Raw genomic sequence first — 57,671 nt, 5'->3', positions numbered from 1 at the left:
GCTGTTAGTAATTGTGTAAACGTTTTATTATTTCTAATAAAAGTGATAGCAATTAAAAATAAAATTGCCGTAATCGGCATTATTTTACCGATTACGGCAATTTCATTATAACCTCTAAATAGATACCCAATCTCTCTAGCTATATAGTACAAACTAGCATTAAATTCGAAATTCCTAAACCATAACCCTACAGAATTAGAATAGTTAGTAATTAATTCTGAGGTGTAAAAAGGAAGAAACAATAAAAGTGTAACTGTTATAACTACCAGATAAAAACAAATTAGTTTTAGTAATTCTTTTGGACGAAATTTAAAGCCAATCCATCTAATAATTTTTTTGTTATTTGTGTGTAAAGGGCTTATAAACCATTGTAAAAACAATGGTAAGAATAGTAAAGGAACTAATTTTACAGAAACCGAACAAGCTAGCAGTATTGCAGCCCAAATCCATTTTCGTTGTTGTAATTTGTATAAACTCCACACTAAAAAGAACAACATTACAGGTTCAAAATGCAAGTTGCCCGTCATCTCAATAATTATAAACGGATTTAAAATGTATAAAAAAATGTTATGAATTGGTAATTTTAGTTTTTCTAATAGTTTTTTTCCGAAGTAAAGTATTCCTACATCAGCCAAAATTATAATAACACGCATTATAACTACACTGCCTAAAATGCTTTTGTTAGCGAAAATAGCCGCAATTAAAAAACATAATTGATTTATAGGTGGATAATTGGTGAAATGACTTCCGTTCATTGTGCCCATTCCTTTGTATAAATCAACAGCTTGGTTTATAGGATATGTTTGTTGTTCTATAAATGTTTTGGGTAATGATAAATACGGATTTAATCCTTCTAAAATCATTCTTCCATCCCAAATAAATCTATAAAAATCTTGTGATAAATTTGGAGTAGCAACAAGAAAGATCAATCGAAATAAAATTGAAATACTGGCTAAAAGTATAAAGTTGTTTTTATTGTTTTTCCATAAAAAGTAGGTGATCAAAAATAAAGAAAACCACAAAAAAAGTAACTTCGAAAATTCAGTTCTTTCTAAAAAATAAGCAAATAAAAAATAAAGGATACCACTAATAAAAGTTAGTAGTAGCCAGCTATATTTTTTCCAGAAAAGCATTAGGCTTTAGAAAAAAGTGATTTAAAAAAAACGTATCCAAATCCGATAGTTAACATCAAATGAAAAGGAAATAAACCGAAATCACCATCTTGGTTACCAACAACAAAAGCACTATACATACCAAAGATAAAATACAATGTTAATAATCCCTCAATAATTACGTTTAAGGAAACCTTAGTTTTAACATATTTATTGTTTTTCCAACCGTCTTTAAGTGTTTTTATATTAAATTTTGGTGTACGAACAAACTCACTTTTCTTACCAAAATGACCTTCTAAAACAGCAATGGTATTGTGTAAAGAAAAGCCCATTACAATGGTAAAAAATGTAAAGAAAGCACCAATGTATTTTATAAAATTTTTAAATCCGCCGCCGTTATTTTTTTTATACATAAACCAATAACAGATAAAAAATATGATAGAACTTAAAACGAAAAAACTCATCACGTAAAAGAAAGGTCTTAAATGAGCGTATTCATTTTTAATGTATAACATCGGAATACTTAAAACAGCAACTAAAAAAATACAGGTAAACATAGAGCTGTTTAGTAGGTGTAAAAGTCCGTGAATTTTAGTTTTTGCAGAAACGTTTTTATTTAAAATAATGCGTTTTCCCATTTTCTGAAAATTCTCTGCGCCACCCTTATTCCAACGAAATTGTTGGGTTCTTGCTGCACTAATAACAACAGGAAGTTCTGCAGGAGTTTCAACATGTTCTAAATATTTAAACTTCCAGTTTTTAAGCTGTGCTCTATAACTCAAGTCAATATCTTCGGTTAAGGTATCTCCTTCCCAGTTTCCGGCATCTAAAATACATTCTTTACGCCATGCACCAGCTGTTCCGTTAAAGTTAATAAAATGACCTTTACTATTTCTACCAACTTGTTCTAAAGAAAAATGAGCATCTAAGGCAAATGCTTGGATTTTAGTTAAGGTTGAATAATTTCTATTGATATGCCCCCAGCGAGTTTGTACTACGCCAATTTCAGGGTTTTTAAAATACGGAATTGTTTGTTCTAACCAATTTTCTTGTGGTAAAAAATCAGCATCAAAAATAACAATGAATTCTCCTTTGGCAACTTCCAAACCTTCTTTTAAAGCTCCTGCTTTAAATCCTTGGCGATTTTCTCTTCGGATGTGTACAATGTCTAATCCAGTTTCTTGAAGTTGAGCAATATGCTTAGCAGTAGAAATTACTGATTCATCTGTAGAATCATCTAAAACCTGAATTTCTAATTTTTCATTCGGATATTTAATTTTTGCAATGTTAGTTAACAAACGTTCCATTACATATAACTCGTTAAATACAGGCAATTGAATGGTTACAAAAGGAACTTCTGAGGATTTAGAGAAATCGAACTTAGGAGAGTTATCTTCTTTTTTTGAGCCTTTAAGTAATTAAACAATAAGTTTAATTGCGCCAAAGCATACATAAAAATTAAAATTAACGAAATAGCATAAATCACTATTATAATATACTCTACAACCATTATTTAAAACTGTATTTAAATATCCAACTTAATATTTTAACGCCCGCTAATATACTACCTTTTACAGTACCTGAAACTTTAGATACACCTATTCTATTTCTGTATTTCATAGGAACTTCTGTATATGTGTATTGCTGTTTCAATGCTTTTAATTGCATTTCTACCGTCCAACCATAAGTTTTATCCTCCATATTTAAGTCCAGTAGTTTGTTGTATTTAATAGCTCTAAACGGACCGAGATCTGTGAATTTTGCTCCAAAAAATAAAGACATTAATGAAGTAGCTAGCCAGTTACCAAATATTTGTTGTGGAGTCATAGAGCCATTTTCTCTTAGTTCTTTTACACGGGCACCAATTACAAAATCGATGTTGTCGTTTATAATAGGATGAACAAGTTCCATTAATTGCTCAGGATAATCAGAATAATCACCATCTAAAAAAACAATAATATCGGGTTTGTTTTTTTGTTCAGCAATATAATTCATTCCCTTTAAGCAAGCATAGCCATAGCCTTTTCGGTTTTCTTTTAAAACTGTAGCTCCTGCGTTTTTGGCATTTAGCTCTGTTGCGTCTGTAGAGTTGTTGCTGATAACAATTATTTCATCTACAATTGATGGAATATCGTTAATGACATTTGCTATTGAATCTTGCTCGTTGTAAGCAGGGATAATAACTTTAATTAATTGATTCATTAAAATTTTATATTTGGATTATCCTTCTTAAATATTACATAAGAAGTCCATTCTCCAGTTTTTTCATTTTCAGAGTAACGTTCTGCTTTTTCAAGAGAGTTGTTTTTGTAAACTAAAGCATAACCTTCTTTGACTCCGTTTTTGTACTGAATTTTTTTCTTTCCTTTATCGGTATAAAAGATCCACCAATTGTTAGCGTTATCATTTGTAAAAGCGCCTTCTTTTAATAGCATCTCATTTTCGTTGTAAAAGTACCAATATCCGGTTTTTTTATCGTGATTATAATGTCCTTTTTTTGAAATATTACCATTTGGGTGATAAAAAGTCCAAAAATCTACCTTTTGATTGTTTAACATCCAACCTTGCGATTGTAAATTTTCTTGCGCATCAAAAATTCGAACAAATTCTTTCTCTTCTTGTGCTAAGGTTATAACTAAAAAAAGGGATAAGGCATATTTAAGAATCATAAAATGTAGTTTTTATATGTTGCTTTGTATTGATTTAAAATTAGATAGTCGAATAGCTAACCGTTAATTAACAAATTACTTTATTTTTTTAATTGAGTAACTTATTCTAGTACCTATTATAGGTACGTAATTTTTAAAATTAAAGTTTTTTTAAAATAAAAAAAACCATGATTACTTTTTTTTCGTATATATTGATGTCACTAACACATAAAACAAAATAATTATGACAATTAAAAAAAATGACAGAGTTATAGCGCTTGCAGTAGTATGCATGATGTTAACCACTTTTTGTATGGCTCAGAGCCCAGTAAGTGGATTTATGAAGAAAAAAGGAGAAGGCGCTTTAGTCTTATCTTATTCTCACGAGTCTTATGATAAAGTATTTTTAGTACCTAATGAGGCTGATGGAGTACCAGTATTTAATGATGTAACTACAACAAGTATTTCTTTTTATGGAGAAATAGGTGTTACAGATAAATTTAATATTGTTTTAAACGTACCTTATATTAAATCAGAAGGTAATGCAAGTAGTGCAGAATTAGCAAACAATGGCTTTGAAAATGAAAGAAAAGGATTGCAAGATTTAAAAATCTATGCAAAGTATAAATTTCATACGATTGATTTCGAAAAAAGTTCATTAGATTTTATTGGATCAGTAGGTGTAGAAACTCCTTTAGGTGATTACAGTGCAAATGAGGGATTACAGTCTATTATTGCTATAGGTAATGAGTCTTTTAGATTTAGTGCTTTAGGAATTGCAACTTTTAAAATGAATTCAGGAATTTTTGTAACAGGGCAGGCTGGTTATAGTTTTAGAGCTAGTAATGTGCCAAATGCTTTAATAACTGAATTAAAGTTAGGGTATGCTGCATCAAAATTTTATGTAGATGCTTTTGTTGCTAATCAATTATCAGATAAAGAAGGTGTAGATATTCTAGGCGAAGGTTTTGTAGGTTTTTTCCCTGCAACACGTGTAAACTACACAAGAGTAGGTGTTAATGGTTACGCTCCTTTATACGGAGGTGTAGGTTTAACAGCAGGAGTTAATAGCTACCTTACAGGTAGAAATATCGGAAAATCTACCGGTTTTTATGGTGGATTAGTTTACTCATTTTAATAAATAAAAGAAATACAATTATGAAAAATTTATCTATTTTTAAATATATGCTAGTGTCAGCAATTGCCATTGGTACATTAAGTTCATGTGAATCATCATCTAGTTATGAGGATATTACACCATCAATTGCTAATATAGCAGTAACAAACCCAGCTTTTAGTACTTTAGAATCTGCCGCTGTAGCAGGAGGTGTCGCAGGAGTGTTAAGTAATTCTAATCCTAATGATCCTTCTGGAGATTATACGGTTTTTGCGCCAACGAACGATGCTTTCGCTAGATTGGGTTTAAATAGTGAAACTTTAGGAGCTCTTCAAAAATCATTTTTAACAAATACATTATTATACCACGTTTCTAACGGAAACTTATTAGGGGCTGATATTTCAGAAGATGTTTCATCAACATCAGCTCTTGGTATTGATAGACGTTTTGTTTCTCGTGATGGAGATACCTATATTAATGGTTCTAAAATATTAGCAACCGATATCTCGGCAAGTAATGGTACTGTTCATGTAATTGATAAAGTTATGATTGCTTCTGGTGCAGATATTGTACAAACAGCTTTAGCACTTCAAAGCGCTCAGGTTTTTACAGCTCCAGAATTAACTTACTTAGTAGAGGCTGTAGTTTATACGGATTTAGTTGGAGCACTTTCAGCTTCGCCAGGTAGCCCTTCATTTACAGTATTTGCTCCTACAGATCAGGCTTTTGTTGATTTAGGTGCTGCATTAGGATTAACTTTTACAAAACCATCTGATATTCGTCAATTACCAGTAGATGTGGTAACAGCTGTACTTTTAAATCACGTAATAGCAAACGATGGTAGGTTTACATCTGAGCTAAATCAAGGAGCAGTAACTCCGCTTGGTGGAGACGCATTAACTTTAGGTGCTTTTACTGACGGCTTACTTACAGTTACTGGAGCAGGAAATGGAGCTGATGCAGCAAATATGGTTATTCCAGATGTACAAACTACAAACGGAATAGTTCACGTAATCGATAGAGTATTACTACCAAATTTATAAAAAATTAGTGTTAGTTTGTTTGATATTTAAAGTCACAGGTTTATTCTGTGGCTTTATTTTTTTTTAGAGAAACTCTAATTTCCATATACATTATAATTGATGTTTCCTTGTCTATCTGAAAGAGTAAAGTACTTATGAAAGGGTTAATATAAGGCTTGAAGAAAAGTTGGTTTAAAAGCTAATAACTTTAATAAGTTTAACATTAGGTGATTTAAGTACTCCGAATTACAAATAACATAGGTTTTATTTATTGATGTAATAGTTGATTTTAAACGCTTATCACTCTATAATACCATATAACTTGTGTTAGATTTAAAAGTTTATCCTGTTCTTAAACCCTTAACTTTAAAATGATTTTTAGAGATGTTATTATCACTCTGGATGAAAACAGACACCAGATTTTATAACTATTTTTTTAAGTGTTTATAGAGCAGTACCTATTAAATATTCTATTTAGCTTATCACATAAAATTAATTTATAAGACATTTTTTAGCCCTTATGAGAATTCTCATAAGGGCTAAAAAATATCTTATATTATGTTTAACGAAAGCGTCGAATATTTTTATTATTTGATTAAAACGGAGTATTATTTCTTGTTAACTAACTCCATTAAATCAACATCGTTACCTAATAATACATCCGTAGGGTTTATTCTTCCTTCTTCTGGTCCGTTTTCTAATTTTAAAACTCCTCTAGGACAAACAGCAGAACAAATACCACAACCAACACAGCTAGATCGTACAATGTTTTCTCCTTTTTGAGCATAAGCTCTTACGTCAATTCCTTGTTCGCAATACGTAGAACAGTTTCCACAAGAAATACATTGACCACCGTTAGTTGTAATTCTAAAACGAGATTTAAAACGTTGGATAAAACCTAAATACGCTGCTAACGGGCATCCAAAACGACACCAAACTCTATTACCAAAAATCGGGTAAAATCCAGTTCCAATTACACCTGCAAAAATAGCACCGATAAGAAAGCCATAAATATCTTGAATTGTTTGTGTTTTAATACCTAAAACCTGGTCGGCACCATAAAAGAAAGTATATAAGGCAAAACCGGTCATTACTAAAACAAAAACAAGTACAGAGTGAATTACAATACGCTCTACTTTCCAAGAAAGTAATGTTTTACTAGAAAGTTGTCTGTAGGGATCCCCTAAAGTTTCAGCCAAACCACCACAACCACAAACCCAAGAACAATACCATCTTTTTCCGAAGAAATATACCATTACTGGTACCACTACAATAGTTAAAACAATTCCCCATACTAAAATAAATAAACCAAAACCACCACTAGAAAGTAGCTCATCTAAGTTCCATTTAAAAAAGAAATCATAATCTAAAGGAAAGGCATTTTTAAAATCATACCAAGGTTTTTCGAAACGAACTAAAATCTCAGGAATTAAAAAAGCAAATACAATTTGAAAGAATAAAACAGAGGTTGTCCTTAAAATTTGATATTTATTATGACGGTATTTTATGTACATTCTTACTGCCATAACAGTCATAACTACACAATATAAAAAACCATATAGAAACCATTGACTTGCCGGATTATTACTAATAGATTGGCTAATAGGATCTACCAAATAAACCCAGTTTACAATAAAATCAGGATAAAAATAAAGTAGCACATAAAAAGTAACCAAAAAGACAAAAGCAAACCAACCTATCCAACCACGATTGGTAGCTGCATTTAAAAATATTCCATTGTTTTTTATTCCTGGCTTTCCTAGTATAATAACATCAGGAACTATAAATAACAAAGCTCCAAGAATACCCAAGCCAAAAGTTAAAAACCATGCTAAACCTGTGTTTTCAACAGCAAACCCTTTTCCTGATTTTTTAGCAAGTGTAAAACTTAAACTATGCAGTTTTCCGGAGATTTTATATTGAAATTGGGCCCCTTTTTTGTCCCAATTTTTTTCAGCGTCGTATTTTGCTATAAGGGCATCATAATAATTATTAGAGTTTTCATAAGCTTGTATAACACGACTCGAAAACTGAAAGATATTTAAATCTTCTGAGGTTACAACAGCCTTTGTTAATTCGTCAGCTATAACGGTACTTTTATAATTTTGTTCTTTTAAAAAAGTATCTAATTCTCCTTTTGTTAAACTGAAAGAACCTGTGAAAATAGTTCCTATAAAGATGGCTAATCCTACTAAAAAAATGATTAAACCTGATTGTTTTACTATTTTCATATTTTTATGCTTTACTAAAAATTCGTTTCCAACTTTTCTTTTTCAGCTGAATATTAGTGTTGTTTTCTTTGTTGAATTTGGCAATTATTGCTGGCTCGTGTAGTTTGTAAAATTCAGGATCGAAATTGGCATCAGCCAAATGTTCTAAAACATATTCTATAGAGCGTTTTTCGTTTAATATTTTATCAAAAAACTCGTGACGCATTCTAATTCCGAAGTTATTTATGCCAATAAACCTGTGTGTATTTTTATCATAATTTATATGAATACATTTTTTACCATCTTCATGTTCCCAATAAAAGCGGGCTTCATTTTCTTTTGGTTGCGCCCAAACCCAACCGTAGGTTTGGTATTCTATATCTATAAATTTAGCAGAGTTAAACCAATGGCCCGGTTTGTAAGCCATTTTATTTCCGCAAATAGTTTGGGCCACTGTTTCGCCCATCATTCTTCCAGTATACCAAACGGCTTCTATTACTCTTCGTTGGCCAATAGCTAAATGTTGTTCTGCACAATCACCTATCGCATATATATCTTTAATATTGGTTTCTAAAAAGCGATTTACTTTTACGCCTCTATCAATTTCTATTTCAGAAGATTTTAAAAAATCAACGTTAGGAGAAACCCCTGCGGTTAAACCAACAACATTACACTCAATTTCTTCATTGGTTTCTGCAATTATAATCGATTTTACTTGTCCGTTTTCATCAGATTTAATTTCTTTTAAGTTAGTGCCTAAACGCAAATCTATATGATTGTCTAAAATTTCTTTATTAATCATTTCTGATTCTTCGGAAGGTAAAACACCGTTCCAAAAACTCTTTTCACGAACTAAAAACGTTACAGGTATGTTTCTACTATGTAACATTTCGGCAAGCTCAATACCAATTAATCCACCACCAACAATTACAGCTCTTTTGCATGCTTTATTATTGGGGGCATATTTTTCAAGTTTTTCTAAATCTTGTTTGTGATACATTCCCATAACACCATCTAAATCTTGGCCAGGCCAACCAAATTTATTAGGTTTAGAACCGGTTGCTATAATTAATTTGTCATAAGAAAGTTTTTCACCGTCTTTAAATTCAAGTTCTTTATTAGCAGAATTTATTTCTGTAACAAATCCTCTTTTAAGGTCAATATTGTTTTTTTTCCAAAACCAAGACTCGTAAGGTTGTGTATGTTCAAACTTCATGTGCCCCATGTATACATACATTAAAGCAGTTCGAGAAAAAAAGTAATCTGTTTCCGCAGAAACAATGGTAATTTTTTTATCTGATAATTTTCTAATGTGCCTTGCAGCTGTAACACCAGAAATTCCATTACCAATAATAACAACGTGTTCCATAAAAGTTGATTTGCAGTTTGGTCGAGGTTAAAGTTAATAACTTAATAGGTTAAATTAATTTAGAATGAGTTTAAATACGGCAAGAATTTTAATATGTGGTTTTAAAAAACCTAATAATTGGCCTCTAAAGATGTTAATTGTTTAAAAAAAACACTAATTTAGGAGTTATGAAAGTAGTTAAATTTTTTATAATATGTCTTTTATGCTTGTCTTGTAAAAGTCAAATAAAAAAAATAAACGGACTTAGTTTTGTGGCTTCTCCAGATAAAATCACCAATGAACATGTTACTCCTGTTTTAAACGTTTCAGCTAATTACGTGGCTTTAATGCCTTTTGGATTTATTAAAGATTTGTCATCTCCAAAAATAATTCATAATACCAATAGACAGTGGTTTGGCGAAACTGAAAAAGGAATCCTGCAATATGGAAAAGAATTTGAGAAAAGCAATGTGAAATTAATGATAAAACCGCAAATATGGGTTTGGAAGGGTGAGTTTACAGGGAACATAAAAATGGAATCAGAAGAAAATTGGAAGATTTTAGAAGATTCGTATTCAGAATTTATTTTAACGTATGCAAAAACAGCGCAGAGTTTAAAAGCTGATATTTTTTGTATCGGAACAGAATTAGAGCGTTTTGTTCAAAATAGACCTGCTTTTTGGTTGCAATTAATTAAAAATATTAGAGCTGTTTATAGCGGTAAACTTACCTATGCTGCAAATTGGGATGAGTATAAAAGAGTTTCTTTTTGGGAGCAATTAGATTATATTGGTATTGATGCTTATTTTCCGTTAAGTGATAAAAAATCTGCAACTACAGAAGATTTTGAAAAGGGTTGGCAAGTACATAAAAAAGAAATTATAAGTGTTAGAGAGCAGGTTAATAAGCCTGTTTTATTTACAGAATATGGCTACAGAAGTGTTGATTATAACGGAATAAAACCGTGGGAATCTAACAGAGTAGTAGAGAAAGTAAATTTAGAAGCGCAAAGAAATGCAACAGAAGCTATTTATAATCAATTTTGGAAAGAAGAATGGTTTGCTGGCGGATTTGTGTGGAAATGGTTTCATAAACACAATGAAGTTGGAGGAGAAGATAATAATAGGTTTACACCTCAAAATAAACCAGCAGAAAGGTTGTTAAAAGAATTATATGCTCAATAAATTACAACTAAACGAATTACTTTTTACTTAAAGGGTATATTTCTTGCCCAATAAAACTTTTAGGAAAATACTCATCTCCATCAAAACCAATTTCAATATCTCTACCAGAATGAGGAATGTAGTTTGTTTTAAAAATATAATCCCAAATGCTTAATGTAATCCCGAAGTTTACACCTTTACTTCTTTCTTTGGGAAGTTCTTTAGCATGGTGCCAAATATGCATTTTCGGATTGTTTAGAATATATTTTAAAAAACCATAATCCCAATTAATGTTAGCATGATTTAAATGGCCAATAGTAATGTTAAAAAAATGAACCAAGGCAACATCTTGTGCCGTGAATCCACCCATTATAGCCAACGGAATATATTTCATAGAATTATAAACAACGGGCTCCATCCAGTGATATCTTAGATGCGCAGCAAATCCCATTTCTTTTACAGAATGATGTACCTTATGAAAGTTCCATAAAAACTCATACTTGTGTAAAAGTGTATGTGTAAACCATTGTACAAAATCAATAATAATAAAAAAGGTGAAAATTCTAAGCCAAAAAGGAAATTCGTTGACGTTAAAAAGTTGAAAACTTGTTATAGATAAATCAAAAAAACCTAAGAAGTCGTTAAAAATTTGTGCGGCTGAATTAGATAAAGCAATTAAAACAATTAGGTTTAATAAGAAAAAATTGAAGAACATATAGAATACATCTTGCCAAAAATCTTTTCTAAATATTGCTTGATTTTTACGCCAAGGAAAAACTATTTCAAGAACCCAAACAACCAAGGAGATTGCAATTAATCCGTAAAAGTAATTTTCCCAATTCAATTCCATAAATACAGATTGTTTGAGGTAATTCCAATAATCGGAATAAGAATTTTTTATGATTTTGAGGTATTTATCCATCAAATATAAAATAAGATTGTTTTAAAATATATGAAATAAAAGTAATGATTTTTACGCTATTGTTTCTAATACTTTAAAAATAATCGCACTCATAAATGCAGCAATAGGTAAAGTAAGTACCCAAGATAAAATAATTTTCCCGATTACTTTATAATTTGCTTTTTTGGTAACTGTACCAATACCAAATAAAGAACCTACAGAGACATGTGTTGTTGAAACAGGTAAGCCATGAACACTGGCGGTAGTTACCAGTAAACCGGTAATCATATTTGCTGTAAGACCTTGACTAGGATTCATTTTTGTGATTTTTTTACTCATTGTTTCTCCTACTTTCTTTGCATTTAATAAACCCCCTAGTGCCATTATAATGGCAACAGAGATCATACTCCATTTAATATCAATAGTATTAATGATTATTAGTAAACCAACAATTTTAGGCGTGTCATTTAATCCTCTAGCAAAACTTACAACACCAGAACTTAAATAGTGTAAAGAATCTAAAAGTTTAGAAAAGTTAATCGTGAATAAGGTTGGATTTTCTTTATTTAAAGAGGGTGCTTTTTTTCGTAAAAACTTAAATAATAGATAAGCAAGTAAACTTAAAATTGCAGCTATAAGCGGACTTACAATTAAAGGCATTAGAAAAGTACTACCAAGTTTGTTAAAATTGAATTCAGTACCAACAGCCATTACGCCGGCACCAAATAAACCGCCAACCAAACTGTGAGTAGTAGAAATTGGCATACCAATTTTGGTTGCTGAAAAAACAGTTAAAGCAGCCCCTAGGGCAATTGAAATTGCAAAAATAGGTGTTTGTATTAATTCGTTAGGAACTAAACCTTTTCCTGAGAAGTTTTTAACGAGTTCTTCTGCTAAAAAAATAGCAGCAATAGAACCTGAAAAAGTAGTAATTGTAGCCCAATTAATTGCTTTCTTATAATTCGTAGTTCCGGAGCCAAATAAAGTTGCAACACCTTTAAAATTATCATTTGCACCATTACTATATGCTAAAAAACAAGCGGCAATAAACAAGAGTAGTAAAATCATTGAGTTAAATTTTTAAACGCTATGGCTTAGACGTGTTAGCTACTTTGTACTTACTGTTGCAAATAAAAAACCCATCAAATTTTATTTTGATGGGTTTTTTTATGTGAATAAAAGTAGTTGTTACTTTTTATTAAAATCTTTAATATACTTATCTAAAGCCATTGTCATTGAAGGCGTTTCGGGTGTTGGTGCAGCAATATCTACACGTAAACCTCTATCTTCAACAGCTTTAATAGTTGTGTTACCAAAAACAGCTATTCTTGTTTCGTTTTGTTTGAAGTCTGGAAAGTTTTCAAATAAACTATCAATCCCCGAAGGGCTAAAGAAGACTAAGATGTCATAAAAAACATCTTCTAAATCAGATAAATCACTAACTACAGTTCTATATAAATCTGCACGTTTCCAATCAACACCTAATTTATCTAACTCCTCAGGAATTAAAGGTTTTAATTTATCCGAAGAAGGTAATAAAAACTTCTCGTCTTTATGCTTTTTTATCAATTTAGTTAGTTCAGGGAAAGTTCTAGTACCAACATAAATTTTACGTTTTCTGTACACTACATATTTTTGTAAATAATAAGCAACAGCTTCTGATTGACAAAAGTATTTCATAGAGTCGGGAACGGTAAAACGCATTTCTTCAGCAATTCTGAAAAAATGATCTACAGCATTCCTGCTTGTTAAAATAATTGCAGTATAGTTGTTTAAGTCAATTTTTTGAGATCTAACTTCTTTTCCATCAATACCTTCAACGTGAATAAAAGAGCGAAAATCAATTTTCACTTTTTGTTTTTCAGCTAAGTCAAAGTAAGGAGACGTTTCCGTCTTAGGAGCAGGTTGAGAGACTAAAATAGTTTTCACTTTCATATATTTTTCTCTTTACGTAGTCGTTGTTATTTTATAAACAATTAATAGCGGTGCTATTTCAAGGGTGCAAAAGTACAAAATAAAATAAAAGAACTTACGTATAACTATTTTTTTGTTGTTTTTAATGATTAAAAAAGCCCTGAAAATAAATAAGATACCAAAAACAGTTAATAGAAACGCGCGGTTGTTAAAACTAAATAAATAGAGTATTAAAGCAGGAAACAACCATAAAGCAAGACTGTTTAAATAACCTGATTTTATATGAATGAAATATTTAGCAATGGTGTTGATCCCCATAATGTTAGCTAATAAAAAGTCTAAAAAGTATTTAAAAGCAAAGTAAAAAACAGTAAAAATTAGTACTACTAAATAACTTAAAAATTTATGATTGCTCGTGGTAGAAATTATTATTAAAAATAAAAATAAAGAAATTACAATTGCAGAGAAAAAGAAAAGTGTTAAAGAAAAAGGAGTGTAAAAAGAAGCGTTTTTTTCTATTTTTTTTTAAAAAAACCAGGCGTAAAGGGCGCAAGGGCATATCCTAATAACTTATTTGGTTTAAGTGATTTCATTATTGCTAATAAAATTACCGCAAATATAATTACTAAAGTAATCCAATTATTATTAGATATAAGACGTTCAATTGCTTGCAAATGTATTTTTTTAATGCTTTTAATTAACACAAAATTAGTGATAATTTAGTGTATATTTGCTTAGATTTAGATGAAAATTACATGAAATCAGACGCTTTAGTTATAATTCCTACTTATAACGAAAAAGAAAACATAGCGGCGATAATACAAGCAACCTTTAAGCAAGAAAAAGAGTTTGATATTTTAGTTGTTGATGATAACTCTCCTGATGGCACAGCCGCTATAGTAGAGCAACTGCAAAAAGAATATCCGAATAGACTTTATATTGAAAAAAGAACAGGCAAAAACGGATTAGGAACAGCATATATTCATGGGTTTAAATGGGCTATAAATAAAGGTTACGAGTTTATAATTGAAATGGATGCTGATTTTTCGCACAACCCAAACGATTTAATTAAGTTATACAATTCTTGTGCAATTCATGGTGCAGATGTTTCTGTAGGTTCTCGCTATTCTGTTGGAGTAAATGTTGTTAACTGGCCAATGAGTAGAGTTTTACTGTCTTATTTCGCATCAAAATATGTGCGATTAATTACAAGAATGCCAATTCACGATACTACAGCTGGTTTTGTTTGTTATAAAAGAAAAGTTTTAGAAACTATTAAATTAGATAAAATTAAATTTATAGGATATGCCTTTCAAATAGAAATGAAATTTAAGGCATGGAAGCATCAATTTAATATAAAAGAAGTTTCAGTTATATTTACTGATAGGATTTTAGGAGAATCGAAACTAAGTTCTGGTATTATAAAAGAAGCAGTATTCGGAGTTATAAAAATGAGATTAAAAGGTTTACCAAAATAATTATGAAATCATATTTAATTAAAAATGCAAACATCGTTAACGAAAACAAGGTTTTTAAAGGTGATGTTTTAATTGAAGGAAATTATATAAAAGAAATTTCAGTAGAAATTTCGGCAACTTCAAATGTAGAAGTTATTGATGCTACAGGTAAATATTTAATTCCGGGTATGATTGATGATCAAGTGCATTTTCGAGAGCCAGGTTTAACTCATAAAGCAAATATAGCAACCGAAAGTAAGGCAGCAATTGCGGGTGGAATTACATCTTTTATAGAAATGCCCAATACGGTGCCGCAAGCAACGACTCAACAATTATTAGAAGATAAATTTAAGATTGCTTCAAAAACATCTTATGCGAACTATTCGTTTATGTTTGGTGGAACAAATGATAATTTAGATGAGTTGTTAAAAACAAACCCTAGAAATGTAGCTGGAATTAAGTTGTTCTTAGGTTCATCAACAGGAAATATGTTAGTTGATAATGAAGCTGTTTTAGAGAAGATATTCTCATCAACAGATATGTTAATTTCTGTACATTGTGAAGACGAAGCAACGATTAGAAAAAATACGGAAGAATATAAAGCTAAATATGGCGATGATATTCCGTTAAAATACCACCCAGTTATTAGAAGTGAAGAGGCTTGTTACTTATCTTCTTCAAGAGCTATTGAATTGGCTAAGAAAACTGGGGCAAGGTTGCATGTTTTTCATTTATCAACAGAAAAAGAAACACATTTATTTAGAAATGATATTCCGTTAGAGGAAAAGAAAATTACCGCCGAGGTTTGTATACACCACTTATGGTTTACAGATAAGGATTATGATAAAAAGGGAACTCATATTAAATGGAATCCTGCTGTTAAATCTCAAAAAGATAAAGATGGCTTATGGAAAGCTTTGCTAGATGATAGAATCGATGTGATTGCTACCGATCATGCACCTCATACTTTACAAGAAAAAGATAATGTGTATATGAAAGCACCAAGTGGTGGTCCATTAGTGCAACACGCGATTCCTGCCGTTTTAGAAAAAGTAAAAGAAGGAGTTTTATCAATTGAAAAAGCAGTTGAAAAAATGTGTCATAATCCTGCAAAATTATTTAAAGTAGAAAATCGCGGATTTATTAAAGAGGGATATTTTGCTGATTTAGTATTGATAGATACGAATGATAATTGGACGGTTACCAAAGAAAATATATTATATAAATGCGGATGGTCTCCTTTTGAAGGCGTTGAGTTTTCACATAAAATAACACATACTTTTGTAAACGGAAACTTAATGTTTGTAAACGGTGTTTTTGATGAAGAAACCAAAGGAAAACGATTAGAATTTAAAAAATAGATGAAAAAATTTTTCTACATAACGCTCTTTACGTTATTTGTTTCATGTACAAGTAACACATTTTATAAAGCACCTAAAGATTTAATTCCGAAAGATTCGATGGTTACTTTGTTGACAGATATGTATATAGCATCTTCTGCTAAAAATGTGAAGAATAAATTCTTGAAAAAAGAAAAAAATTATGTGGGGTTAGTGTATCGTAAATATAAAATAGATAGTACGCGTTTTAAAAGTTCTAACCTATATTACACCTCTTTATCTGAAGAGTATGCAGAGATTTTAAAAGAAGTGAAAACTAATTTAGATTCTTTAGAGAACCTTTACAGATTTAAAAAAATCAAAAAAGATTCATTGCCTAGAAAAAAGAAAATATTAAACGAAGAGTTATCTTTAAAACTAAGTGATAAAAACCAAAAATTACAAAAACCAGTAAAGAAACCGAAAGCAGTTAAGTAATTTAAGCGTTAAATTTTTCACAGACACTATTAATTACATTGTCAATTAATTCGAATTCGAAACCTGTTTCTTTTTCTATCTTTTTTGAAGAATAAAATGATTTAGTGTGTGAAGATTTTGCTGAGTTCTTAGTCAATAAAGCTTCTTTTCTAGTAAGTAAAGTTAATAACCAATCAATTCTCCATAATATACCAGTTGTAATTTCTCCAATTTTTATATAGGGTCTTTTTTTGTGCAATCCATCAGCTATAGCGACTAAAATATCTTTAAACGACTTATTCTCTGAAACTAAAATAAAGCGTTCATTTTTAACATCAGAGTTGATTAAGGAAGTCATTGCTTTTACAACATCTTTTACACCAACGAAACCAGTAATTCCTTCAGTGTAAAATTTTAAACCGTTATTTATTTTTGTAAATAACTTACCAGATCCTTCATTCCAAAAGCCACTTCCTAATATTATTCCCGGATTTATAATAACAACATTTAATCCTTCTTGGCTACCTCGCCAAACTTCCATTTCGGCACCATATTTTGTAATAGAATAACCACTATTATTGTCTTCGTCAGACCATTCATTTTCTTCGTCAATTATTTTTTCATTAATAGAGCTTCCAACGGCAGCAATCGAACTCACGAAACAGAATTCATCAACATTGCCATCAATAGAAAGATTAATCATATTGGCAGTACCTTCAATATTTACTTGACGCATTTGTCTATAATCTTTCGGATTAAAAGAAACCAATGCAGCACAATGATAAACGGTCGTTATGTTTTTAAAAACGGGAATTAGAGAAGGTACTTCGGTAATATCAGCCTTAACCCATTCAATTTTAGTAAACAGTTTCTCTATGTTATCTGTATAATAAGAAAATATTTTTTTGACGTGTTCTTTCTTTTTTTCCGTTCTATAAATAGCACGTATTGTATCATTTTCTTGCGTTAAATGATATAATAAATGTGATCCTACCAATCCTGTTCCTCCTGTAACTAAAATCATATAACGAAAATAGAATTTTTTGAACGATAAATGTATCTTTGTCTCTTTAAAACTCATAAAAATGACCAAAAATTTAGTAGAAGAATTACGTTGGCGTGGAATGATTCACGACATGATGCCAGGAACAGAAGAGCAATTGCAAAAAGAAATGACGGCGGCATATATTGGTTTTGATCCAACCTCTGATTCATTACACATTGGTAGTTTAGTACCTATTATATTACTTGTACATCTTGAAAAAGCAGGGCATAAGCCAGTTGCTTTAGTAGGAGGAGCTACAGGAATGATTGGTGATCCGTCAGGAAAATCAGACGAGCGTAATTTATTAAATGAAGAGGCGTTAGCTAAAAATGTAGACGGAATTAAAAGAACTTTAGCGCGTTTTTTAAATTTTGAGAGCGATAAAACAAATGCTCCTTTGTTGGTAAATAATTACGATTGGATGAAAGATTTTTCATTCATAGAATTTGCAAGAGACGTTGGTAAACGTATTACGGTAAATTATATGATGGCTAAAGACTCTGTAAAGAAACGTATTTCTGGAGATTCTAATAGCGGAATGAGTTTTACAGAATTTACTTATCAATTAATTCAAGGATACGATTTTTACCATTTGTATAAAAATCACAACTGTTTATTACAAATGGGTGGTTCAGATCAATGGGGTAACATAACTACAGGTACAGAGTTAGTGCGTAGAATGAATGTAGGCGAAGAAGCAAAGGCGTATGCAATGACTTGTCCGTTAATTACAAAAGCAGACGGATCTAAGTTTGGAAAATCAGAAGGAGGAAATATATGGTTAGATGCAGCTAAAACATCAGTATATAAATTCTACCAATTTTGGTTAAATACTTCGGATGAAGATGCAGAAAAATATATTAAAATATTTACATTTTTAGATGAAGTAAGTGTTAAGGAATTAATTGCAACTCATAAAGAAGTTCCTCACGAAAGAGCACTTCAAAGAAAATTAGCGGAAGAGGTTACAACATTCGTTCACTCTAAAGATGAATTAGAAAAAGCAATTGCAGCATCTAATATTTTATTCGGAAAATCTACCTCAGAAGATTTAAAAGGTTTAGATGAGCAAACATTTTTAGACGTTTTTGATGGTGTGCCGCAAGCGGAAGTTTCTAAAAAAGATATCTCAGAAGGTCTATCAATGATTGATGCATTGTCAGGAAAAACTAGCTTTTTAAAATCTAACGGAGATGCAAAAAGAGCGTTAAAAGAAAATGCTGTTTCGGTAAATAAAGAGAAAGTAAAAGAAGATTTTACAATTACAGTAAAAGATTTAATAGCTGATAAATATGTGTTATTACAACGCGGAAAAAAGAGTTATTTCTTATTAAAAGTAGCGTAATTAAGAAGCTATTTTAATATTAAAAGTTAAAGGGCATCGCTTACAGTTGATGCCTTTTTTTTGGTATTTATTACAACACTTATTTTTAGGTTTTATACAATTTGATGTGCAAACAGAAGAGCATACAGCTTCTTGTTGCATTGAAACAACAGGAATCGCCTTTTTATTTTCAGTATAAAATATGATCATAACTTGTGTAATTCGATGCAAATATAATACTTTATTTAGAATAAATTAAAATAATATTTACTGTGATTTTTTTCTTTAAAAAAGATAGTTAAGCTATCTTTGTCTCATCTATTTTAAGAATAAGTTTTGCTGCAAAAAATAAGCGTTTATTTTTTTATTTTACTTTACATGGTTGCTATGCTTAGGCCAATTGCACCGTTTGTTGAGTATGCCGTAAATTATGATTATATATCAAAAGTATTATGTATTAATAAAGACAAACCAGCGCTTCAATGTAATGGTAAATGTCAATTAATGCAAAAGATAGAACAGCAACAAGAAGATGATTTTAAATCATTAAGTATTGTTATAAAAGATTATCCAATTGGTTTTGTAGAGTTACTTTCTGTAAACGCAAAAAACAGCTATAATAAATATGTAAAAAAAACATATTTTTATACAAAAAATTATTCTTTCCTATTTTCATTAGCTATTTTTCATCCACCAATTTTTTAAATTTTACATACAGATAATTAAGAATACAGTTTAAAACTAAACTGTATAAAACAATAGTGTAAAATTTTAAAAAAAATAAACTGATGAAATTATCAAAAATCATCTTTATAGGAATTTTTATGTTCTTATTTCAAGTAGTAAACGCACAAAAAATAACATCACAAAATAACGAGTGGAAATCTAGTAGACCAGATGGGCATGCCCCAATTAGTGTAATGGGAGATCATTATCATAAGAAAGGAGATTTAATGTTTTCTTACCGATACATGAATATGTACATGAAAGGATTAGAGCAAAATGGTACTACTATTACTAATGATGCAGCTCATGATGCTGGTTATATGGTAACACCTTTAAGTATGCCAATGAACATGCATATGTTAGGTATTATGTATGCGCCAACGGATAAAATAACTTTAATGGCCATGGCAAACTATATTACTAATGATATGGATTTACAGATGAGAATGATGGGAATGAAAACTAAATTTTCAACAGCATCATCTGGTTTTGGAGATGTAAAATTAGGAGTCTTATATAAATTCATTAACAAGAACCGTCAATCTTTACATGGTTTGGTAAATATATTTATTCCTACAGGAAGTTTAGAGGCTACAGATCAAACACCAATGTCTTCTCCAAATGAAATATTATTACCTTATCCAATGCAAGTTGGTAGCGGAACTTATGATATGGATTTAGGGTTGACATATTTAGGTCAAACTAATCATGTTTCTTGGGGTTCTCAATTAAAAGCTACGTATCGTTTTGGCAGCAATGAATACGATTATTCTTTAGGAAACCGTTACAGTTTAAATTCTTGGTTTGCAGTAAAAACGTCAGATTGGTTAAGTATTTCGGCACGAATGGAAATCTTATCTGTAGCTAAAACAAATGGTGAGAATCCAAATTTAACACCTATGATGGTTACTACAGCAAATACTGAAAATTCAGGGGGTAATTATATAAATACAGGATTAGGTTTTAATATTTATGCTTTTAAAGGATCTTTAAAAAATGTTCGTTTTGGTGCTGAATATGCATTGCCAATTTATCAAGATTTAAACGGAATTCAGTTAGAGCAAAAACAAACAATCACTTTAGGTTTACAGTATTCAATGTAATTTTAGATACGGTAACTACGAATACCTTTGGTGTTTTAGAATTTATGTACTATTATTAATAGTAACTTTATGTAAGGATTTGTAGTTTTGATGACTAATAAAAGGTAAACTAACTTAAAATTAAGTAAAAAATGAAAAAAAGAATTTTAGTATTAGCAATGTTAATGGTCGCTGTATTATTCTCTACAGAAGCAATGGCGCAAGAATTTAAAGGGTTAGATAAAAGTCCTATGGATGCTGCATCATACCCAAGTAGCTATAGAGTATCAGATAAATTAGTGAAAATAACATACAGTCGTCCACAATTAAAAGGAAGAAATGTGGCTAAGTTAGCTCCTGCAGGAAAAGTGTGGAGAACAGGTGCAAATGAAGCGCCAGAAATTACGTTTTATAAAGATGTAAAATTTGGAGGAAAAGATGTAAAAGCAGGAACTTATACATTATTTACAATGCCAGGAGATAAAGAGTGGACAGTTATTTTAAGCACAGCTAAAAATGTATGGGGTTCTTACTTTTATAACGAAGGTGAAGATGTGGTTCGCGTAATGGCATCAAAATCTAAATCAGAAAAGTCGATTGAAGCTTTTTCAATTGCTTTTGATGGTAAAGATAATGACGCTACAATGTTTATAGGTTGGGGAGACATAATTGTGTCTGTACCAGTTAAAGGATAATTCTTTTAAAAATTAATATTTTTGTGTAATCTATTGAAATTCATTAAGTTTATAATTAAGTTTAAATATAAATTCTATGAAAAGTAAATTAAACATTTTTATTGTAGTTTTAATGGTAATCGGTTTATTGGTGAGTTGCAATGACTCTTCAGAAAATATGCCAGATGAATTATCGATTCAAGAAAAAATAGAATTCTTAGAAAGTGGCGAATGGCTCAGTGAAAATGGAGATAATGAGCCAAATGTAATGTATACGTTTTCTAAAGGGAAACGATTTAATTCCTACAAAAGTGAAGGTGTTTGGCATGAAGGAAGCACAACATCTTCTGCGAATTATATGGCTGAAGAAAATTTGTTAACCATGGATTTTTATTTTGGGAATGTTTACACTTATAATGTAGAGTTTTCATGTGATTATAATATTATTAAATTCTTTAAAGATGATAAATTAGCTGATACCTTATATAAAAGAAATTCTAATTATAAGGATTGTTTAAAATAAATAAAAATATTTCTCATAAATAGGCTTAGAAATCATATGATTTCTAAGCCTATTTTGTTTTTAATAAACTCCATTTTTATAGATAAAAAGAAATAAAAATAGTATTTAAAATAACCGTAAATTTGCAACTTCTTAAAAAGAGACAAAATGCAATATAATCATCAAGAGATAGAAAAGAAATGGCAACAATTTTGGGCAGACAACCAAACATTTAAAGCCAGTAATGAATCGGAGAAACCTAAATACTATGTCTTAGATATGTTCCCTTATCCGTCAGGAGCAGGTTTACATGTTGGGCATCCTTTAGGATATATTGCATCAGATATTTATGCACGTTACAAGCGTCATAAAGGATTTAATGTATTGCATCCACAAGGGTATGATTCTTTTGGTTTACCAGCAGAACAATATGCAATTCAAACAGGGCAACATCCTGCAAAAACTACTGAAGAAAATATTACAACATATAGAAAACAGTTAGATACTATTGGTTTTTCTTTCGATTGGTCTCGTGAAGTACGTACTTCTAATCCAGAATATTATAAGTGGACACAGTGGATTTTTATTCAGCTTTTTAACTCTTGGTACAACAAAGATTCTGATAAAGCAGAAGATGTTAAAACATTAATTTCGGTATTTAAAAAATCAGGAAATGCAACTGTAAATGCTGTTTCAGAAGAAGATATTACTATTTTTTCTGCAGATGAATGGAAAGCCTTTTCAACAACAGAACAAGAAGCAATTTTGTTACAATATCGTTTAACCTATTTGTCGGATACCGAAGTAAACTGGTGTCCTGAATTAGGAACGGTATTAGCAAACGACGAGATAATAAATGGAGTTTCAGAACGCGGTGGTCACCCTGTAGAGCGTAAGAAAATGACCCAATGGTCTATGCGAATTTCTGCATATGCACAACGTTTGTTAGACGGATTAGAAACAATTGATTGGCCGCAACCTTTAAAAGATAGCCAAACAAATTGGATTGGTCGTTCGCAAGGAGCTATGGTAACTTTTAAGGTAGATGCTTTAGAAGCTCCAGAAGCTGGCGTACGTTTATCTTATAAAGAGCTAGAGGCGTTAAAAGAAATGCGTTTAAACCTTTCGAAGGCTGAGGAAGTACTTTGGAATGAATTAAAAAATAAAAAAGGAGCTGCAAAATTCAGAAAAAAATATACCATTGGTACATTTTTAGTAGATTATGTATGCTTAGCAAAAAATATAATTGTGGAGTTTTCTGGTAAAGAAGACGAAGCAAAAAGAGATGCTTATTTTACAAGTGAAGGATTTCATGTAGTGCGTTTTACAAATGATGAGGTGTTAGAAAATGTTTTAGGTGCGGTATCTAAAATTAATAACACGATTCAGTTTGCAAAACCTATAGAAAAAACAACTGTTGAGGTAGTAGAAACAGCAATAGCAAACGATTATAAAATCGATGTTTTTACAACGAGACCTGATACTATTTACGGAGTCTCATTTATGACCTTAGCTCCAGAGCACGAATTAGTAGCTAAAATTACAAGCGAAGGGCAACAAAAAGCCGTTTACGATTATATTAAAGCAACAGCAAAGCGTTCTGAAAGAGAACGAATGGCAGATGTAAAAACAATTTCAGGAGTTTTTACAGGTGCGTATGCTTTACATCCGTTTACGGGAAAACAAGTGCCTATTTGGATTGGAGATTACGTGTTAGCAAACTACGGTACAGGTGCTGTTATGGCGGTTCCTTGTGGAGATCAGCGTGATTATGATTTCGCAAAGAAATTCGAATTAGAGATTCCTAATGTTTTTGAGAATGTAGATATTTCTGAAGCTGCACATGCAGATAAAGAAGGAACTAAAATTGCAAATTCTGATTTCTTAAATGGTTTATCGTACAAAAAAGCGATGAAATTAGCCATTTATGAAATGGAACAAAAAGGTTTTGGTTTTGGTAAAATAAACTACCGTTTACGCGATGCTGTATTTAGCCGTCAGCGTTATTGGGGAGAACCTTTTCCGGTGTACTATAAAGACGGAATGCCTCAAATGATTGATGCTAAACACTTACCAATCGTTTTACCAGAAGTAGAAAAATATTTACCTACAGAAGATGGGAAACCGCCTTTAGGAAACGCTACAGAATGGGCTTGGGATTCTCGCGCAAAGAAAGTTGTATCGAATGATAAGTTAAAAAATAAAACAGTATATCCGTTAGAGCTAAATACAATGCCAGGTTGGGCAGGTAGCTCATGGTATTTTAACCGTTATATGGATGCTACTAACGACGGTGAATTTGTAAGCAAAGAAGCTGCTGATTATTGGAAACAAGTAGATTTATATATTGGTGGTTCTGAGCATGCAACAGGGCACTTATTATATGCTCGTTTTTGGCAAAAATTCTTGTTTGATAAAGGAATTGTTCCTGTTGATGAGTTTGCAAAAAAACTAATCAACCAAGGAATGATTTTAGGAACATCAGCACTTGTTTATGAAGCATTGTTTGACGGAAAAAAGAATAACTTATATATTTCATCTGATTATTTCCAAGGAGAAAATCAAATACAAGAAATTGCAGCAGATGATAAATTATGGACTCGTTTAGATAAAAAACTAAAAGAAGCAGGTTTAACTGCTGAAGCTGAAAAATCGTTAACATACCGACCTATTCATATTGATGTAAGCACGCTTGAAGGAGATGTAAATGTAAATATTGAGAAGTTAAAAGCTTGGAGAAGCGAATTTGAAACAGCAGAATTTGTTTTTGGAAGAGACAAACAATTTGTGTGTCATAGAGAGGTTGAGAAAATGTCTAAATCTAAATACAATGTTGTTAATCCAGATTTAATTTGTGAAGAATTTGGTGCAGATGCATTGCGTTTATTCGAAATGTTTTTAGGGCCTTTAGAACAAACAAAACCATGGAAAACTTCAGGTATTTCAGGAGTATATTCTTTCTTAAAGAAATTATGGAAGTTATATGTTGGCCAAGAAGGTGTACTTGTTACTGATGCTGAACCAACGAAAGAGGAGTTAAAAGTTTTACATAAAACCATTAAAAAAGTAGAAGAAGATATTGAGAATTTCTCATTTAACACATCGGTTTCTACCTTTATGATTGCAGTAAATGAATTAACTGCTTTAAAGTGTAATAAACGTGCAATTTTAGAGCCTTTATTAGCATTAATTTCACCGTATGCACCGCATATCGCAGAAGAGTTATGGAGTCAGTTAGGACATGAAGGTTCAATAGCAACTATTGATTTCCCTAAGTTTGAAGCTTCTCATTTAGTAGAAAGTTCTAAAACGTACCCAGTTTCTTTTAACGGAAAAATGCGTTTTACGCTAGAGTTGTCTTTAGATTTAAGTAAAGATGAAATCGAAAAAATAGTAATGGCAGATGAACGTACAATTGCACAATTAAAAGGGCAAGAGCCTAAAAAGGTAATTATTGTACCAGGAAAAATTATTAATATTGTAGGATAGTTTTTTATCAATTATATAATTAACACCCTTGTTTATTGTAAATAAATAAGGGTGTTTTTTTGGTTAAAAATCAAAAAAAAACGCAAATTTGTAATAAAAAGAATATGAAAAAATTACCTTTTAAAAGCTTCTGGCTTTTTTTATTAATTCCTTTCGGTGTTGTGTTTTTTGTGGTAATACCAGAAATTGAAAAAAACTATGAGCGATATAATAATCACCAGATTACACTTCAAAAAGATATTCATACTTTAGATTCTTTAAAGCAATCAGAAAAACTAAGCTCAAAAGGGAAACATTTACTTCAAAAATTAGAAATCACAGTGCCAATTCATACAAAGGTTTATGGTGGTGAGAAATTTATGTTCTATAAAACAGGTGGAATGCTTGTTGTTTTAGTATTTATGGGTGTTGGTATGGTTGCAACAAATTATATATCTAATAAAAAGAAAATTTCACCAAAAAATAAACAAGTAGATTTTGTTTTTGAAGATCCAACAACTGATGTAATTGGGCAAAAAATATCTTGGGGAGCTCTAGAGAATTCTGCGAGTAATTTTGCAAGCGAAGTTTTAAAAAAAACAGCACAAGGTTACAAAATAACGTCTAGCTCGTTAACCAAAGTATTTGCTTGGAGTTTTTTCTTAATGGGCTTAAATTATGTAGTAATTTCATTTTACGAATACTATCAAGTTTATGATATTCCACTTACTTTTATGAAAGGAGGAAAGTTGTTTTTTACTTCTGGAGGACCTTTTTTATTAATAGGATTGGTTTTATTATTTGTGTTTTCTCCTAAAGTATTTATACATGTTCGAAAAAGAAAAATTATTATTGGCGGTGAAACTTTGCAATATCAGCAAGTATATGCTTTGCAGGTATTAGAAAAGTTTTCGTCGGGAGGCAGTTCTTCAAGCGGATATTTTTCATATGAGTTAAATTTGATAACAAATAAAGGAGATCGATTCAATTTACTAAACCATGGAGATAAGATGTATATTTTAAGTGATATGATGAAAATAAGTAAAATATTAAAAGTGCCAGTTTGGAATAACGGAGTTGTATAATTAGGTTTACATAAACTTTTAGTAATTTAGACCCAAAATAAAAGGGAATTTGGTTTTTTCATCTTGCAATAAACATACTTTAAAGTTTACATATTTTAATACGGTTAGTGAAATATCAAATGATGTTTGGCAACAGTTAAATTGTACACATAATTTGTATTTCCATCCGCAGTATTTAGAAGCACTGCAGCAAAATAATCCGAAGATACAATTTTCTTATATCGTTTTGTTTAATGAGAAGGATGAAGCAGTTGCTTTGGCAACAATTCAAATAGTCGATTTTTATTTAGATAGTGTTCAGAATGAAATGCAATCTGTTGTAGAATGGGTAAAGTGTTTGGGAAGAAAACTACGAGTTATAACACCAGAAAAAGTGTTTAAAGTACTTACTTGTGGAAACACTTTTGTTAGTGGCGAACATGGAATTTTTATCAGTAAAAATCAAAATAAGAAGTTAATTTTAGCTAGAATTGCTAAAGCTGTAGTGGATTTATCGAATTCGATAAATGATGTAGATGCATTTATGTTAAAAGATTTTGAAAATGAATCATTATTCATAACCAATAAACTTTATGAAGAAGGTTATAATTCATTTAATGTAGAACCTAATATGGTGTTACATTTAGAGAGTGATTGGTATAGTTTAGATGATTATTTAGCTGCTTTAAAAACAAAGTTTAGAGTAAAAGCAAGAAAAGCTCTAAAGCTTAGTGCAGTCTTACAGGTAGAGAATATTACAGCGAGTAGACTTAAAGATTTATTGCCAGAAATGACAGTTCTTTACAAAACTGTATCAGCAAAATCGAGTTTTAATTTAGGGGATTTTAATTTACAAACCTATAAATCGTTGAAAGATAACTTAGGGGATGCTTATTTTTTAAAAGCATATTGGTTAGAAGATAAGTTGGTAGGTTTTTTATCAGGTATTTTTAATCAAGAATCGTTAGATGCTCATTTTGTAGGTATAGATTATGTACACAATAGAGATTACGCAATATATCAGCGTATGTTATATGATTATATAGCTTTAGGGATACAAAAGAAAGTAAAAACAATAAACTTTGGAAGAACAGCAAGTGAAATAAAAAGTTCGGTTGGTGCCATTCCAGAAAGTTTAACTATTTATTTGCGTCATAAGAAGACAATACCAAACCGTATTTTAAGTTTGTTTTTAAAGCGAATTCAACCATCAGAGTTTAAACAAAAACATCCGTTTAAAAATAAAAAATTAATAGCATAAGTTAATTTGTAATAATGAAAAACACTCAAGAATTATTAAATATACTAACCTTAGAAGATTTAGGTAATAATAACTTTAACGGCGTTAGTAAAGATATTGGAAGTCCGAATGTATTTGGAGGTCAAGTTTTAGCGCAATCCTTAAATGCAGCTTATAGAACTATATCAAACAATAGAATTTTACATTCGCTACATTCTTATTTTTTAGAAGCAGGAGATTTAGATTTGCCCATAACCTATAATGTACAGGTTATTCGTGACGGAGGTAGTTTTTCTACGCGTAGAGTAACGGCGCATCAAAATGATAAAAATATTTTTATTTTATCGTGTTCTTTTCATAAGGAAGAGGAAGGGCATGAGCATCAAATACCTATTAAAAAGCATATAAAACAACCAGAAGAGTTATTTAGTTGGACGGATATGTTAGTTCAGTTTGGCGATTTTTTACCTAAAAAGTTAAAAGCTTTTTTAAGTGTGGAGCGACCAATAGAGTTTAAACCTGTTGAAATTGTAAACCCTTTAGAAAAAAAGGATGTACAACCGTTTGTAGATGTATGGTTTCGACTAAAAGGTGATCCTGTTGATTTATCTTTAGCGTTAAAACAGCAAATTCTTACGTATATATCTGATTACAATATTTTAACAGCCTGTTTAAATCCAAATGCGAGCGTTGCTAATTTTAGCAATACTCAAATGGCTAGCTTAGATCACTCAATGTGGTTTTACCGAGATTTTGATTTTAACGATTGGATGTTGTTCTCTATAGAGAGTCCGAATACATTTGGTGCACGTGGCTTTGCTTGTGGTAATATTTATACGAGAGAAGGTAAGTTAATAGCTTCAGTAGCACAAGAAGGATTAATGCGCCCAATGAAAAAGTAAATTAATTATTATAAATAAAAAACCCCAAGTGAATTTCACTTGGGGTTTTGTTTTGTTAAGTAATGTTACGCATTTTTACTACTTATATGAAACTCTTCATAAGTTTCTAGTAAACTCATAAGAGCCGAAACTAAGTCTTGTGTTTCAATTAATATACTAAAGTATAAGGTAGTGTTTTTAGGACTTGTTTCATCTGTTCTAATACGAGCAACTTGTTTCTCGATAGAAGCAGCAACATCTTTTAATAACTCTTTCTTTTCGTTAATAATAGGCGTTAAATTATCAAAACTTCTGTTTTCGAAAGTACTACTAATATCATCTAACAATTTAGAAAGTGTGTTGTCAATATGTTTTAAATCTTTTAACTGACCTTTCTTTAAATTCTTATGATTGTTATTTACGTGCTTAAAACTTGCTCTAGATATATAACTAATAGATTGTGCTACATCTTGTAAGTATCCTAAAACTAAAATATAAAATCTACTTGCTTGTACCGAAGTATCATCTAAAGATTTAATAAAGTAGAAAACACCATCTTTTAAGCCGTCAATTTCATCATTTAACTTTCCTACGTGTTTATCTGTTTTACGTAATTTATTTAAATCATGATTAGCTAAATCGTTAACAACACTTGTGTATAATTTATTTACACGCGTTGCAACTTCTGCAATATGATCTGCACTTTCTTCAATTACTCCATTAATCGTAATTAATTCAGCTCTTTCGAAATGCATTTGTTTTTTAACTTCTTTTGATTTTTTTCTATGGATTAATGTATTTCTTCCTATTAAAAGTGCAACCACTAATAATAAAACAGGAATCATAACCATGTTAAAGCTAATTAAGTAAGCTACTACTGCAGAAGCTAAAAATGCCGTTAAGGCAGTTAAAAACCATCCACCAATAACATTAATTACACCAGCTACTCTATAAACAGCACTTTCACGCCCCCAAGCTCTATCTGCTAAAGAGGTACCCATAGCAACCATAAACGTTACATAAGTTGTTGATAAAGGTAATTTCATAGATGTTGCAATAGATATTAAGATACCAGCAACAATTAAGTTAACGGCTGCTCTTACTAAATCGAAAGCAGGCATTTCATAGGTTTTGTCTTTTGGTAATTCAATTACAGGTTTCTGAAACTTAGCATCTACAAAAGCCAATGTTTTTGCAGGGAAAACTTTACGAATACCAACATTAATTCCCATGGCAGTTCTTACTACGATTCTAGATAAAGGATTTGGTTGAAATTTTTCATGTCCTTCACCTTGTCTAGATAAATCAATACCTGTTTTAATTACGTTCTGGGCTTTACTAGAAGTCCATAAGGTAACTACCATAATAGCACCTGCGAATAATAATAAATAAACATTTGAAGGTACTTTTTTAGCTAAAATACCCATAGAAAAAGCATCGGCAGAAACACCTGATACTTCCCATGCTTGGTAAGAATTCCATGCAGCAATTGGTACACCAACAAAGTTTACTAAATCGTTACCAGAAAAGGCCATTGCTAAAGAGAATGTACCAACCCCAATAATTAATTTTAAAACATTTACTTTAAAAGCACTTATTAATACTTGAGAAATTAAACTCCAAGCAACAAAACTACCTGCAATAATTAATAATGTATTTCCTTCAATTAAGTGTTTAATATCTTTATAAAAAGGAGTTCCTTTCATTCCTTTTATAATAATGAAATATGTAATTGCTGTAATAGCAAAACCACCAAATAAAGCGTTAATATAGGTAGCTCTTTTCTCGAAATTAAAAGAATAAATTAATCTAGATACAAACTGAACGAGTGCACCTACAGAGAACGCAACGACTACAGAGAGTAGTATTCCGTTTATAATTTGAATTGCTTTTTTATGATTAATATAATTCCAAATATCTGAAATTGATTGCGTATCACTAGAAGAGATCTTAATTAAAGAGATACAAACAGCAGCTCCTAATAATTCAAATACAATTGAAACTGTGGTAGAGGTTGGCATACCTAATGAGTTAAAGATATCTAATAATAAAATATCAGTAATCATTACTGCCATAAATATGAACATGATGTCTTGAAACATAAACATATTTGGATTAAAAATACCTTTACGCGCAACTTCCATCATTCCACTAGAGGTAATGGCTCCAAAGAACACACCTACACTCGCAATAATCATAATGTTTCTAACCTTAATTGCTTTAGAACCAATAGCCGAGTTTAAGAAGTTAACAGCGTCATTACTAACACCAACAACTAAATCAACAATTGCTAAAATAGCTAAGGCAACAAGCATTAAAATATATGGATCTCCCATTTTATAGTTTTGTTTAAGATTTGCAAATCTACAAACACTATTTGAGTGTTTATGTTAGGTTTACGTTATTTTTTTAAAAATGAATATCTACTTGTAAACGGTACATTAATTCGTTTATATTGATTTCTGATTGTGAGTAGCTTACGTCGGTTTGTACTTTTAAATTATGTTTAGAAATATATTTTGATAATCCTAAAGTATATTGATTTTCTTCTCCTTTATCAGTTATGTCTTTATTTAAGCTAATATTAGTGTAACGACCCGATAATTCCCAATTTTTAGAAAATAAATAACCTGTTTGAAGATTTAAGCCATTACCTACTTGTACTGCTTGATTTGTTAAGTTTCCGTTTTCATCTGAAGCTAAAGTACCATCGTTGTTTTTTGCTATTGGATCTTTGGCATCTCTATATGCATATTCTCCCATAAAAGAAAATCCTTTGTATTTAAACATGGCATCTATAAATATTGTTGAAATGTCGGTTTTGTAAAAATTTCCAGTATTAGTTATCATATAAGAACCTAAATTACTCTTGTTTTTTACGGCATTATTATTAAAATCATAACTACCACCAATTGCTAATTTTGGCTTTTGTTCTTTTTCTAAATCACTTCCTTTATAGTCTCCATCATTTTTGAAATATCCAAAAGGTAGAAATTCTAAACGAGCTGTATATTGATGTCCACCAAGATTTCCTGTAGTTACATTTCTTCCTTCTCCTTGTGCTATTGATAAAGCTTCTCTAACTATAAAATTATCAGATATTTTAAAATGATGTCTTAGTTGTAAGCCCATATCTCTATCAATATTAAAATGTCCATTAAGTAAAGAACGCTCTACTAATTGAAGGTTACCTGAAGAAATTACTCGTTCTCTGTTTCCTGGTAGTTTAGTTTGCCCTACCCATAATTCGAAGTTTTCGTGAAAATTCCATTTTATAACGGCATCTAAAATATACCTAGGAGCATTGTTTGTAAATTCTGAAGCACCACCAATATCTCTATTCGTTAAGCCTAGTTCTAATTTGTATTTTAATTTAGGAGAATACGCAAAACCGCTAAATTTTAAACGAGCTCTTCGTACTAAAAATGAAGTTTCTGGGTTAGAAAGCCCGTCACTATTAGAATCCCATTGGTGAGTTCCTAAAAACTGCATTCTTGCGCTAATATTCATAGCCCAAGTGCTGTCTTGCCCTACTAGATTGAATAATCCTTTTCCGAATTTAGGTGCATTTGTTTGTTGTGCGTATGTATAGGATAGCACAGACATACTTACAATTGTAAGTGCAGTTTTAAGATTCATTAGTTGTTATTTATTAGTTTTTGTCGCTGCAAATAACCAACACTAATGTTAATTTATTGTTAATAGGATGTTAAGTTAGAAAAACTGCCTCGTAAAGAGGCAGTTAGCCTAATAAAATAGTTGACAAAAACTAATAGTTATCTAATGGCTTTACTTCTCATGATAAGATTTATCAAAAGTATTCATTGATGTTTATTTTAATATTAAGAACGTTTTAATAAACTGTTATATAAACTTAAATAAATAAAGACAGAGGTTTTGGTCCTTCTAAGATAGTACGAGTAATTTGCATTGTTCCATCTTCCTTTGTAACAACGTGCCATTTAATAAGAATAATTTCATTACTTTGTATTTCAAGACCTGTAATGCAGCGAGGATGCACACAGCTACCATCATTAAAGTGAGGTAATTCGTTTTCAGAAGGAAACCTTGGTCGATGTGTATGACCTGTAACCATCATTTGATTTTTATTTGCTTTTATCCACTTTTCAAGACGGCTTTCGACTTTTATAAACTCTTTAAAATTTTGAGCAGGACTTGTTGGATCATCTATGCCTATTAGTTGTAACGGACGCCATAAAATTCTCACTAAAAACCTACTTAATTTCCAAAAAGTGTAATTAAACCAATCTGCTTGATGGCCGTGTAAAAGAAAAATAGATTTCCCGTTTTCTTGCTCTAATTTAATCGCTTCAGAAAAAGAAATATTTATCATGAACTCTTTTTCTTTACCATCGGTAACATCATAATAGTAATTTAAGTTTTTACATACTTTTTTTGGGTTTCGATAATCCATATCGTGATTTCCCCATATTAAATGTAGTCGATTTTTATCATGAAATTGCTTTAAAAGAAGATACACGTCTTTATTTGCGTTAAAAATATTTACAAATTTGTTTTCCCATAATTCATCTCCATCACCTAGTTCGATATAAGTAAAGTCTTTTTGTAAATACTGTGACAAAGCATAATGAAACACCTTGCGGTTGTGAGAAAAATCATCAGCAAAACTATTGTCTCCTCTATGGCAATCGGAAAATAAGATATATTTAGAATCCTGATTTAAAGGTAGTTTTTTAGCTTGATTAAAAGCCCTAGTAATTCTACTGTTTGACGGCATATATGCTATTTATAGGATAAATATGCGTAAAAAAACCGAGCTTATAAAACTCGGTTCTTCATAAAGAAATAATTTATCGATTTCCTAAGGATGAAAAATCATCTTTGTCTTTAACTTCCCATTCCGAATTAGAAGTATTTGTACCTACGCTTACTGTCCAATCGGTATTTCCTTTTATAATGGCTGATTTTCTAATTAAGGTATGATCTTTAGTTGCTTCAGTAGTACCTGCAACTTCCCAACCAACTCCGGGATCTTCACCAATTTTACCAACAACATCTATTATCATATCATTTTTTAATAGTGCAATAGCATCATCACCATTAAAAAAAATAACACCAGAGGCAAAATCACCTTCATTTTTAATAACATCATTCGCGCTAGCATTATATATGACCAATATTTCGCCGTTAGCTAAAGTTGTATTTGGAAGTGTACTTAAAGCTAAATTTCTAGTGGCTGTAACAGAACCGTTACCATACAATTCAATTTTATATGTAGATAAATCTACCGATACACCAGTTCCGTTATATATTTCTATGTACTTATTATTACTAGAACCTTCTGCATATTCAGAAAAAAACAAATCATTGCCAGAACCACCTCCGCCAGTAGGAGAACAAGCGTAGGTTTCAGTAAAGTATACATCAGTCTCGCCTCTAATGTATAGATAAACTCCGTTTGCTTGTGTCATAACACCTGTAATTGTTCCTTTTTTATCGCTTACTTGGTCGTTAGAAAATATAGCTTCTGGTTTAACGGGAAGTATTTTTAGTTCATTCGCACAATCCGAGGTTAACGTATTGGCACCAACATACACTTTTGTAATATCTTTAAACTGAACGTCTTCAATTTGCACCAATTTACTTTCATAGTCGCCCGATAATGCTTGAGAAAAACTAATTATTTCAGGTGTAGGTAAAGTGCCACTTACAGTAGTTAATATATTTGAACTAGCTAAGTTTAATTGTAGTAATCCGTTATTTTCATTTAGCTTTAATCCGCCTACTGCAATTTCTATTTCATCCCCTAAGTTTAAATTGTGTATATCGCTAAAGTTTAACGATATGCCAGCCGAATTGTCTTGAGCAAAAACATTTTGATTAGAAATGTTTCCTTTAGAAAGATCGGAAGTAACAATTACTTTTATTTTTGAATTTTGAGTAATCGTAGTTTCACTTCCAGTAAACAACGCTTTAATATCAGTTAAAGATGTTTCTGTTGGATTTTGATAACAGCCATATTCTTCTGTTAAATCAACATCATTTGTACCTCTAATAAATAGTTGATAATCATTTTCTAATTTATTTAAAATAGCAGTTATGATTCCTTTTTTATCTGGAATAGGCAACGCTTTAAAATCAGCAAAACCACTTGTTGTTAATATTATTGTTTCGAAAGAATCACAGCTAGTAAAAATTCTATCTACAGGATCGGTATTAGAAGAATTCGCGTAGGTTAATCCTTGTGTTTCTGATTGTAGGTTGTTAATTTTTATTAAGGTATTAATATGTGCGTCTGTTAATTGAGTTGTTTTTAATTCGGTTGGAATAACAGTTGCAATTTCAGAAGACCTATCAATAAAATAAACATAATCGTTTGGCCCGATTTGCGTAACGCCATTTCGAAAAGTGTTTTGAGCGCCGATTTGATAAGCTCCGTTCTTTCTGTTTAAAAACAAGCCTTTTAATTTGATGAAAATTTTTCGACCTACAGTATATCTTGCATTTAAGTTAAAATCATCTATTAAAACTTCAAATCCTATGGATGGATTTTCTGGTGAGTCCTGAATAATAATACTTTTATAAAAATTACCTTCTTTATCATTAGAAACCACATATCCGAAGGTTGTAATGTCTTCTTCAAAATCAACTAAGCTGCCTTGGTATAAATCAGCAATTTCTGTTAACGATTTTATAGTTGCATATTCTTTATCGTCTCCCAATGTAGGGATCGTAAAATCGCCATCTTCTACACATGCATAAAAAGAGAAGAAGATAAATAGTATTGCTCCGAATTTAAATATATTTTTCATTTTCAATGTTTTTTAGAATCTATAATTAACGTTTAAGAAATAGGTAGCACCTCTACCGTACCAATATTTACTGCCAAAATTTGGAGTTCCGTTTGCGTTATCTTCACTTTCTAATCCGTAATTAGCAGTTCGTCCTTGCTCGTATCCTCCAGTTTTATATTCTTTATTAAGTAAATTACTTGCACTAGCAAAGAAGCCTATGTATTTGTTTTTGCCAATCCGCCAGGTTTTACCGCCAATAGCATTTAAGGTGAAATAACCATCAAATTTTTCTTGAGTTAATAATTGTCGCGCTACATCGGGATCGAAATTTGGGAAAAGCTGGCCATCATCAGAAATAAAAGAAGTTGTTCTTTTTATAGGGGAAGGATCAACATAAGCATTGTCTAAATAATTTCCCGTTACACTTACAAACCAATAATCAGGGTCTCGATATTCAAAACCAAAGGAATAGGCTGTTTGTGGTCCTGAAGCTATTTTATAATTTTTAAGATTTGCTGTGCCGTAATCTTTTATTCCTCTTTCATCAAATCCAGCATTATTAGATTCGGTACTAATTTCTGAAGCCAATGATATATTAGGATTATTATCATACGTATATTGCCCGACGTTAGCTGCAGCTTTTAATTTAAATGTAGATAATACTTGTGCTTCGATACCTAATTCTGCACCAAAGTGTTTTTTAGCGATTCCTGTTACAATTTCTTGGATAAAAAGGTTGTCTGCACCCGTAAAATAAAAAGCAATATCTGTAGCATCTTGTATTTTTGTGAAATACCCTGATAATTTTGCCATTACAAAAGGTGTTCTTAAAATATAGCTAGCATCAAAAGACATCATTTTTTCATTCAATAAGCTACTTACATCAGCAACAGTTAAGTTGTTAGATCTTGAGTTGGCAAAAGAATTACGAATAAAAGGCGCTTTGCTAATATAGCCTGCGTTAAAATCGATTAAATGCCGACCGGTAACTTTATAGGTTAGTCCTCCTTTAACACCATAACCTAAAAAGGATAATTTTTTAGATTTCCCAAAAGAATTAGGTATTTCAGAATTAGAATCATCACCAGGGAAAATTCCGTTTTTATAGAGGCCTTCTCTTTGGTGTGTGGTGTTATTTACAGAAGCACTAATGTGGTAATCTATTTTATTGTACTTAAATAATAATTGCGCAAAACCACCGTAAACACTCGATGTTAATTTGTAGTTATATTTAAATCGATCTCCTTTTTTTGCGATGCTATTAGGATTTAATAAATCGTTTTGAAAATCATCTTCAAGCGGATTACCAAACTTATTAATATCTAAATAGCCAGTAGCGCCCAATAAATCTATTACACTAGCAAAATTTTCTGAAGCCAATGTTTTGTACTCTAAATTACCACTTAAAGTAATGTTTTCGGTTAACTGAGAATTTAAAATAGTGTTCATACTTATTTGTTTATCGTCATTACGATCTTCATATAAAACAAACAAACCATTGTCGCCTCTATTTTCATTAGCGATATATAAATCGAGCCAATTTAATTGTCCGTCGTTTTGAAAATTTGTTAAGGCTTTATAGGCATTTTCATAATCGGGACCGTAGGAATCGTTTAGAAAAAAATTAGGCAATTTTCTGTAATAAGTTGGGCTAGGATCACTACCGCCATTAAAATCAATTCTACTATTACCTATTTCACCAAACTGATAAGTAATACCTGTATTTAAAGTAGTTTTATCACTTATATTCCAATAATGATTTAACATAATTATGGGTTCGTCGACTCTTTTTATACGGGAATTTCTGATTTTTCCATTTTGATATCCCCAATAAGGATTGTATTTAATCCCTTTAATATCATAAACCTCTTGCGTATTAGCGGCAGATTTCCCTCTGTTGTTTTCAGCTTTAATAGCGGTAATATTTAAGCTGTGTTTTTCGTTAAGTTGTTTTTCTATAGAGAGAAACATCGAGAATGCATTATAAGAAGCCCCTTCTGTAAAACCTTCATCGGCATACCTTTTACTTACAGAACCTGTAAACGCCCAACCGTTTTTTATGAGTCCAGTTGCATACATCGCCATTAAACGGTGAGAGTAACTCCTGTTAGATGAAGCATAGGATACTCTTGCCCCTTTTCTATATTCCGAAGCACGCGTATTCATATTTGTAGACCCTAAAACGCCTCCGAAAGTAAAATTAGAAGGTGCTAAACCGTTACTAAACTCCTGATTTCTTAAAGCATCATTTAAGCCACCCCAATTACTCCATTGTGGACGACCGTTGTAGAGCTTGTTCATTTCAATTCCGTTAATTAGTATTTTTCCGTTATCAGAATCCAGTCCTTTAATTCTGTAAAAGGAGGAACTCCATTCAAAAGCTGCAGCACGTAAATAGGTGTCTTTCGATGATTGTAGCAAGCCAGAAATATTATCAGCACTGTTAGATTCATCATTTAGTTCATCATCAGTAAGCGTAATAGTACTTAAGTCTTGGTATTCAGAAATGGCTTCATACATTAATATAGTGCCTAAATCGATGGTAGATCCAGCCAGATTAACAGGGAAACTTTGAGTTACAAATCCTTTTAAGGAAACAATTACAACTTGCTTTCCTTCAGGTAGGTTATTTAATAAAAAAGTGCCAGTAACATTGGTTGAATTATAAGTATTAATACCTTTTACATTTACTAAAACATTTTTTAGGGGTTCTTCTGAGTTACTATTAATTACGGTTCCTTTTACATTGTTTTGAGCATTTATAGCAAACAAACTACAAAGCACCAACAACATTGTTATTGTGATTTTTTTCATAGAATTTTAGTTAAAAAATAGGTTAACTATCTTTATTTTAGCATTTTATATAAAGTTAGTGTTTTTATTTTAAATCAATATTTAGGTTTTTTTTCTTCGGATACTATTTTTAGGTATAGAATTTGTTTTACTTTTACCAACAAATATTGTAAAATGAAAAAAGTAGCAACTCTTATATTTATAGTACTTATTACAGCATCTTCATCTGCACAAAAAACATATAAAATAAGAACGATTGGTTTTTATAATCTAGAAAACCTTTTTGATACGGTTGACGATGTTGAGAAGAATGATGAAGCTAGTCCTATGATGGAAATTAAAGAAAATAGGGGAGAAGTATATAAAGATAAATTAGAAAAATTATCTGATGTTATTTTACAATTAGGCTCAGAAAAAACAAAAACGAGTCCGGCTATTATTGGTGTTGCTGAGGTTGAGAATAAAAAAGTATTAGAAGATTTAATAAGTACAGATAAATTAAAAAACAAAGATTACGGAATTATCCATTTCGATTCCCCTGATAAAAGAGGTATTGATGTCGCTTTATTATATCAAAAAAAATATTTTAAACCAATTCACTTCGAAGTCTTTAATCCGAATATCTATAAGGAAAATAAAAAGGTGTATACGCGAGATATCTTATGGGTTTCTGGTTATTTAGATGATGAATTAATTCATGTAATCGTAAATCATTGGCCATCGCGAAGAGGCGGTGAGAAAAAAAGTAGACCATTACGAGAAAAAGCAGCTTATAAAGTCACTCAGATTATTAAAAACATTAAAGAAAACGATCAGAACCCGAAGATATTAGTTCTTGGTGATTTTAATGATGATCCTATAAATTCGAGTTTTAAAACGGTTTTAAAAACTAAAGCGAAAAAGAGTGATGTTACAAAAGATGATCTTTACAATCCGTATGAAAATATGTTTCGTCGCGGATTTAATACTTTAATGTATCGTGATAATATTAATTTGTTTGACCAAATTGTAATAACTTCATCGTTGTTAGATAAAGGGAAAAAAGAGTATTCTTCTTTTAAAATGTTTAAAGCAGCAATTTTTAATAAACAGTTTTTAACCGAGAAAAAAGGACGCTATAAAGGATACCCTTTTCGTAGTTTCTCTTACGGAAAATATACGGGTGGTTATAGCGATCATTATCCCGTTTATATGTATTTGATAAAAGAAAAATTAAATTAAAAAATAGTTTTAATTTTTACACAAATCATCTAGATAGTTGTTCATGCGTATTTGAAACAACGTTCCCTTAAGTAAATCATCTATTTGAGACAATTCTACCATTGATACAGCCATGCTTACTTTGTTAGAGGGTGTTTGTAATAAAATAGATTTGCAATTTTCTCCTTCGATGCAGGTAGGGCAATTTTTTTGACTTTTTGAGTCAATTACTTTTTCTAAAAAACTTTCAATTTCGTTTTCATTTAAATGAAAACCTGTATCTCGAAATATAATCTGAATTAAATTAGTACTTGTGTCTTTCCAGCAAAATGAAACACCAATTTTGTTGTCGTATATTTTAATAATATTTTCCATATTCAATCGTATTATGGAAACAAATATATAATTTATTTAGAATAATTCTAAATAAATTATTTTAAATCTTTTAGCATTAATTGAATTGTAGTATTACCGTTCCAAGTATTTTCATCTAATGCATAAACAATATCAAATTCATTCTGAACAACAGCTAATTTTTTACCTAAATTAAAACCAATAGCATTGTATGTTCTTTTATCTGAACCGTAAATAATATTTAGTTTTAAATGTGTTTTATCTGCTCCAACTTGTTTTCCGTAGCCATTATCTCTAACTGATGAGGTTGAAAAAGTAGGTTTCATATTTAACGGCCCAAAAGGTGCCATTTGCTGTACTATTCTATAAAATTTAGGGGAAATTTCAGATAAATCTAATTCAGCATCGATACTAATTTCAGGAATCAATAAATCTTTATCGATAGTTGCTGCAACAACTTCTTCAAATTTATTTTTAAAACCTTCATATTGTTCGGGCAATAAAGTTAAGCCCGCGGCATATTTATGGCCACCAAATTGTTCAATAAACTCCGCACATTGTTCTAGCGCATTATATACATCAAACCCTTTTACCGATCTAGCAGAAGCAGCTAATTTATCGCCACTTTTAGTAAAAACTAAGGTTGGTCTGTAATAAGTTTCTATTAAGCGAGAAGCTACAATCCCGATAACACCTTTGTGCCAACTTTCATCAAAAACAACAGAAGTAAATTTTTCAGTTTCTTCGTTTTTTTCAATTTGAAGCAAGGCTTCTTGCGTAATTTTTTTATCGAGTTCTTTTCTGTCTGAATTGTATTTTTCTATAGAGGAGGCAAAATCAACAGCAGCCTCAAAATCCATTTCAGTTAAGAGTTCAACAGCATGATTACCGTGCTTCATTCTACCCGCAGCATTTATCCGCGGAGCGATAATAAAAACAACATCGGTAATGGTTAATACTTTTTTATCTAATTGATGAATAATTGCTTTAATTCCGTTTCTTGGCTGCGAATTAATTACCTGCAAACCCCAATAAGCTAGCGTTCTGTTTTCGCCCGTCATCGGAACGATATCTGCTGCAATTGCGGTGGCAACCAAATCTAAATAACCTACTAAATCATCAATAGTTTGATTTCTTTTTGATGCCAATGCTTGAATCAATTTAAAACCAACTCCGCAACCACATAATTCATCATACGGATACGAACAATCTACTTGCTTCGGATTTAAAATGGCAACAGCTTTTGGTACTTCTACTCCTGGTTTATGGTGATCACAAATAATAAAATCGATATTTTTTTTAGATGCATACGCAACCTTATCGATAGCTTTTATTCCGCAATCTAAAGCAATAATTAACGAGAAATCATTGTCTTGTGCAAAGTCAATTCCCATGTAGGAAACACCATAACCTTCGGCGTATCTATCGGGAATATAAGTGGCAATATTTGGGTGAATTGTTTTTAAATAAGACGACATTAAAGAAACGGCAGTGGTTCCGTCAACATCATAATCGCCAAAAACTAAAATATTTTCGTTGTTGGCAATTGCTTTTTCAATTCGTTCAACCGCTATTTGCATATCTTTCATTAAAAACGGATCGTGTAAGTCGTTTAATGAAGGTCTAAAAAATTGTTTTGCTTTATCAAAAGTGTCAATATTTCGTTGCACAAGAATTTTAGCCAAAGTTTTATCGACAGATAATTCTTTAGCTAATTGATTTACTTTTTTAGAATCGGGTGCTGGTTTTAAAGTCCAACGCATATTTTTAATTTAAAACGAAATGATTGTGTTAATTAATCCTAAGTTGTTTATTGTAAGTATGTGATTCTGAAATAAATTCAGAATGATATAAAGATTATAAATAAAGTAGGTGTTTATTGCTTATGAAAGTGATTTGTGGTTTTTACATCCGCAAATTTTCTAAACATTTCCATAACACCACAATATTTATCTACTGATAATTTTACTGCTTTATTAATTTTTTCTTCATCTAAATCTGTTCCGTAAAAATGATAATCAACCGAAACTTTATCATAATATTTAGGATGTTCTTCTGTTAACTCGCCAGTAACTTCCATTTTAAAATCGGCCACAGAAGTTCTCATTTTATTTAATAAAGAAATCACATCTAAACCAGAGCAACCTGCTAAAGACGATAACATCATTGCCTTTGGTCCTAAACCAGAATTGTTTCCTCCGTTTTCTTCAGAAGTATCAATTAAAACTTTATGTCCGCTTGGATTATCAGTTTCGAATTGCATATTTTCTTTCCAAACTGTTGTAACTGTATGTGATGCCATAATTTGATTATTTTTTTGTTTATTGCGTATGCAAATTTAAAAAAGAAGCAACGAGATGTTGCGCTCTTTTACAAAACTACAGTAAAAAATCATCAAAAAATAAAACATATGCCATTAGTAACACCATTATCTGCCGATCATGATAAAGAAACAAAAGAATTAGCCGAGTTTTTTAATGAAACACTTGGGTTTTGTCCGAATTCGGTTTTAACAATGCAAAGGCGTCCTGCCATTTCAAAAGCTTTTATCAACTTAAATAAAGCAGTTATGGCAAATGAGGGTAAGGTAACATCAGCTTTAAAAAGAATGATTGCTTGGGTTTCTAGTAACGCTACAGGTTGTAGGTATTGCCAAGCGCATGCTATTAGAGCAGCGGAACGTTATGGAGCAGAACAAGAGCAATTAGATAATATTTGGGAATATAAAACGCACGCTGCTTTTTCTGAAGCAGAACGAGCTGCGTTAGATTTTTCATTAGCTGCTTCTATGGTTCCGAATATGGTTGATGATAAGATAAAAGCCGAATTGTATAAATATTGGGATGAAGGAGAGATTGTAGAAATGTTAGGTGTTATTTCTCTCTTCGGATATTTAAATAGGTGGAACGACTCTATGGGAACTTCGATCGAAGAAGGAGCAGTAGAAAGCGGAGATCAATATTTAGGAAAACATGGTTGGGAAAAAGGGAAACACATTTAAAATAAAAAAAGCCGGTAAATTTAATTTTACCGGCTTTTTTGTATTTGTAATTAGTTGTTATTTGTTTTTTAGCAAATCTCTAATTTCGCCTAATAAATCTTCCTGACTCGGTCCTTTTGGAGCAGCAGGAGCTGGTTCTTCCTTCTTTTTCATTGCGTTTATCGCTTTTACCACCATAAACATTACAAAAGCTACAATAATAAAGTCGATAACATTGGTTAGAAACTCACCATATAAAATAGCAACTTCACCTGTTATTTTTCCGGCTTCGTCTGCTATACCTTCTTTAGCAATGTATTTTAAATCTTTAAAATCGGCATTAAATAATAAGCCAATTAAAGGAGATACTATACCGCCAGTAAAAGAAGTTACTACTTGTTTAAAAGCTGCACCCATAACAAAACCAACAGCAATGTCGACTAAGTTACCTTTCATTGCAAACTCTTTAAATTCTTTAAGCATTCCCATATTTTTGAGTTTTAATAGTTAATTGAGTAGAAAAGTAAATAAAATTTAGCTTTTAACCAATCTTTTTATACGTTCAGATATTGCGGTAAGTATTTCATACGAAATAGTTTCGCACTTATGAGCAATATATTGAATGTGTTTTTGATGGTTAAAAATAATAACCTCATCACCTTCTTTACAGTCAATTTTTGTAACATCAACCATAATCATATCCATACAAACATTTCCGATGATAGGAGCAGGTTGATTATTGATAAATACAAAGCCTTCTTTATTTCCTAGTTTTCGCGAAATACCATCTGCATGTCCGATAGGAATAGTTGCGCTACGAGTTAGTTTACTAGCAACAAAAGCCCTACTGTAACCTACAGTTTCGCCAGGCTGAACTATATGTATTTGCGATATAATAGATTTTAAGGTATGGGTATTTTTTAATTGAGAAGTTTCATATTCGTTGTTTCCAAAACCATACAAGCCGATGCCTATACGAACCATATCAAACTGAGCTTGTGGGTAATTAACAACGCCAGAAGTGTTTAGGATATGAATCATAGGTTTGTAACCTAAATGCTGATAAATCTCTTTTACGATATAAGCAAAGTTATTTATTTGCCCAATTGTAAAATCTTGCTCATTAGCATCTTCACTCGCGGCTAAATGAGAAAAAATTGATGCAACTTTTATATTGTTAGATTTTTTTAATTGAGTAATAAGCATCGGAGTATCGGTGTGCCAAAAACCTAATCTGTTTAAACCTGTGTTAAATTTAATGTGAATAGGGTAATTCATTAGTGGCTTTTTATCCGCTAATTGTAAAAAAGCCTCCAATATTTTAAAATTATACAGGTTTGGTTCTAGTCGGTATTTTGCAATATCCTCTAAATTCTGAATCTGTGGATGTAAAACTAAAATAGGTGTTTTAATACCGGCATCGCGTAAAATAATTCCTTCGTTAGAATAAGCAACCGCAAAATAATCTACTTTGTCTTGAAGCATTTTTGCCACCTCAGTAGCTTCACTACCGTAACCAAAAGCTTTTACAACCGCTAAAACTTTGGTTTTAGGATTTAATTTTTGCTTAAAATAAGCAAGATTATGATGCACAGACGCTGCATCAATTTCTAAAACAGTAACATGATTATTCATCCGATAGGTTTTCTTTCTTTTTGTTTTGCACTTGCATTGCTTTGTAATAGGCGGCTCTACTTAATGGTTCGTATTCTTGGGTTTCGCCAAGTAAAACCAAATCGTCATTTAACGCTTTTCTATAGCTATAGTGAGCTAAGTTACCTGTATGAGTACAAACGGCATGTACTTTTGTTACATATTCGGCAGTTGCCATTAGTGCAGGCATCGGTCCGAAAGGGTTTCCTTTAAAATCCATATCTAAACCCGCAACAATAACTCGCACGCCTCTGTTGGCTAAATCGTTACAAACAGCAACGATTTCATCGTCGAAAAACTGTGCTTCATCAATACCAACAACATCAACATTATTAGCTAATATTCTAATATTTGATGAGGACGGAACTGGTGTTGATCTAATTTTGGTGGCATTATGAGATACCACTTCTTCATCGTCGTAACGAGTATCTACTGAGGGTTTAAAAATCTCTACGCGTTGCTTTGCAAATTGCGCACGTTTAAGTCTGCGAATTAATTCTTCGGTTTTACCCGAAAACATTGAGCCGCAAATTACCTCAATCCAACCAAATTGTTCTGTATGATTTACTGTATTTTCAAGAAACATTTTGTAATTTTAAGCGCTATTATTGATTTTTGTGTTACTTTCGACTAAGCAACAAATTTATTAAAATTTAACAGCAAAAATTAAAATCAAAGAACAACTTATGCACAAAAAACTAGCATCAGATTTAACCAGTTTAGCACACAGCATTTTACGAATGAAAAATAAAGATGATGTGTTTGAGTTAAAACAGAAGGCTCATGAGGTTTATGAAAAACTTTCGGTTTTAGCATATGTAGAAGAATACATAAATAACACCCATAATCCTTTAAAGACAAAAGAAGAATTATTAAGTGATATTTTGTTGGCAGAAGAAAAGAAAAGCAAAGAAAGTAACGCTGAAGATTCTTTTAAAACAACAAATAAAGTTATACACCAACTAGAAGAAGAGGCTGAAGAAAAAATTAAAGAAGTAGAAGTCGTCGCTGAAGTTACAAACGAACCTGTTACAGAAGTAGTAGAGATTGTTGAAGTTGCTGAAATTGAATCTGTTAAAGAAGTCGTTGGAATTACCAAGGTTGAAGCTGTTGAGGAAGTTACTGTAGAAATTGAAGAGGAAATAATAAGTTTAGAAGAGGTAAAAGAGATTGTAGAACAACCTTTTGATGAGATTGAGAATTTATTATTTACGGAAGAAGAGATAGTTGAAGATGATGAAGAGATTAAAGATGTGAAAAAAGGCACTCTTGAAGATGAGTTAGAAGGAACAATTTCAGTTGACGTTATGGCTGATTTATTTGAAAAAGTTGATTTAAGAAAGTCATTAAATGATCAACTGCAAAATACTATTCAAATAGATTTAAACGATAGAATTGTTTTTGTAAAGCATTTGTTTGATGGAAATCAAAGTGATTTTAATAGAGTAGTTTCTCAGTTAAATACATTTAAAACAGAGAAAGAGGCTAAAAAATTCATTAATAAAATGATTAAACCAGATTATGATTGGTCTAATAAAGAAGAATACGAAGCGCGCCTATTTTCAATAATTGAAAGAAGATTTGTTTAAAATGAATTCAGACCTAATAGTTATATATACGCATTTTGGAATGAAGTGTTCAAAAAAAAATGATTTACTAAGAAAAATGTAAAAAATGAAAAGTGTTAAGATTGTAATAGGTGTGTTTTTGTTAGTCATTTTTGGTAGTTGTAAATCAACTTACAATACACAAATGTTTAGCGATAAAAATAGTCCTTCAAAGCCAAATTATGAGTTAGAAAGCTCATGGGCAGTTTTACCATCTACATACCCAAAAGGTTTTGCTAAATACTTACCTTCTCAAAACACCACTTTAAAAGCAGATGTTTTTTATATATATCCAACTTTAAATACGAGTAAAAAAGATGACCGATGGAATGTTCCTATAACCGATAAAGAACAGAATGATAAAGTGTTAAACAAAGTTGTTTTATATCAGGCTTCAGCCTTTGCAACATCTGGGCAAATGTATGTGCCTTTTTATAGACAAGCACATTACCGGTCTTTTAATAAAAAGCATAAAAAAGGAGGCAATAAGGCTTTAGGTTTAGCGTATGAAGATGTGAAAAATGCTTTTCAAGTATATTTAAAAAAGTATAACAATGATCGACCTATTATAATTGCAGGTCATAGTCAGGGTTCTAGGCACGCAATTCGATTATTAAAAGATTTTTTTGATAAAAAACCACTCCGAAACAGGTTAGTAGCAGCTTATATTCCTGGGATGCGCGTAGCACCTAACGAGTTTAAAACAATTAAGCCGATGGATTCTCCAGAAGAAATAGGAGGTTTTGTTTCTTGGAATACTTTTAAGAAAGGGAATTTCCCTAAAAATAAAGATTGGTATAAAGGAAGCGTAACAACAAACCCAATAACTTGGGATGCTTCTAAAACTACAGCGTTAAAAGAGCATAAAGGTTTTTTATATAGCAATGGTAATTTATATTGTCAAGCATTAAAAATTGAAATTACAGACGGTTTAGTTTGGTCTACAAATCCTAAATTTCCATTGCGTTTTTTTATGTCATTTCTTAAGAACTATCACGCAGGAGATATTAATTTATTTTGGTTAGATGTAAAAAAGAATAGCGAATTAAGAGTGCAAAATTGGTTAGATACTAACCAATAAGAATATTAAGTGTTTTAGCTTTTGTTTTTTGTGGAACAATAAAACGCATCGTAATTTATAAAACTGAGTCTTTTTCTCATGATAGCGGTATATTTAAGTAGATAATTCTTTCTGTTTACGTGAAGTATTTTGAAGAAGAAGATATTTGCGTGTTAATGAATAACTTACTATCTTTGCAGCAAATTTATTAATTAGATGGATGGAAGGGGACGAGAGTCCCCTCTTTTTATACCTCAGGATGAATCAAGAAAAAGTAAAAGAATTATTACAGGAAGCTTTGCAAGAGAACGAATCGTTATATTTAATCGATTTGCAATTTTTAGCGAACAGTAAAATAAAAGTGATTGTTGATGGTGATTCAGGAGTACCTTTAAATGAATGTATGCGTATTAGTAGAAAAATAGAGCATAATTTAGATAGAGAAGAAGAAGATTTCTCTTTAGAGGTTACAACACCAGATATTGCACATGCGCTTACAGTGAAGCGTCAGTATAAAAAGAATATTAGTAGAATTCTAAAAGTTAAAACAGCAACAGAAGAATTTGAAGGAACGTTAACCGAAGCAACTGAAGATACTATTACATTGTTTTGGAAAGCGAGAGAACCTAAACCAATTGGTAAAGGAAAACATACGGTAGAGAAAACAATGGTTTTATTGTATGAAGAGATAAAAGAAGCAAAAGTGAAGATCATATTTTAATAAGAGAATGAAATGGAAAATATTGCGTTAATTGAATCATTTTCAGAGTTTAAAGATAATAAAAGTATAGACAGGGTAACACTAATGTCTATCTTAGAAGAAGTATTTCGTGCAGCATTAAAACGTAGGTTTGGATCTGATGATAACTTTGATATAATTATTAATCCAGATAAAGGGGATTTAGAAATTTGGAGAAACCGTGTAGTAGTTGCTGATGGTTTTTCAGAAGATGATAATGAAGAAATAGAGCTTGCAGAAGCAAGAAGAATTGAACCAGATTTTGAAATCGGTGAAGATGTATCAGAAGAAGTAAAGTTAATCGATTTAGGAAGACGTGCTATTTTAGCATTACGCCAAAATTTAATTTCTAAAATACACGAGCACGATAGTACAAACATCTTTAAGCAATTTAAAGAGTTAGAAGGTGAAATTTATAGTGCTGAAGTGCACCATATCCGACATAATGCAGTAATTTTGTTAGACGATGAAGGAAACGAAATCGTTTTACCAAAAAGTGAGCAAATTCGTTCAGATTTTTTCAGAAAAGGAGATTCTGTTCGTGGAGTTATAAAGACGGTAGAATTAAGAGGTAATAAACCTGCTATTATATTATCAAGAACTTCACCAGCTTTCTTAGTAAAATTATTTGAACAAGAAATACCAGAAGTTTTTGACGGATTAATTACTATTGAAGGTGTTGCAAGAATACCTGGTGATAAAGCAAAAGTAGCGGTAGATTCTTATGATGATAGAATTGATCCTGTAGGAGCTTGTGTTGGTGTAAAAGGATCTCGTATTCACGGTATTGTTCGTGAATTAGGAAACGAAAACATCGATGTAATCAATTACACTAAAAACGAGCCGTTATTTATAGCAAGAGCATTAAGCCCTGCAAAAGTAACATCGGTAGATATTAAGCCTTACGAGGAAGAGAAAAATGGTAAGAAAGGACGTGTAAGTGTTCTATTAAAGCCAGAAGAAGTATCTAAAGCAATTGGGCGATCAGGAGTAAATATTCGTTTAGCTAGTGAATTAACAGGCTACGAAATAGATGTGCAGCGTGAAGGTTTAGAAGAAGAAGATGTTGAGTTAACAGAGTTTTCTGATGAAATTGAAGCTTGGGTAATTGCAGAATTCAAAAAAATAGGTTTAGATACAGCAAAGAGTGTTCTTGAGAAAGACGTTTCGATGTTAGTACAAAGAACTGATTTAGAAGAAGAAACAATATTAGATGTTCAGAGAGTTTTAAGAGAAGAATTCGAAGAATAAAAGAAAGTAAAGGAAGTCAGTCTCCTGCAAAATTGATGATAATCAATACAAAATCTGACATTAAAAGAAAAAGAACGTAACTATACGAAAGTATAAAGTGTGTTTTTTGAATATAAAGTATAAAATAATTTATGGCTGAAGGCAACAAATTAAGACTCAATAAAGTATTAAGAGAATTAAACATTTCTTTAGATAGAGCTGTAGAACACTTAGCTAAAAGTGGTCATGAAATAGAAGCTCGTCCTACTACTAAAATTTCTGATAAAGAATATCAAATATTATTTGATGGTTTTCAAACAGATAAATCTAAGAAAGTAGCCTCTAAGGAAGTAAGCGAAGAAAAGCGTAAAGAAAAGGAAGCTATTCGTCTACAAGTAGAAGAAGAGCAAGAGAAGAAGAGGGTAGAAGACGAAGCTAAAAAGCAAGAAGTTTTAAAAGCTAAAGCTAAAAAATTAGAGCTTAAAACTGTAGGTAAGATTGATGTGAAAACTGGTAAAGCAGTTGAAGAAAAGCCAGCACCTACAAAAGAAGCTCCGAAAAAGGTTGAAGAAACACCTAAAGAAGAAACTCCTGTTCAAGAAGCTAAAAAGGTTGAGAAATCAACTGAAAAAGTGGTTGAAAAGAAAACTGAAGCACCTACAGCTAAGATTGAAAGAAAAGAGCCAGTAAAAGCAAAGTTTAAAATAGTAAAGGAGGCTCCGAAAAAGGTTGAAGAAAAACCAACTGAAAAAGTAGCAGAGAAAAAAGTGGAAGAAGTGAAAGAAGAGAAACCAGTAGAGGTTACTCCAGAAAACGCTGAGAAACTTAAAACTCAGTATAAAAAACTTGACGGTCCTAGAATTACAGGTCAAAAAATTGACTTAAAGCAATTTGAAAGACCTAAGAAGAAAAAACCAGATGCTAAATCTGACGCTGATAAAAAGAAGCGTAAAAGAATTAGTAAGCCGGGAACTGCAAAACCAGGAACATCAGGAAGACCTTCTACAAGAGGTGGTGGTGTTGGTCGCCCAACAGGAAGAGGTGGTGTTGGTCGTCCAGGAGGAAGAGGAAGACCAGGACAAAGATCGGCAGTTGTTAAAAAAGAAGAACCTACAGAAGCAGAAGTACAAAAACAAGTACGTGAAACTTTAGAAAGACTTCAAGGTAAATCTAAAAAAGGTAAAGGAGCTAAATACCGTAGAAATAAAAGGGATGCACACAGAGAGCATACTGAAGCGGAATTAGAAGCTCAAGCATTAGACAATAAGATCTTAAAAGTAACTGAATTTGTTACTGTAAGTGAAGTTGCTACAATGATGGATGTTCCTGTAACAAACATTATTTCTTCATGTATGATGTTAGGAATGATGGTAACAATGAATCAGCGTTTAGATGCAGAGACATTAGTTATTGTTGCTGAAGAATTTAATCATAAAGTAGAATTTGTTGGCGCTGAGGTAGAAGAATCTATTGAAGAAGTTATAGACAAGCCAGAAGATTTAATAACACGTGCACCAATTATTACGGTAATGGGTCACGTAGATCACGGTAAAACATCATTGTTAGATTACATCCGTAAGGCGAATGTAATTGAAGGTGAATCAGGAGGTATTACTCAGCATATTGGTGCATATTCAGTAAACGTTGGAGATCAACAAATAGCATTTTTAGATACACCAGGTCACGAGGCCTTTACAGCAATGCGAGCGCGTGGAGCTCAAGTAACAGATTTAGTAATTATTGTAGCTGCAGCAGATGATGATGTAATGCCACAAACAAAAGAAGCTATTTCTCATGCTCAGGCAGCAGGTGTGCCAATTATTTTTGCTATTAACAAGATTGATAAACCAAATGCAAATCCAGATAATGTGAAAACACAATTATCGCAGATGAATTTATTGATTGAAGAATGGGGAGGTAATATTCAGTCTCAAGATATTTCAGCTAAAACAGGGGAAGGAATTCCTGAGTTATTAGAAAAGGTATTACTTGAAGCAGAAATTTTAGAATTAAAAGCAAATCCAAATAGAACTGCAACAGGAGCAGTTGTTGAAGCATTACTAGATAAAGGTAGAGGATATGTATCTACAATTTTAGTACAAACAGGTTCATTAAAAATTGGAGATTATATTTTAGCAGGTAAGCATAGTGGTAAAGTAAGAGCTATGTTTGATGATAAAGGAAACAAAGTTTCAGTTGCCGGACCATCTACACCTGTATCAATATTAGGATTAGACGGTGCACCACAAGCAGGTGATAAGTTTAATGTGTTTGAAGATGAGCGTGAAGCAAAACAAATTGCAGCAAAACGTTCTCAATTACAAAGAGAGCAATCTGTAAGAACTCAAAAAACATTAACATTAGCAGAAATTGGTCGTCGTATTGCGTTAGGAGATTTCAAAGAATTAAACATTATCTTAAAAGGAGATGTAGATGGTTCGGTAGAAGCCTTAACAGATTCATTCCAGAAATTATCTACTGAAGAAATTCAAGTAAATATTTTACATAAAGGAGTTGGAGCAATTACAGAATCTGATGTATTATTAGCAACAGCATCTGATGCCATTATTGTAGGATTTAATGTCCGTCCGCAAGGAAATGCACGTGTAGTAGCAGATAGAGAAGAAGTAGATATTAGAACATATTCTATTATTTATGATGCTATTAACGATCTTAAAGATGCTATGGAAGGAATGTTATCTCCTGATATGAAAGAAGAAATTCTTGGAAATATTGAAATTAGAGAAGTTTATAAAATTTCTAAAGTTGGTAACATTGCAGGTTGTATGGTAATGAGTGGTAAAATAACAAGAGATTCTAAAATACGTATTATTAGAGACGGAATTGTTGTTCACGATGGTGTATTAACTGCATTAAAACGTTTCAAAGATGATGTTAAAGAAGTAACAAAAGGATATGATTGTGGTGTTCAAATAAAAGGATACAATGATATTGCTGAAGGAGATGTAATTGAAGCTTATACTGAAATAGCAGTTAAGAAGAAGTTGAAGTAAATTTAAACTTACTATATAATTTTAAAAGACACCTTATTTAAGGTGTCTTTTTTTATATTTACATGTGACCTTAAAATTTAATCAAATGAAATATTTAAAAATAATTACACCTTTTTTCATGCTATTAACCATGAGTTGTGCCTCACAAAATATAGATAAGAGTTTTGATAGTATTAAGTATGAAGCTCGAACAAGAGGAAGTATGACATTAATTAATGTTGATGCTAAAGAGGTTTCTTATAAATTACCAAAAAAAGAAGGTGTATATGAGCTTTCTAAGGAACAATTAAGGAGTTTAAATGAGTTGGTAAGTTTAATAAAGCTAACTGAAATAGCTGATTTAAAAGCAGCAACCAATAACAGAGCTACTGATATGGCTTTAATAGGTAAAATAGTGATTGTACTAAAAGGTAAGAAATATGTATCATCAAGTTTTGATGCTGGTAACCCACCTAAAGAATTAAAAAAACTAGAAGATTTATTATACAGTTTGATAAAAAAATAAGCACATAAAAAAACCGAGCAATTGCTCGGTTTTTTTTATTAAAAATAAAAATTATTTTCTAGTCCAACCTGCTCCCCACGTAGCATAATCTGTACCTGTAGCAGCTGCGTTTTCAGTCATAAAGTCTGCTGTCGTAAAAGCAACACCTGTATCATTTTTTACTTTAACAGTAACATCCTCAAATTTTACATCAGTAGCTTTTAAATTACCTTCTGTAACTCCTTTACCAGTTGGGTTATCTGTGTTATCACCATCAAGATCAAATCCTTCAGCAAAACCTACTAATAAAACATTGTTAAATATACCTTGTGTACCAGCTCTTAAACGGATAGCTTCATTTTCAGTACCAGAGCCTAAACCTTCAATAGTTACGTTTGTAACAGTAGGTTTAGAAAAGAAGTTAGTGCTAGATAAGTTTCCTATATCTGTATTATAACCATCACATTCAAATCCTTTATCATGATCAGTTCCGTGCTTTACATAAGCGTTTGTAATAGTTCCTGAATATCCTTCTGTCCAGTCGATAGAATCATCTTCTGCATTTACTACAGAAACATTACTTACGTTTACAGTACCACCAAAGAATTCAACTCCATCATCTTTTCCCTCAAACATTTGAATATATTCTACAGTAGTTGCATTACCGACTCCGTAAAAAGAGAATCCGTTGTTTTCTGAAGACCCATCAGCTTTACCACCAGAATACTCTACTCTTACAAAACTTAATTTTCCAGAGTTATCATCAGCAATATTTCCACCGTAAGGTAAACTTGCAATTTCTGAAGTAGAAGTAGCAGTACCACCAACTACAGAGTTTATAGGAGCCTTTCCTAATAAAATTAAACCACCCCAATCACCGGCATTTGGTGTATTTGCACTTGATGTAAAAATAATTGGTTGACTAGAAGTACCTTCAGCCATTATTTTAGCTCCTTGTGCAATTGCTAAATATACATCAGCACCTGTAGCAGCTGCTTTTATAATTGTACCAGCAGGTATTGTTAATGTTGTACCATCTTCAAAAATTGTTGGTCCTGTTATCGTATAGCTTTTAGAAGCATCTAAAGTTAAATCGTTTGTATAGTTTCCTCTTAATTCTACACTTTCATCTGTTGACGGGTTAGTACCACCGTTGTTGTTGTTTGTTATGCTGTTGTCGTTTATAACGATGTCAGCAGTACCATCCTCACCACATGATGTTAATAATGTAGTTGCAATTGCTAATCCTAATAAAAAATTGTTTTTCATTTTTTTAAAGTTTAATAAGTGTTTTTATTTAGTTGTTAAAATTTGTATTTAAGACCTAAGCCTATATTCGTTCCTCTTTTATATTCAGATAAAATAACATCTCCTATAGAAGTGTTTTCTCTAACTCTTTTTATTGATGGGTCTAATAAGTTTTTAGCTTTTAAGTTTACTTCCCATTTTTCACCAATTTTATTCTTCCAAACAAAATCTAAAGTTGGTACTCCTTTTTCGATAATGTTTCCTAATGCACCAGCTCCTAAAGCATCTATTCTATCTGAGAAATAAGAGAAAACGATTGAGGTAATTGGCTTGTAGTTTTTAAAACTTATCGGACTATAATTAATATTTGCGTTTATTAAGAATGGAGATGCACCCTGAAGCTCATCACTATCTCTATTAAAGGTTGTGCTGTAGCGAGAAAGACCTGAGATGTTTTGTTTTAAATCTTGTTTTGTGTGCATGTAAGTAAAGTTAAAACCAGTAGAAATTACTGTTTCATCATCTTCATTTTTTATTAAGTTTTTACGTACCTCTAGCTCTACACCTAAAACAGTAGCTTTATCCCCTGTTCTAAAATAACGTTGGTTACCTGCTGCACTATTCGCTATTACAAGGTTTACAGGGTTGTTAATTTGTTTTCCGAATGCAGCGATTGATACTATTTCATCTCTAGAAATAAACCATTCATATTTTAAATCGATATTAAATACTTTGGAAAATGATGGGTCGTCTAATAAATCAGGATTACCACCAACTCTTTGTCCAATACCTTCGTATATAAAAGGAGCTACTTCTTTAAACTCTGGAACAGATACAGTTTGACTAAAGTTAAAACGTAAGTTTTGATCTTCGTTTAATGCGTATTTAAGGTTTAAACTTGGTAAGAAAAACGTTTCAGAAGCGCTTCTGTAACCAGGGTCATTCGGGTTAATATTAATAACATTATAATTAATATTTTGATTGAAAGATTCAAGTCTAATACCAGGTACAATCACCCATTTTTCTCCTGCGCTTATTTCAGCAGAAACATAACCTGCATGTATTTTTAATTGACCATCATAGGTGTTTTCGTTTAAACCAGGTAAACTAGCAATGTTACCATTTTCATATCCAGGGATGTTTCTAAAAGCATCTAGTTTAAATATTTTACCTGTTTGGTCTTTAAATATTTGGGCATTATTTATGTTAAAAATAGCATTAAGATTATTAACATCTGTTACTTCAAATTGTTTGTTTAAAATGTCGTAGCCATATCTAATATTTTCAAAACTTCTTTCTTTAATTCTTCCGTTATACCCAAAGTTTAAAGCTAGGTTTTCTGAAGTTTTATAAGTTAAGTTTATTCTACTATTTAATTCCTCATCAATAATTTTTTGAAAATAACGTTGGTTATCAAAAGAGTTATTAGTAAAGAAAACAGGGTTTGTATTAGGGTCATTGTCTAGAGAATATTGAAAGTTCTCTAAGCTTATTCTTTTTCTATCTGGTTCGTGAGCAAAAACATTATTGTAACCAATACCCCAGGTTAATTTTAGTTTGTCATCCTCAAATTTATGATCACCGGTTACTTGATTTACAAAAACAAGATCTTGGTTATATTGCACATTCATTTGATAAAAACCTTCATCAGTATTTCTTAAAGCATCTCTGTTTTCACCTAAACCTTTATAACCATAGTAACCAACTTCATCACCAGAATTGTTTAAGAAAAGAGAGGTGAATTTTAATTTATGGTCGCTATTAATTTTATAAAAAGCACTTAACATTGCTGTTGTAGAAGTTGAGTAAGAGTATTCTTGTGCGTTAGGATATTTCTTTTTAAATACATTAGAAAAATCTACAACAGGTCCTTCTCTATATTCAAAATTTCTACTAAATGATGCGGTTCCAAAAAGGCTTAATCTAGATTCGTCATTAAAATCAAAAGATTTACCAGCATTAATACCAATAGAATTGTTAATAGGGCTGCTAGCATTTATAGGATCTACACCATGAGAAAGCACAACTGCATACGGATTGTGTTTAAACCTATTATAATAACCAAAATCACCAGTTCCTTCGCTCTTTTTAAAATCTTGCCCCATTGCTCTAGAGTTTACACCAGAACTAAGATTTACCTCTACAAATCCGTTACCTTTATATTCTTTTGAAGAAACATCGATATTACCTGCAGCAAAATCTCCATAAAAAGTAGAAGAATAAGCTTTACTGATAGATACGTTTTGGATAATATCAGAAGGAAATAAATTTAAATCGATGTTTTTCTTAGCAATGTTGTTTGATGGTAATGATAAACCATTCATTGTGGTATTTAAATAACGATCTCCTAAACCCCGAACATATACATTGCTTGAACCTTCTTGCTTAGAAACTCCAGAAATTTTAGAAACCGCTCCTGCCGCATCAGATATTCCTTTTGACGATAGCTCTTCAGCGCCAATACTTTCTTTAATAACAACGGCCTTTTTTTGTTCAAGTAATAAAGCACTTGCTTTATCTTTACTTGTGCTACCTTTAATTTCAATTTCATCTAAAGCAACACCTTCGTTTGCTCCTAATTGTTGGTTAACGGTTATTGTTTGATTGGCTTTAACAATAATTTGTTTTTCTATGGTTTGATAACCAACAAAACTAAAAACTATTATTTGATTTCCGACAGGAGCATTAAGTGTATACTTACCATCAAAATCTGTAGTTCCTCCAACAGTTGTTCCTTTAATAAAAACATTGGCAAATGGCAATGCTTCATTGTTCATCTCTTTATCTGTAACAAGACCACTAACGGTTCCTTTATCTTGTGAATAAACAAAACTGCAAAGGCCTAAAAGAGCTATTAATATTAAATTTTTCATTCTAATTAACTTACGTTTTAAATACAATGCAAATCTGACGTTATATTGTAAAGCGAATGTTACAGGTAAATTATCCTTGTTTTATTAGAATGTTTCTTAAATGTTAATAAAGGCTTGTTTTGTTACGAGAATATTAACTGTAGATTATGAAAAAACCGAAAAGCTTACATAAGCTTCCCGGTTTCAGTATATTGTATGTGTTAATAGGTTATTTAAATATTTTAAAGCCTAATGTGTAAATTCTTGGGTTTGCAGGACCATAAATAAAGTTACTATCACGTTCCTTGCCTACGTCGAAATTTGTTTGATAAGCATCAAAAAGGTTTTTAACACCTACAAAAAATTCGATATTACTATCTAACTTTTCTAATTCAAAATTATAGCTTGTTTTAATTCCTAGATTAAAGAAGTTTGGTGATTTAAAATATTCGTCATTCGCTAAGTTTAAATCAGAAGCTAAGTGCAATACATCCATTTTACCTGTATACACTAAATTTAAAGCGGTTTTAAATTTCTGATTAGGAGTGTATGTTGCTGTTGCATATCCGTAAGTAGTTGGAGTGCGTAAAAATTCTTTTTTCGGATTTAAAGCATCAGAATTATTAATAGCAGTATTGTATTTACTCGATTGATACGTAAAACCAGCGTCAAACTGAAAAATTCCGTCATAGTTTAATCTTGTTTCTAAAGTAATTCCTTTTACAATAGCGCCATCACCATTTCTTTTTTCAAAAACTTCACCAAATTCATCTTCACCTATAGATTCTAAAAAGAAAGCATCATTTAAGTTGGTATAAAAACTTTCAACTGTAAAGCCGTATATATAGTGTTCTGTTGGTTGATCGTAATTAAAAGAAACGGTATAACTATTAGAGCGTTCTCTTTTTAAATCATCAGCAAGTTGTACTCTCGATATTCCGCCGCCTGCAAAAGCAATATGTAAATCGGTATCAAAAGCTTGTGGCG

The 57,671-nt window shown here is 31.4% G+C and carries 47 protein-coding genes and 1 pseudogene (2 of these 48 running past the window's edge); 23 read left to right on the top strand and 25 right to left on the bottom strand.

Translation table 11 applies throughout. The features are described 5' to 3' along the window. From RRF68_RS08425 to RRF68_RS08410, 4 genes and pseudogenes are all read right to left on the bottom strand, one after another. On the bottom strand, positions 1 to 1,133 hold the 5' portion of the coding sequence (locus RRF68_RS08425) for a mannosyltransferase (RefSeq protein WP_315944072.1). The gene continues 253 nt to the left of window position 1, outside the view; 1,133 of the gene's 1,386 nt are visible here — the first part of the coding sequence; it begins with the start codon at positions 1,131 to 1,133; the stop codon falls past the left edge of the window. Continuing rightward, positions 1,133 to 2,622: pseudogene (locus RRF68_RS08420) on the bottom strand (cellulose synthase family protein). Before RRF68_RS08420 ends, RRF68_RS08425 begins: the two are co-directional and overlap by 1 nt. Further along, complete coding sequence (locus RRF68_RS08415; RefSeq protein ID WP_315944071.1) at positions 2,622 to 3,314, bottom strand: glycosyltransferase family 2 protein; 693 nt, start codon at positions 3,312 to 3,314, stop codon at positions 2,622 to 2,624. Before RRF68_RS08415 ends, RRF68_RS08420 begins: the two are co-directional and overlap by 1 nt. Continuing rightward, positions 3,314 to 3,781, bottom strand: a complete 468-nt coding sequence (locus RRF68_RS08410) for a hypothetical protein (protein WP_315944070.1) — start codon at positions 3,779 to 3,781, stop codon at positions 3,314 to 3,316. Before RRF68_RS08410 ends, RRF68_RS08415 begins: the two co-directional genes overlap by 1 nt. A gap of 223 nt (positions 3,782 to 4,004) precedes the next feature. Here RRF68_RS08410 and RRF68_RS08405 point away from each other — a divergent pair, with 223 nt between their 5' ends. Together RRF68_RS08405 and RRF68_RS08400 are read left to right on the top strand one after the other, a co-directional pair. After that, positions 4,005 to 4,898 carry a hypothetical protein gene (locus RRF68_RS08405; protein WP_255554363.1) on the top strand — a complete coding sequence of 298 codons (894 nt, stop codon included), beginning with the start codon at positions 4,005 to 4,007 and terminating at the stop codon, positions 4,896 to 4,898. A gap of 20 nt (positions 4,899 to 4,918) precedes the next feature. Further along, on the top strand, positions 4,919 to 5,920 hold the full coding sequence (locus RRF68_RS08400) for a fasciclin domain-containing protein (RefSeq protein WP_315944069.1): 1,002 nt from the start codon (positions 4,919 to 4,921) through the stop codon (positions 5,918 to 5,920). Between the two features lie 587 nt (positions 5,921 to 6,507). Here the strand turns inward: RRF68_RS08400 and RRF68_RS08395 are convergent. Then, positions 6,508 to 8,130 carry a 4Fe-4S binding protein gene (locus tag RRF68_RS08395; protein ID WP_315944068.1) on the bottom strand — a complete coding sequence of 541 codons (1,623 nt, stop codon included), beginning with the start codon at positions 8,128 to 8,130 and terminating at the stop codon, positions 6,508 to 6,510. A 4-nt stretch (positions 8,131 to 8,134) separates the two neighbouring features. Next, positions 8,135 to 9,478: an NAD(P)/FAD-dependent oxidoreductase gene (locus RRF68_RS08390; RefSeq protein WP_218771682.1), complete on the bottom strand. Its 1,344-nt coding sequence runs from the start codon at positions 9,476 to 9,478 to the stop codon at positions 8,135 to 8,137. 167 nt (positions 9,479 to 9,645) lie between these two features. Between RRF68_RS08390 and RRF68_RS08385 the strand changes: the two genes are divergently transcribed. Beyond that, complete coding sequence (locus RRF68_RS08385) at positions 9,646 to 10,641, top strand: glycoside hydrolase family 113 (RefSeq protein WP_315944067.1); 996 nt, start codon at positions 9,646 to 9,648, stop codon at positions 10,639 to 10,641. Positions 10,642 to 10,657: 16 nt separating this feature from the next. Here RRF68_RS08385 and RRF68_RS08380 read toward each other — a convergent pair whose 3' ends face one another. From RRF68_RS08380 to RRF68_RS12810, 4 genes are all read right to left on the bottom strand, one after another. Then, entirely contained in the window at positions 10,658 to 11,542 is an 885-nt protein-coding gene (locus RRF68_RS08380) for a sterol desaturase family protein (protein WP_315944066.1), read from the bottom strand. A gap of 51 nt (positions 11,543 to 11,593) precedes the next feature. Further along, positions 11,594 to 12,589 carry an inorganic phosphate transporter gene (locus tag RRF68_RS08375; RefSeq protein WP_275315022.1) on the bottom strand — a complete coding sequence of 332 codons (996 nt, stop codon included), beginning with the start codon at positions 12,587 to 12,589 and terminating at the stop codon, positions 11,594 to 11,596. A 120-nt stretch (positions 12,590 to 12,709) separates the two neighbouring features. Further along, positions 12,710 to 13,456, bottom strand: a complete 747-nt coding sequence (locus tag RRF68_RS08370; RefSeq protein ID WP_218771678.1) for a uroporphyrinogen-III synthase — start codon at positions 13,454 to 13,456, stop codon at positions 12,710 to 12,712. Positions 13,457 to 13,468: 12 nt separating this feature from the next. After that, the gene (locus tag RRF68_RS12810; RefSeq protein WP_410016844.1) at positions 13,469 to 13,954 is read right to left on the bottom strand and encodes a DUF4271 domain-containing protein; all 486 of its coding nucleotides are present in this window, start codon (positions 13,952 to 13,954) and stop codon (positions 13,469 to 13,471) included. 236 nt (positions 13,955 to 14,190) lie between these two features. On the opposite strand from RRF68_RS12810, the gene RRF68_RS08365 reads away from it, so the two are divergent. Genes RRF68_RS08365 through RRF68_RS08355 form a run of 3 tightly spaced genes read left to right on the top strand, consistent with a single transcriptional unit; the run spans position 14,191 to position 16,709 of the window. Next, positions 14,191 to 14,913, top strand: a complete 723-nt coding sequence (locus RRF68_RS08365; RefSeq protein WP_275315021.1) for a polyprenol monophosphomannose synthase — start codon at positions 14,191 to 14,193, stop codon at positions 14,911 to 14,913. Positions 14,914 to 14,915: 2 nt separating this feature from the next. Beyond that, positions 14,916 to 16,253 carry a dihydroorotase gene (locus tag RRF68_RS08360; RefSeq protein ID WP_315944065.1) on the top strand — a complete coding sequence of 446 codons (1,338 nt, stop codon included), beginning with the start codon at positions 14,916 to 14,918 and terminating at the stop codon, positions 16,251 to 16,253. After that, on the top strand, positions 16,254 to 16,709 hold the full coding sequence (locus RRF68_RS08355; protein WP_315944064.1) for a DUF4296 domain-containing protein: 456 nt from the start codon (positions 16,254 to 16,256) through the stop codon (positions 16,707 to 16,709). A gap of 1 nt (position 16,710) precedes the next feature. On the opposite strand, the gene RRF68_RS08350 is transcribed toward RRF68_RS08355, so the two are convergent. Continuing rightward, entirely contained in the window at positions 16,711 to 17,712 is a 1,002-nt protein-coding gene (locus RRF68_RS08350; RefSeq protein WP_315944063.1) for an SDR family oxidoreductase, read from the bottom strand. 61 nt (positions 17,713 to 17,773) lie between these two features. Here RRF68_RS08350 and tyrS point away from each other — a divergent pair, with 61 nt between their 5' ends. From tyrS to RRF68_RS08305, 9 genes are all read left to right on the top strand, one after another. Beyond that, positions 17,774 to 19,078, top strand: coding sequence for a tyrosine--tRNA ligase (gene tyrS, locus RRF68_RS08345; protein ID WP_315944062.1), 1,305 nt, complete (start codon positions 17,774 to 17,776; stop codon positions 19,076 to 19,078). 366 nt (positions 19,079 to 19,444) lie between these two features. Further along, positions 19,445 to 19,762 (top strand): hypothetical protein, encoded by a 318-nt coding sequence (locus RRF68_RS08340; protein WP_315944061.1) that lies wholly within the window; start codon positions 19,445 to 19,447, stop codon positions 19,760 to 19,762. Between the two features lie 83 nt (positions 19,763 to 19,845). Further along, positions 19,846 to 20,886 (top strand): transporter, encoded by a 1,041-nt coding sequence (locus RRF68_RS08335; RefSeq protein WP_315944060.1) that lies wholly within the window; start codon positions 19,846 to 19,848, stop codon positions 20,884 to 20,886. 131 nt (positions 20,887 to 21,017) lie between these two features. Beyond that, the gene (locus RRF68_RS08330; RefSeq protein WP_275315014.1) at positions 21,018 to 21,560 is read left to right on the top strand and encodes a DUF2911 domain-containing protein; all 543 of its coding nucleotides are present in this window, start codon (positions 21,018 to 21,020) and stop codon (positions 21,558 to 21,560) included. A gap of 76 nt (positions 21,561 to 21,636) precedes the next feature. Beyond that, the gene (locus tag RRF68_RS08325) at positions 21,637 to 22,062 is read left to right on the top strand and encodes a hypothetical protein (RefSeq protein WP_315944059.1); all 426 of its coding nucleotides are present in this window, start codon (positions 21,637 to 21,639) and stop codon (positions 22,060 to 22,062) included. Between the two features lie 147 nt (positions 22,063 to 22,209). Continuing rightward, complete coding sequence (locus RRF68_RS08320) at positions 22,210 to 25,530, top strand: leucine--tRNA ligase (RefSeq protein ID WP_315944058.1); 3,321 nt, start codon at positions 22,210 to 22,212, stop codon at positions 25,528 to 25,530. A gap of 104 nt (positions 25,531 to 25,634) precedes the next feature. After that, entirely contained in the window at positions 25,635 to 26,594 is a 960-nt protein-coding gene (locus RRF68_RS08315) for a hypothetical protein (RefSeq protein ID WP_315944057.1), read from the top strand. A 49-nt stretch (positions 26,595 to 26,643) separates the two neighbouring features. Then, entirely contained in the window at positions 26,644 to 27,834 is a 1,191-nt protein-coding gene (locus RRF68_RS08310) for a GNAT family N-acetyltransferase (protein ID WP_315944056.1), read from the top strand. Positions 27,835 to 27,848: 14 nt separating this feature from the next. Next, positions 27,849 to 28,715, top strand: a complete 867-nt coding sequence (locus RRF68_RS08305) for an acyl-CoA thioesterase II (RefSeq protein ID WP_315944055.1) — start codon at positions 27,849 to 27,851, stop codon at positions 28,713 to 28,715. 65 nt (positions 28,716 to 28,780) lie between these two features. On the opposite strand, the gene RRF68_RS08300 is transcribed toward RRF68_RS08305, so the two are convergent. The 5 genes from RRF68_RS08300 to RRF68_RS08280 form a co-directional block, all read right to left on the bottom strand. Then, complete coding sequence (locus RRF68_RS08300; protein WP_315944054.1) at positions 28,781 to 31,030, bottom strand: inorganic phosphate transporter; 2,250 nt, start codon at positions 31,028 to 31,030, stop codon at positions 28,781 to 28,783. Positions 31,031 to 31,103: 73 nt separating this feature from the next. Beyond that, positions 31,104 to 32,333, bottom strand: a complete 1,230-nt coding sequence (locus RRF68_RS08295) for a porin (protein WP_315944053.1) — start codon at positions 32,331 to 32,333, stop codon at positions 31,104 to 31,106. 235 nt (positions 32,334 to 32,568) lie between these two features. Next, complete coding sequence (locus tag RRF68_RS08290) at positions 32,569 to 33,453, bottom strand: metallophosphoesterase (RefSeq protein WP_315944052.1); 885 nt, start codon at positions 33,451 to 33,453, stop codon at positions 32,569 to 32,571. 73 nt (positions 33,454 to 33,526) lie between these two features. Further along, on the bottom strand, positions 33,527 to 35,488 hold the full coding sequence (locus RRF68_RS08285) for a DUF5689 domain-containing protein (protein WP_315944051.1): 1,962 nt from the start codon (positions 35,486 to 35,488) through the stop codon (positions 33,527 to 33,529). 12 nt (positions 35,489 to 35,500) lie between these two features. Then, positions 35,501 to 38,284, bottom strand: a complete 2,784-nt coding sequence (locus tag RRF68_RS08280; protein ID WP_315944050.1) for a TonB-dependent receptor — start codon at positions 38,282 to 38,284, stop codon at positions 35,501 to 35,503. A 153-nt stretch (positions 38,285 to 38,437) separates the two neighbouring features. Between RRF68_RS08280 and RRF68_RS08275 the strand changes: the two genes are divergently transcribed. Continuing rightward, positions 38,438 to 39,484 (top strand): endonuclease/exonuclease/phosphatase family protein, encoded by a 1,047-nt coding sequence (locus RRF68_RS08275; RefSeq protein ID WP_315944049.1) that lies wholly within the window; start codon positions 38,438 to 38,440, stop codon positions 39,482 to 39,484. 9 nt (positions 39,485 to 39,493) lie between these two features. On the opposite strand, the gene RRF68_RS08270 is transcribed toward RRF68_RS08275, so the two are convergent. The 3 genes from RRF68_RS08270 to RRF68_RS08260 all read right to left on the bottom strand — a co-directional run bounded on the left by RRF68_RS08270 (position 39,494) and on the right by RRF68_RS08260 (position 42,119). Then, on the bottom strand, positions 39,494 to 39,838 hold the full coding sequence (locus tag RRF68_RS08270; RefSeq protein ID WP_315944048.1) for a hypothetical protein: 345 nt from the start codon (positions 39,836 to 39,838) through the stop codon (positions 39,494 to 39,496). A 56-nt stretch (positions 39,839 to 39,894) separates the two neighbouring features. Beyond that, a complete protein-coding gene (gene recJ, locus RRF68_RS08265) occupies positions 39,895 to 41,580 on the bottom strand; it encodes a single-stranded-DNA-specific exonuclease RecJ (RefSeq protein ID WP_315944047.1) in 1,686 nt (561 codons plus the stop codon). Between the two features lie 113 nt (positions 41,581 to 41,693). Beyond that, positions 41,694 to 42,119: an OsmC family protein gene (locus RRF68_RS08260; RefSeq protein WP_315944046.1), complete on the bottom strand. Its 426-nt coding sequence runs from the start codon at positions 42,117 to 42,119 to the stop codon at positions 41,694 to 41,696. Between the two features lie 108 nt (positions 42,120 to 42,227). Between RRF68_RS08260 and RRF68_RS08255 the strand changes: the two genes are divergently transcribed. Continuing rightward, positions 42,228 to 42,818, top strand: coding sequence for a carboxymuconolactone decarboxylase family protein (locus RRF68_RS08255; RefSeq protein ID WP_218771652.1), 591 nt, complete (start codon positions 42,228 to 42,230; stop codon positions 42,816 to 42,818). A gap of 57 nt (positions 42,819 to 42,875) precedes the next feature. On the opposite strand, the gene mscL is transcribed toward RRF68_RS08255, so the two are convergent. Genes mscL through RRF68_RS08240 form a run of 3 tightly spaced genes read right to left on the bottom strand, consistent with a single transcriptional unit; the run spans position 42,876 to position 45,036 of the window. After that, the gene (gene mscL / locus RRF68_RS08250) at positions 42,876 to 43,286 is read right to left on the bottom strand and encodes a large-conductance mechanosensitive channel protein MscL (RefSeq protein ID WP_315944045.1); all 411 of its coding nucleotides are present in this window, start codon (positions 43,284 to 43,286) and stop codon (positions 42,876 to 42,878) included. A gap of 45 nt (positions 43,287 to 43,331) precedes the next feature. Further along, complete coding sequence (gene alr / locus RRF68_RS08245; protein ID WP_315944044.1) at positions 43,332 to 44,432, bottom strand: alanine racemase; 1,101 nt, start codon at positions 44,430 to 44,432, stop codon at positions 43,332 to 43,334. Further along, the gene (locus RRF68_RS08240; protein ID WP_275315000.1) at positions 44,425 to 45,036 is read right to left on the bottom strand and encodes a thymidine kinase; all 612 of its coding nucleotides are present in this window, start codon (positions 45,034 to 45,036) and stop codon (positions 44,425 to 44,427) included. The genes alr and RRF68_RS08240 overlap by 8 nt, the downstream gene beginning before the upstream one ends. 100 nt (positions 45,037 to 45,136) lie before the next feature. On the opposite strand from RRF68_RS08240, the gene RRF68_RS08235 reads away from it, so the two are divergent. The 6 genes from RRF68_RS08235 to RRF68_RS08210 all read left to right on the top strand — a co-directional run bounded on the left by RRF68_RS08235 (position 45,137) and on the right by RRF68_RS08210 (position 52,605). Beyond that, positions 45,137 to 46,039 (top strand): hypothetical protein, encoded by a 903-nt coding sequence (locus RRF68_RS08235; RefSeq protein WP_315944043.1) that lies wholly within the window; start codon positions 45,137 to 45,139, stop codon positions 46,037 to 46,039. A gap of 85 nt (positions 46,040 to 46,124) precedes the next feature. Then, entirely contained in the window at positions 46,125 to 47,138 is a 1,014-nt protein-coding gene (locus RRF68_RS08230) for a DUF3089 domain-containing protein (protein ID WP_315944042.1), read from the top strand. 238 nt (positions 47,139 to 47,376) lie between these two features. Then, on the top strand, positions 47,377 to 47,838 hold the full coding sequence (rimP, locus tag RRF68_RS08225) for a ribosome assembly cofactor RimP (protein WP_218771647.1): 462 nt from the start codon (positions 47,377 to 47,379) through the stop codon (positions 47,836 to 47,838). A 12-nt stretch (positions 47,839 to 47,850) separates the two neighbouring features. After that, positions 47,851 to 49,107, top strand: coding sequence for a transcription termination factor NusA (gene nusA / locus RRF68_RS08220; protein ID WP_275314996.1), 1,257 nt, complete (start codon positions 47,851 to 47,853; stop codon positions 49,105 to 49,107). A gap of 131 nt (positions 49,108 to 49,238) precedes the next feature. Beyond that, complete coding sequence (infB, locus tag RRF68_RS08215; protein WP_315944041.1) at positions 49,239 to 52,100, top strand: translation initiation factor IF-2; 2,862 nt, start codon at positions 49,239 to 49,241, stop codon at positions 52,098 to 52,100. Between the two features lie 85 nt (positions 52,101 to 52,185). Further along, positions 52,186 to 52,605 carry a hypothetical protein gene (locus RRF68_RS08210; RefSeq protein WP_315944040.1) on the top strand — a complete coding sequence of 140 codons (420 nt, stop codon included), beginning with the start codon at positions 52,186 to 52,188 and terminating at the stop codon, positions 52,603 to 52,605. 51 nt (positions 52,606 to 52,656) lie between these two features. Here the strand turns inward: RRF68_RS08210 and RRF68_RS08205 are convergent, their stop codons facing one another. From RRF68_RS08205 to RRF68_RS08195, 3 genes are all read right to left on the bottom strand, one after another. After that, positions 52,657 to 53,853, bottom strand: a complete 1,197-nt coding sequence (locus RRF68_RS08205; RefSeq protein ID WP_275314993.1) for a multidrug transporter — start codon at positions 53,851 to 53,853, stop codon at positions 52,657 to 52,659. Positions 53,854 to 53,888: 35 nt separating this feature from the next. Further along, on the bottom strand, positions 53,889 to 56,705 hold the full coding sequence (locus tag RRF68_RS08200) for a TonB-dependent receptor (protein WP_218771642.1): 2,817 nt from the start codon (positions 56,703 to 56,705) through the stop codon (positions 53,889 to 53,891). Between the two features lie 208 nt (positions 56,706 to 56,913). Then, positions 56,914 to 57,671: the final stretch of a TonB-dependent receptor gene (locus RRF68_RS08195; protein WP_315944039.1), read on the bottom strand. The gene runs 1,570 nt beyond the window's last position; only the last 758 of its 2,328 coding nucleotides appear in the window; its start codon lies beyond the right edge, outside the window; the stop codon is at positions 56,914 to 56,916.

The organism is Tenacibaculum sp. HL-MS23, assembly GCF_032463465.1.
In the GTDB taxonomy this organism is placed as follows: Bacteria; Bacteroidota; Bacteroidia; order Flavobacteriales; family Flavobacteriaceae; genus Polaribacter; species Polaribacter bernardetii.
The sequence above is the reverse complement of the archived record's forward strand: the minus strand, read 5'-3'. Positions and strand labels throughout refer to the sequence as shown.

Bases quoted from the DNA above. Each gene is read 5' to 3' on its own strand.
- RRF68_RS08240 (WP_275315000.1), bottom strand. From the start codon at position 45,036: ATGTTTCTTGAAAATACAGTAAATCATACAGAACAATTTGGTTGGATT.
- RRF68_RS08285 (WP_315944051.1), bottom strand. From the start codon at position 35,488: ATGAAAAATATATTTAAATTCGGAGCAATACTATTTATCTTCTTCTCT.
- RRF68_RS08385 (WP_315944067.1), top strand. From the start codon at position 9,646: ATGAAAGTAGTTAAATTTTTTATAATATGTCTTTTATGCTTGTCTTGT.
- RRF68_RS08210 (WP_315944040.1), top strand. From the start codon at position 52,186: ATGAAATATTTAAAAATAATTACACCTTTTTTCATGCTATTAACCATG.
- RRF68_RS08205 (WP_275314993.1), bottom strand. From the start codon at position 53,853: ATGAAAAACAATTTTTTATTAGGATTAGCAATTGCAACTACATTATTA.
- RRF68_RS08235 (WP_315944043.1), top strand. From the start codon at position 45,137: ATGCACAAAAAACTAGCATCAGATTTAACCAGTTTAGCACACAGCATT.
- RRF68_RS08275 (WP_315944049.1), top strand. From the start codon at position 38,438: ATGAAAAAAGTAGCAACTCTTATATTTATAGTACTTATTACAGCATCT.
- RRF68_RS08395 (WP_315944068.1), bottom strand. From the start codon at position 8,130: ATGAAAATAGTAAAACAATCAGGTTTAATCATTTTTTTAGTAGGATTA.
- RRF68_RS08380 (WP_315944066.1), bottom strand. From the start codon at position 11,542: ATGGATAAATACCTCAAAATCATAAAAAATTCTTATTCCGATTATTGG.
- RRF68_RS08365 (WP_275315021.1), top strand. From the start codon at position 14,191: ATGAAATCAGACGCTTTAGTTATAATTCCTACTTATAACGAAAAAGAA.
- RRF68_RS08255 (WP_218771652.1), top strand. From the start codon at position 42,228: ATGCCATTAGTAACACCATTATCTGCCGATCATGATAAAGAAACAAAA.
- RRF68_RS08410 (WP_315944070.1), bottom strand. From the start codon at position 3,781: ATGATTCTTAAATATGCCTTATCCCTTTTTTTAGTTATAACCTTAGCA.
- RRF68_RS08350 (WP_315944063.1), bottom strand. From the start codon at position 17,712: ATGATTTTAGTTACAGGAGGAACAGGATTGGTAGGATCACATTTATTA.
- RRF68_RS08405 (WP_255554363.1), top strand. From the start codon at position 4,005: ATGACAATTAAAAAAAATGACAGAGTTATAGCGCTTGCAGTAGTATGC.
- RRF68_RS08330 (WP_275315014.1), top strand. From the start codon at position 21,018: ATGAAAAAAAGAATTTTAGTATTAGCAATGTTAATGGTCGCTGTATTA.
- RRF68_RS08320 (WP_315944058.1), top strand. From the start codon at position 22,210: ATGCAATATAATCATCAAGAGATAGAAAAGAAATGGCAACAATTTTGG.
- recJ (WP_315944047.1), bottom strand. From the start codon at position 41,580: ATGCGTTGGACTTTAAAACCAGCACCCGATTCTAAAAAAGTAAATCAA.
- RRF68_RS08415 (WP_315944071.1), bottom strand. From the start codon at position 3,314: ATGAATCAATTAATTAAAGTTATTATCCCTGCTTACAACGAGCAAGAT.
- RRF68_RS08370 (WP_218771678.1), bottom strand. From the start codon at position 13,456: ATGAAAGTGAAAACTATTTTAGTCTCTCAACCTGCTCCTAAGACGGAA.
- rimP (WP_218771647.1), top strand. From the start codon at position 47,377: ATGAATCAAGAAAAAGTAAAAGAATTATTACAGGAAGCTTTGCAAGAG.
- RRF68_RS08390 (WP_218771682.1), bottom strand. From the start codon at position 9,478: ATGGAACACGTTGTTATTATTGGTAATGGAATTTCTGGTGTTACAGCT.
- mscL (WP_315944045.1), bottom strand. From the start codon at position 43,286: ATGGGAATGCTTAAAGAATTTAAAGAGTTTGCAATGAAAGGTAACTTA.
- RRF68_RS08280 (WP_315944050.1), bottom strand. From the start codon at position 38,284: ATGAAAAAAATCACAATAACAATGTTGTTGGTGCTTTGTAGTTTGTTT.
- tyrS (WP_315944062.1), top strand. From the start codon at position 17,774: ATGACCAAAAATTTAGTAGAAGAATTACGTTGGCGTGGAATGATTCAC.
- RRF68_RS08315 (WP_315944057.1), top strand. From the start codon at position 25,635: ATGAAAAAATTACCTTTTAAAAGCTTCTGGCTTTTTTTATTAATTCCT.
- RRF68_RS08300 (WP_315944054.1), bottom strand. From the start codon at position 31,030: ATGGGAGATCCATATATTTTAATGCTTGTTGCCTTAGCTATTTTAGCA.
- RRF68_RS08340 (WP_315944061.1), top strand. From the start codon at position 19,445: ATGCTTAGGCCAATTGCACCGTTTGTTGAGTATGCCGTAAATTATGAT.
- nusA (WP_275314996.1), top strand. From the start codon at position 47,851: ATGGAAAATATTGCGTTAATTGAATCATTTTCAGAGTTTAAAGATAAT.
- RRF68_RS08200 (WP_218771642.1), bottom strand. From the start codon at position 56,705: ATGAAAAATTTAATATTAATAGCTCTTTTAGGCCTTTGCAGTTTTGTT.
- alr (WP_315944044.1), bottom strand. From the start codon at position 44,432: ATGAATAATCATGTTACTGTTTTAGAAATTGATGCAGCGTCTGTGCAT.
- RRF68_RS08325 (WP_315944059.1), top strand. From the start codon at position 21,637: ATGAAAAGTAAATTAAACATTTTTATTGTAGTTTTAATGGTAATCGGT.
- RRF68_RS08230 (WP_315944042.1), top strand. From the start codon at position 46,125: ATGAAAAGTGTTAAGATTGTAATAGGTGTGTTTTTGTTAGTCATTTTT.
- RRF68_RS08400 (WP_315944069.1), top strand. From the start codon at position 4,919: ATGAAAAATTTATCTATTTTTAAATATATGCTAGTGTCAGCAATTGCC.
- RRF68_RS08290 (WP_315944052.1), bottom strand. From the start codon at position 33,453: ATGCCGTCAAACAGTAGAATTACTAGGGCTTTTAATCAAGCTAAAAAA.
- RRF68_RS08270 (WP_315944048.1), bottom strand. From the start codon at position 39,838: ATGGAAAATATTATTAAAATATACGACAACAAAATTGGTGTTTCATTT.
- RRF68_RS08305 (WP_315944055.1), top strand. From the start codon at position 27,849: ATGAAAAACACTCAAGAATTATTAAATATACTAACCTTAGAAGATTTA.
- infB (WP_315944041.1), top strand. From the start codon at position 49,239: ATGGCTGAAGGCAACAAATTAAGACTCAATAAAGTATTAAGAGAATTA.
- RRF68_RS08295 (WP_315944053.1), bottom strand. From the start codon at position 32,333: ATGAATCTTAAAACTGCACTTACAATTGTAAGTATGTCTGTGCTATCC.
- RRF68_RS08375 (WP_275315022.1), bottom strand. From the start codon at position 12,589: ATGATTTTACTACTCTTGTTTATTGCCGCTTGTTTTTTAGCATATAGT.
- RRF68_RS08355 (WP_315944064.1), top strand. From the start codon at position 16,254: ATGAAAAAATTTTTCTACATAACGCTCTTTACGTTATTTGTTTCATGT.
- RRF68_RS08260 (WP_315944046.1), bottom strand. From the start codon at position 42,119: ATGGCATCACATACAGTTACAACAGTTTGGAAAGAAAATATGCAATTC.
- RRF68_RS08335 (WP_315944060.1), top strand. From the start codon at position 19,846: ATGAAATTATCAAAAATCATCTTTATAGGAATTTTTATGTTCTTATTT.
- RRF68_RS08360 (WP_315944065.1), top strand. From the start codon at position 14,916: ATGAAATCATATTTAATTAAAAATGCAAACATCGTTAACGAAAACAAG.